The organism is Pseudomonas protegens (assembly GCF_003363755.1).
Lineage (GTDB): Bacteria > Pseudomonadota > Gammaproteobacteria > Pseudomonadales > Pseudomonadaceae > Aquipseudomonas > Aquipseudomonas danubii.
In genome coordinates this window covers 6087402-6142345 of sequence record NZ_CP031396.1, presented here as the reverse complement: position 1 = coordinate 6142345, position 54944 = coordinate 6087402, and the positions used below count along the sequence as shown (strand labels likewise).

Here is a 54944-nt window from a genome sequence, read left to right as displayed (position 1 = left end):
GGGGCGGATGCGTTTGATGAGCCGCCAATGCAAAAACCCTCCCGTAAATCCGGGAGGGTACCTGATTCAGTGACGCAAACGACTCAGGACGCCAGTAAGGGCTGCTGCTCATAGTTCTTGGCGTAGGCGTTCTCCACGCCGGGAAGGATTTCCACTATCGAGAAGTAGCGGTCCCAGAACGGCGTCTCCCGCAACTCCTCCACCAACAGCTCATAGGCATGGTGACTGCTGGCTTCCCACAGCCACAGATCGGTGACTCGCGCCGAGTAGAACTCGATATCGAAGAAGCGCAGCGATACCTCGGCCGAATGCCGTTGCAGAATCGGCTCCATCTGGGTACGCAACAGGCGAAAGCGCTCCTCGACCGGAAACCCCAACCACTCCGGGGTGGTTTTTACCAGCATGAATACGCTGAGCACGGTGACAGACATGGTGTTGACTCCTGACAGACAAAGGGTTGATGAGTGCTGCTTGCCCAAGCAGAATACGAGTCATCACTCACCTTTGAAACTCGCATTGCCGCCATGTCAAAACACCCTGCCAGCCCTCCTCTGACCCCGCGTAAAACCCCGAGCCAGCGCCGTTCGGCGCACACCGTCGAGGCTATTCTGGAAGCGGCTGCTCGCATTCTGGAAACCCAGGGACTCACCGCCTGCTCCACCAACGCCGTGGCGCAACGGGCCGGTGTCAGCATCGGCTCGCTGTATCAGTACTTTCCCAACCGCGATGCCCTGACGGTGGCGCTGATCGAGCGCGAGACCGCGCAGTTGCTCAGCGATGTCCACGACGCGAGCAGTCACGGCAGCGCCCTGGAGCGCATCCGCGCCATGGTCCAGGCCGCAGTGGCCCACCAGTTGCGCCGGCCGGAACTGGCCCGAGTGATCGATTTCGAAGAGCGCCGGCTGCCGCTGCAGGAGCGCCATCAGCGAGTGGCCCAGGTCATTCATCAAACCCTGGTGCAGGCCCTGCAATTGGCCGATGCACCTTGGGTGCTCGATGACGTGGTCACGGTGGCCCACGACCTGTTCGCCCTGACCCACGGCATGATCGATGCCGCAGGTGAGCGAGGTGAAACCGACGCCCCGGACCTGGAGCGCCGGGTCATGCGCGCCATCCGCGGCTACCTGACGCTTGCCGGAGAATGATCGAGCGGCGCGGCGACACACATGACGGCTGACGCATGCAGGCAAACATATGCTGGGCGTCATCGGCCTTGCCCAAGGGCACGCCGCGATGTGGCAGGCCGCTCAACGCCAGAAAAGTACCCGTGCGCCGATCCGGCTGGTATGGTGCGCCCCTTGGAAATACACCGCCCGACCCTGAGGAACCTGACCTTGAGCAGTGAAGCAAAAATGACCGGTGACCTGTTCGAAGTCGACAAGCGCCTGGCCCTCAAGCCCATCGTCGACTTCAACAGCTACCTGCGCGCCGCCTTCGCCGACGGCCCCTGCACCTGTGGCCGCTGCGTCGCCAGCCAGGGTGACGAAACCGGCTATGAATACCAGCACAGCTTCAACTTCGCCGGCCGCGTGGCCCACCGCCGCTTCGCCAGCACCGCTGGCAGCGACGTGCTGCTGGCCCTGAAGAAAGCCTGGCTGTCCTTCACCAAGATCGAGCTTGCAGTGAGCGGCGAGCTGGACCTGGCGACGGTCAAGGACTTCGTCGAGCCCGAACTGCACAAGCTGCTGGTGCCGCTGTTCGTCGCCAGCGGCCTGACTCGCGAAGTGGATGGCCAGTTGCAGATTCAGGCGCAAGTGGCGGCTTGAGACAACCGTCACGCCTCTGCCGCGAGCACAGAGGCGTGCGACCTAGAGCCAGCGCCGCACGCGCTGTCGATAGTCGGTAAAATCCGCACCAAACAACCGCCCGAGCGCCCGTTCTTCGGGAGCGATCTGCAAGCGGTTGATGTACAGGACAAAGCCCAGGACGCCCAGCAGCACCAGGGGCGAGGCCAGGTACAGCCCCCAGGCCAGCAACCACAGGGCAAAGCCGACATACATCGGGTTGCGGGTGTAGCGGTAGATGCCCGACGTGACCAACGCTGAGGCCGCTTCGGGTTTCAAGGGGTTGACTGTGGTCCGGGCACGCCGGAACGAGATCCCGCCCGCCAGGACGAACAGCAGACCCGCCCCGATCACGGGCAGCGCCAACAACAGGCGTGTGCTCCATGCCAGGTCAAGTCCCGGCAGCCCCAGTGATGCACCGCCCATCAGCCCGCCGAAGACCAGCGCCACCAGCGGGGGCGGAACCTTGTTTTCCAGTGCCTGCAGCATGATTCTTCCCTCGACACGTTGCGCAATAGACGGGCGGCGGATCTCTGACCCCAGAGGTTCCCCGCCACCCGCCACAGCTTACCGTCGCTCAATAATGCGAAAAGAAATTCCTGGGAAGCCGGCACTGCCCACTTGAGCATCAGCGCGCATTTGGACATCCTCCAGGCCTCGACCTGATTGTCCCCATCCACTCTGCCCCCCCAACTGGACTGGTTCCAGCGCGAATGGCCCTGAAACCTCGGAATCCCTCACAACATGCAAATCCCCCATCAAGGCAGCTGCCTGTGCGGCGCAGTCACTTACCGAGTGTCCGGCGCACTGAAAGCCGTCACCCACTGCCACTGCCGCAAGTGCCAGAAAGGCCATGGCGCGGCCTTTGCCTCCTACGCCAGCACCCCGCGCGCGAATCTGCACGTCAGCGACGCCGGCACAGCCCTCAAGGGCTATGAATCCTCCCCAGGCGTGCTGCGCCAGTTCTGCTGCCACTGTGGCTCATCGTTGTTCTGGCAAAATGTGCGAGGTGAATACGCCGAGTGGATTTCAATCGCCATCGCCACCCTGGATACGCCCTTCACGGCCCCCAAGCAGAAGCACCACTGCGTGGCAATGAAGGCCAGCTGGCACCAGATCTGCGATCAATACCCGCAAGTACCCTGACTGCTCGACCCGCCATTAGCGCGCCGCCAGGTCCTTGGGTTTGTAGAACAGGAAATTGCCGATTTCAGTGGTCTTGATGTAGCTCTTGGCCCACTGCGGTGACACGCTGCGGTCGTGAAAGTACAGGGCGCCGCCGGTGCGGTCCTGGAGCTGCTGATTCAGCGCCTTGCGCGCAATCTCCTTGGCCAGGCTATAGCGCCCCTCCTCTTGCACCTGATCCGGGCGACCATCGCACCACCAGGAGAACTGGCACGGACTTTTTTCCGAGCCCTGCTTGACCACTTCGCACAGGGTAGACGGAAAACCCTCATGGCCCAGACGGTTCAGGACCACATCGGCCACCGCTTCCATATCGGCAGACTCCCCCCCTTTGGCTTCCCAATACAGGGTCCGCGACAGACAGGTGATGGCATCGTCCACCGGTGCCTGTCCGGCGGGATCCACGGCCTGGACTTCCGTCTTGGTGATGGGGGCCGCCTGGGTCTCGGCCTTGGGGCTCTCTTTGTCCGCGACCTTCTGCTCCAGGACCTGGGCCTTGTCCTCGGCGACTTCCTGGACCGCAGGTTGCGGCTCGGCGGCCAGGAGCTGGGCGATGTAGAGCATCAAACCGTAGCAGGTAAGCCTTGCAATGATGTGCATGATCGACTCTTCCAACAAGTCATGGACCCTGGGTCAACGCCAACCCTGAGCCTTCAAGCGACAGAGCCGCGCACCGAGGCCGGCGCATGGGCACGTCGGCGACAAGCGACGGGTCATGAGCGGGCCATATCGAGTCGACCATGGCGTCACAAAAACATTCCCTTGAAAAACGCTGACCGGACCAGGGACGCTGGACCTCGGCGCAGCGCCCCGGCGCAGCACCTAGAACTTGTAGCCCAAGCCCACCATGTACACGAACGGGTCGACATCCACATTGACCTTGGAGCGCACCCCAAGCTGGCTGTTGTTCACATAGGCATCGGTATTGATGTCGATGTAGCGCATCTGTGCGTTGAGCATCAGCCGATCGGTGAGCATGTAGTCCATGCCCACTTGTGCCGCCCAGCCCCAGGAGTTGCCGGCGCGGAAGTTGTCGAAGCCTGCGGCGGAAGCCCGGCTGCCGACCTTTTCATCGTAGATCCAGGTGTAGTTGAGCCCCGCCCCGACATAGGGCTGGAACGCCGATTTGCTGTGCATCGGGTAGTACAGCAGGCTCAGGGTCGGCGGCAGGTGCTTGAGGGAACCGAGCTTGCCATCGGCAATGCCGCCAGCGGTGCCACTGAGGCTCACGTTGTGTTCAAAAGGGGTCGCCGCCAGCAGTTCCACCGCCAGGTTATCGGTCAGCATGTAGGCAAAGTTCAAGCCTAATTGGGTATCGCTGCCCAGGCTGGCCTTGCCCCCCAGGCTGGTGCCGGCCAGGGCGCCGCGATCGACCTTGACGCTGGAGCTGCTCTCACGCGGGTCCACCGTCACCGCACCGGCGCGGACAATAATGTCGCCAGCCTCGAAAGCCTGGGCCGTGGAAACGGCCAGGGCAGACAACAGCAGGCTGGTACTCAGAAGGGTCAATTTACGCATGCATCACTCCACTACTCGAACAAGGGCCAACCCGCCAGCCGTGATCACGGCGGGCTGTGCCAGGGAGGCTTGAGTATCGAGAAGCAGGTAAACGTGCACATCTGCCGAATGACATAGGCCGTGGCCGATCAGCCCGGGGATGCATTGCGAGGTGTTTCGTGGTGCCAGGCCAGGAGCAGGCGCCACGGGGCAAGCGAGCCTGTTTTTGCTCAGTCGAGCAACCCGGCGTTCTTCAGCAACTCGCCCAGCCCCTGGGGAACCAGCGGCGAGCCTTCGCTAAAGCTGCGGCTGTCATGCCAGCGGGCAACGAACGGGGCGCCGTCGCTTTCCCGGGCATCGAGATGGGCGCGCTGGTAAACCCTCGGATCGTCGAAGCGGGCGTCGTAGACCTGGACGATTTCATGGCCGGGTTTGCCGGCGAACGTGAACAGGCTTTCCAGGGTGCCAATCAGGCGCAGGTTGTTGATCGACTGTCCCAATTCCTCCTGCACCTCACGGACAATCGCCCGGGCACTGTGCTCACCGAAATCGATACCGCCGCCCAGCGGCCGGAACAGCGTCTGTTGCGTGTCGGCATCAACGAACTGATTGACCAGGATCTTGCCCTGGTGGTGGAAGACACACAGCGCGAGCGCGCGAATACGGGGTTCAGACACGGGATAAAGTCCATTTGCCGGTACGAGGCGCGGCATTAGAACACAGCGCAGCGAGCATCAACCAAGGTAAAAATACTTCACCGCCAACGCCGGCACCTCCTCCATCGCCGACCACAGCTGCTCGTCCAGCTCGCCGCTGATCAACTCATGCTGCTCGTCGCTTAGCAGCTCGGGAAGGTCCCACAACCGCTGCAGTGGCGGGTGATGTTCAAGAGGTCCGAGCAACTGCCGCTGGCGGCTGACCAGCCTGCGGGTGTTGCGCGCACCGATGGCCGCCAGGGTGTCCAGCGCCAGCTCACAGGTCTGCTCGCCCCAATTGCAGAAGAACTGCAGGAAGCCGCCGTTGTAACCGTCCGCCTCCAGGCGCCAGAGCGCGACGATGGCTTGATCGTCCGCCGGCAACCGGTCGAGCTGCCACTCCACGACCTGCAAGCGCGCCATGGACTCATTGCACAGGTGCTCCCAGACCCAATCGATGGCCTCGACGCTGACACCCGACTCTCCCAACTGCGGCCAGGACACCCGACGCCCTCGGTGCTCGATCTGAAAGTCCACCCGCTGCTCGGGCGTGGCCTCTTGCAGGAATCGGTAGCGACTCAACGGCTGCCGCAGGTGCAGGCCATCGGCCCAGCCGAGGCAGAGCATTTCGGCGTCGAAGCTGACATGGGTGATGGGGCTGAGGTTCATCGAGCAGATCCTTGCATAAAGAGGGTCAATGGCGCTGCGCCGGCGGATTACTCGCCAGCGGCCACGGGGCGCCGCGGGCCCATGCCGTTGAGCAGCGAGAACAGCACCCCGGACAGCAGCCCGAGCAGCAGGAACGGAAAGATCCCCCGGTTGAACAAGGGGACCCAGTAGTCCAGCCCCGAGGCCCCCTTCAGTGATCCGGCGAACAATCCCGGGGCCCCGGACAGCAGCCAGATCAACAGGCCACTGAGCCCGCCACCGATTACATGGCGCCAGCCGGTGGCGAGGAAACGGTCCACCAGCCATAGCATCGGCCAGCTGACCAGCATCGAGAGCCACGCGCCGATCAGCGCCCCGAGCGAGAAAACCGCCAGGCTTTGCTCCCCCTTCGGATAGAGCGTCACCGCCACCCCGCCCAGGGTCAGCGCCCCTGACAGCGGCACGGCCAGAACCCGCCACCCTTGCCGCGCCCGCCCATGAAGCGGCACCGACAGTTGCTCGATACCGCGGATCAGCAGGCTGTACAGACCGCCCAGGAGCAACCCGCCGGCCAGCGGCAACAGCAACAACTGCGTCCACGAGGTGCGCACCAGCAAGGTAGCGACCAGACTCAGGATCAGGCCGAGCCACAGGTAGCGCGTCCTGGCTTGCGGCCAGCGCCGGTCCATCCACAGCAACAGGGGAATGCCCAGGACCATGGCAATCACGCTGCCAAACAGAAACCCGGAAAACAGCTGCGTACCATTCCAGCCCTTGATCAGGCCCTTGGTCGCGGCATAGACCAGGCCGGCGCATGCCGGCAGTGCAAACAATCGGAGTTCGGCATTGGGCCGCATTGGGGTCCACCTGGGTTGGCAGCGGGTGCCGGATTGAATAATGGAGCGTTTCTACACAACTGCGGCGGACTAATCCACTGCTGGAAAAAACCTGCGCCACCTTGAGCGAGGTAATGGCTTCTTGCGCACTATCGGGTTATACAACGGGTCGAAAATTCATCCGCCCCCTCAACGTAAAGCCCCCAGCGATGCTTTCAGCCCAACAAGCCTGTGCCCTGGTGCTCGCCATGCATGACGGCATGATCAACGATGGAAAGCCCGAGCGTTTTGTCATTCAGTCCTGCGAGCTCTGTCCCCAGGGGGCTTACTGGGTGATCCGCTGCAACAGCGCGGATTATGTGCAGCACGGCGTAGAGTCGAGTTGCTATATCGGCATAAACGCGCATCTGGTCAACGTGCAGACTGGAGTGGTCGATGCCATCGGTAGTGCCACCCACGTGGATGACTACCTGCAAGACAAGTACGATCAGGGCGCTGCGATGGGCAACTTTTATGTACTGACTCCTGCATTCGATCGCCACGACAAAACCGCAATGAGCAATCTGCGACAAAAACTGGCCTGCACCTATCCGCAGGTCATTGCACTGCTGTCAGAACAGAACAAGCCTTGGCTTACAGGCAGCCGCCGAGTCCTGTTGCAGGCTCAACGGCAACTCTGCGACCAAGGCGTGCCCAGCACGATCACCTTGGCGCCTGAAACAGCCGGCGCGGTTCCTCTGGACGAACAGTTCTGCCACGCTGCCACGCTCCTGCTAGCGCTCCGGCGCAGGTTGCAATGAGCAGGCGTTGACCGACGCGATCATGTCATCGCGAACGACGCCGATGCTTGAACTGCATTTGAATGAGTAAACAGGCCCATGAAAATCTACCTCGACGACGAACGCCAGACCCCGCCCGGCTGGATTCGCACCTACTGGCCGGACGAAGTCATCGCGCTGCTCGAAGCCGGCGGCGTCGAACAGATCAGCCTCGACCACGACCTCGGAGATGACGCGCGCGGCACCGGTTACGACGTGATCCTGTGGATCGAAGAGGCGGTGGCGCTGCAGGGGTTCTGTCCGCCGCAGATTCATATCCACTCGGCCAATGCCTCCGCCGTGGAAAAGATGCGCGCGGGGGTGCAAGCGATCAATCGGCTGGCCCGCGACAACGGATGCCGCCAACCCACCGACAACAGAGGCCACTGACCCCATGAGCGGCAACCTGTACGGATACATCCACTGCCTTGACCCTTCGCCGGCCGCCGAAGCGCACAATCGCGCGGTTCTGCACAGCCTGCCAGTGACCGGGGCGCAGATCACCAGGGCGCTTTTCAGCCTCCTGCCCAACAGCCGGGGGCATTGCTACTACGGGCATATGCTGCACTTCGCCTGCGCCCCCAAAGGCAGTTATGACTTCGAGGATTCGTGGTTGGCCGAATACGAAGCCCTGCTGGAGCGCTTGTTCTGGGACAGCTCGGAAGTGGTGCATACCTATTGCGGCGAACGTCGGACCTGGGGCTCCAGTAAAACCCAAGGGCTCGCACCACCAACAGGCTTGCAGATCAGCCAGCGGAAGGTCTTTCCCTCCTACCACCACCTGGAGCCCGTCGAGGACAGCGATGTAGCGACGCCGGGGCACCGCTGAAGGTGCCAGCACCGGCTTGATTGTCACGCCACGCAGTTACACAACATGCGCGGCGAGCGGCGCCGGGCTGGACCAATCGGCCCTCAACAAGCCGTACTGCACCAGATCATGATGAGCTCCCAGCCAATACCCCGCCTGCCGTGAAAGCCCTTCGCGGACAAACCCCAGCCGCTCCAGCAACCTGAGGCTCGCCAGGTTCTGCGGGTGCACCTGGGCCTCGATACGGTTCAGCGCCATCTGCTCGAAGCCCCAGCCCACCGCGGCGTGCAACGCCTCGCTCATCAGCCCCTGCCCTTGTGCCGGTTTTGCCAGTTCGAAGCCGATGGCGCAGCTACGCCACTGGCGGTTCCATTTGAACAGGCCACAGGTGCCCAGCAGACCGGGTTCGGACTGGCGCTCGATGCCCCAGCGAACGCCCGGGTTGGGCAAGCTCCGCCATCCGGCGAACAGCGTCAGCAATTGCTCGGCCTGCTGGCAATCAGTCATTGGATCGGTGCCGAACCACTGCATGGCCTCGGCATCGCTGTGAATCGCGAACAACGCCGGCACATCGGCCGGGCACAGTTCCCTGAGGATCAGGCGTGGGGTACGGATAACCGGAAAGTCGCTCATATCGACACCCGCCCTAGCCTGCCAAGCGCTTGCCCAGGATGAGTGCATACTCGCCCTTGATCTGCTCAAAGCCGTACTTGTGCTCCAGGCGCTTGACGATGAAGTGCCCGCGGGCCATGTCCTGGTAGAAATCGGTGAACAGCGCATTGATAGTGGCGCCGGTAACGGCGCCGATCACCGGCACCGCCTGGGCCGCGAACTTGCTGGAAATGGTCACGCCGTAACGGCTGGCGACCTTCTCGATCAACAGCGCCAGCCACTTGCCCACCTGCCCCGGCGACAGCCTGCCGGCCGCCCCGGCGCCTTGCCTGGCGGCAATGGCCGCCAGCTCCTTGGACAATTGCTGCATGGCCTGGGTGGTGAAGCTGCGGGTGATGTAATAGCCGGTCTCGGTGGCGTCGTCGGCCTGGCTGTTGCCACCCATGGCGAACACTTCGATGCACGCCTGCTTGGTGGCGAAGTCCTCCAGGTCGAAGCCTTCGCTGCGGGCCACATCGGCCACCGAGCGCATCATGATGGTGGTGGAAATGGGCAGCTCGACGAACAGCGCGGCAAACCCGAAAGCGCCGCCCACCGCGCCGGAAGTGGCGGCATAGACTTTGTGCAAGAGCGTCGAGGCCTGTTTTTTCGGAGTGTTCTCCAGGCTCCACAGCGCGGCATCGGCCGAGGTATGCAGCGCAGCCACCACCGCGCCGTTGATCTTTGCGGACACCCAATTGGGCAAGGCCTTGACCGCGCTTTCAATCGGCGAGCCGAGCAGGCCGGACAGGCGCGCGGTCAATGAAGGGGATTCCAGCAGGCTGACCGCCCGCTTCAGGTCCTGATAATCCTCGGGACTGTCTTTGATGCTCACCGGCTTCTCCATGGGCTGCGACCTACTGCGCCCGGGAAGCATAAACCGCTTGCCGCTCAGATCACGACAAGATTCATCCTGCCGGGGCGCCCCCACGCAGCTGACGCTTCATGGGGGCGCCGAGGTGGAGCAGGTCAATCCTGCAACCAGACCCGCACCTGAGGCTGCGCGCCTTCGATGAACACCAGGCTGGCCACCTGCCCCGCCTCGATCAGGTCCTGTCGGGCGCATTGCAGGGACTCCAGCAGCGGCGCGTGCTGCACCAGCTCAATGCGCGCCACTGCGGCCTTCATCGACTGCCGGGCATCGGACTTGGCCTTGCGAATGGCCGCCAGCGCGGCACTGACCGCCTCCAGCAACGGCTCGACATAGTCCTCGGCCACCTGCGCCTCGGGCCACGGGGCCCGGTGCACCGAACCCGGCTGCCAGCAACGCCAGACCTCCTCACAGACAAAGGGCAGAAACGGCGCGAACAAGCGTTGCAGCACACTCAAGGCCGCCGCCAGGGCGTTGCGCGCCGAGTGGCCCTCGGGGCGATAGGCGCGGCGTTTGACCAGCTCGACATAGTCATCGCAGAACCACCAGAAGAAGCCCTCGATGCCGATCAGCGCGCTGCTGTAGTCGTAGCCCTCCAGCGCCGCCTCGGCGGCGGCGGTGACCGCTCCCAGGCGTTGCAGCATGGCCTGGTCCAGCCGCTGCTCGACCGGCCCCTGCGGGTCGCCCGGCACGCCGAATACCAGCTTCGACAGGTTGAACAACTTCAGCGCCAGGCGCCGGCCGATCTTCATCTGCTGCTCTTCGAAGGCGGTGTCGCTGCCCGGGCGCCCGAGGGCCGCCCAATAGCGCACGGCATCGCTGCCGTATTGCTCCAGCAAGCCCTGGGACGTGACCACATTGCCCCGGGACTTGGACATCTTCTTGCGGTCCGGATCGAGGATCCAGCCCGACAGCGCCACATGCTTCCAGGGCACCGCGGCCGCCTCGAAGTGGCTGCGCACCAGGGTCGAAAACAGCCAGGTACGGATGATGTCGTGGCCCTGGGGGCGCAGGTCCATGGGGTAGACGCGCTGAAACAGATCCTCGTCCTCCTCCCAGCCGGCGGCGATCTGCGGGGTCAGGGAACTGGTGGCCCAGGTGTCCATGATGTCGCGCTCGCCGATAAAGCCATGGGGCTGGCCGCGTTGCTCGGGGCGGTAGCCCGCTGGCGTGTCCAGGGTCGGATCCACCGGCAGTGAGGTTTCGTCCGCCAGGATCGGCCTGGCGTAGTCCGCTACGCCCTGGGCATCCAGGGGATACCAGAACGGAATCGGCACGCCGAACACCCGCTGCCGGCTGATCAGCCAGTCGCCATTGAGGGCGCCGACCCAGTGCTCGTAACGACTGCGCATGAACGGCGGATGCCACTCCAGGGACTGGCCGCGGCCGAGCAACTGCTGGCGCAGCTCAGCGCTGCGCCCACCGTTGCGCAAGTACCATTGGCGCGTGGCGACAATCTCCAGAGGCTGGTCGCCCTTCTCGAAGAACTTCACCGCGTGACGGATCGGCCGCGGTTCGCCAAGCAAAGCGCCACATTCACGCAACATCGGCAGTATCAACTTGCGGGCCTGGGGCAAACTGCACCCCGCCAGGGTCTCATAGGCCTGACGCGCGCCCGGCGTGCTCAGCCAATCGGGTGGCTGGGCCAGCAGCCGACCGTCCGGCTCGATGATCGAGCGGGTGGGCAACTGCAGCTCGCGCCACCAGAGCACATCGGTCAGATCGCCAAAGGTACAGACCATCGCTAGCCCGCTGCCCTTCTGCGGATCGGCCAGGGCGTGGGCCAGCAACGGCACCTCGACCTCGAACAACGGCGAACGCAGGTATTGGCCGAAGCGTCCCTGGTAACGCGGGTCATCCGGATGCGCCACCAGCGCCACGCAGGCCGCGAGCAATTCGGGGCGGGTGGTGGCAATGCATAAATCCTCACCTTCGATGCCCTGGAACCGCAGGTCGTGATACGCCCCCGCCACCTCCCGCTCCTCCAGCTCGGCCTGGGCCACGGCGGTCTGGAAGGTCAGGTCCCACAGGCAGGGAGCCTGCTGGCTGTAGAGCTCGCCGCGCCGGTAGTTGCGCAGCAAGGCGCGCTGACTGACCCGCTGCGCACGCTCATCGATGGTGGCGTAGGTCAGGCCCCAGTCCACCGACAGGCCCAGTTGCATGAACAAGCGGCGAAAGGCCTGCTCGTCGACGGCGGTCAAGCGGTGGCACAGCTCGACAAAGTTGCGCCGGCTGACCGGCGCATAGTCGGCGCGGCGCTCGGCGACCCGGGCCGGTGGCTGCAACTGCGGCTGGTAAGGCGCCTGGGGATCGCAGCGCACGCCGTAGTAGTTCTCGACCCGGCGTTCGGTGGGCAAGCCGTTGTCGTCCCAGCCCATGGGATAGAACACGGCCTTGCCGCGCATGCGTTGAAAGCGCGCGATGATGTCGGTGTGGGTGTAGCTGAACACATGGCCGACGTGCAACGAGCCCGAGGCCGTGGGTGGCGGTGTGTCGATGGAGTAGACCGCGTCCCGGGTGGCACTGCGATCGAAGGCGTAGGTGCCCTCTTCCAGCCAGCGCTGGGACCAGCGTGTTTCGAGGTGTTCAAGCGAGGGTGTGGCGATGGGGCAAAGCGTTGCGGTTACACGTTTAACGGTGACATAGCATCCTCCTGTTATCACCCGGTGGCGCCGCAAAGGTCGGCGCCGAGGGGAAAATTTATAGAGGATTGCGCGGCATTAGTAAATCGCCCGGGCGCGGCTTTTTGCATTGCGCCTCAATCGAACTGCAGTTGCGCAGCCCATGCCGGGTACTGGGTCTGCAGGCGCCGCAGGCATTGTTCCATCAGCCGCGCATCGTCCGGCAAGCGTCGGGAGAGGCTGTGCCAGCCGCTGATGCGCAACTGCAGCGGCATCTCCACCAGCCCGGAAATGGCATCCCAGAAGGCATCCCAGTTGCAGCCATACCACTGGGGCAAGCCCAAGGCATCGCGCAAGGCCAGGTGCAGCTCACGGGCCGTGACCAGGTCGCGTACATCGATTTCCAGCAACTGCGGGCGAGTCATGTTGCGTGCCTCTGCTCAGGCTCATCGACCGCCAGCATACCCGATGCCGGGGCCCATCCTGGCAGGCGTTGATGCAGCGCAGGCAGCAGCGGCCAATCGCTGGCACACTCCGGGCTTTCGCCGCACAGGAACAACGATCATGGCGATTCCCCAGGACAAGGAACAACTGCTCAAGGCCATCGACAGCCACTTCAATGCCTTGAGCCAGGTGCTGGATCAAGTGCCCCCGGCGCGGGTCGACGAACGCAGCCTGGAAGGCCACGTCAAGGGCACGCAGATCAGTGTCTCCGAGCTGGTGGCCTACCTGCTGGGCTGGAACGAGCGGGTACTGGACTGGCTGGAAAAGGACCTGGCCGGCCTGCCCATGGCCTTTCCGGCTGTCGGCTTCAAGTGGAACCAGCTGGGCCCGCTCGCGCAGAAGTTCTACCGCGACTATGCCGCCATGGCCTACCCGCAAAAGCGCCAACGCCTCGACGCGGCCAAGCAACGAATCGTCAGCCTGATCCGGCAGCGTGACAATGCCGCGCTCTATCAATGCCCCTGGTACGCAAAGTGGACCCTGGGCCGGATGATCCAGCTCAACACCGCCGCGCCCTACGCCAACGCCCGCGGACGCTTGCGCCGCTGGCTCAAGCAGCACAGCGCCCCATGACCGCAGCGGCGCCACCGGGCGCGCTGACTGCGCGCGCCCCTGTGCAACACGGGTTCGACCGTCAGCATCGGCGTCTGCCGCCGGTGCAGTCCCCGGCGGAGCAAAGGCCTGGGCACGCCCCGCGCCGAGGCCCTGCGGCGGCTCATGCCGACGGCGGATTCATGGCTGCCGCACCGCCAGTTCCTGGCTGGTGTACTGCTGGGTCTTGCTGTCGTAGACGTAGGTCAGGTCATCGGCCGCGGCCAGCGAGCGGATTTTACCCGGGCCCTGGAAGGTGGTGCCGCTGACCTTGACCTGCACCTGCGGCAACGGCCCCTGGCCGGCAACAAAATTCAACTCGCCGTCGCTGCCGATACAGGGCATTACCGCGCCCTCGTCACAAGCGGCGGAGTTGTCCTCGCCGGTGCGCACCTGCCCCAGATAGGACCAGACCCAGCCATCGTCTTCCGGCTTCTTGTTCGGGTTGAACAGCAACATCGTGTAGCCCTTGGTCACCACGCCGTCGTCGAACGTGGCGGTGGGCACTGCCAGCAACAGCCGGCCATCGGCGGTGCGGTGCTGCACGGCCTGGCGCTTGCTGTCCACTTCCTCGGGCTTTTCCCGGCCGCCGAAGAAACCGATCTTGCGTTCGATGCTGCGGATGGAATAGGCCGGCGTCTGGCCCGGGTGGGTGAGTTCGAAGGTCGCATCCGCCAGCCGGACCTGGACCTCGGGCGCGGCAAAGTCCTCGCCCTGGCGGGCCGCGCTATCCCGGGTGTGCCAGACAAAGGTGGCGTAGTAGTGCTTGCCGTCCAAGTCCAGCTCCTGGCCGTACCAGAAGGTCGCGGTGACGCCGTCCTGGAGTTCCACTTCCTCATCCTGGTCGGGCACCTCGACGTTCTGCATCACCGCCAGCACCGCGCCAGGGGGGATCGGTGCGTCCTTGGCCTGGACCAGCGCTGGCGCTGCCAGGGTGAAGGTGGACAACAGCAGGCCTGCCAGGCCTTTGCCCAAGCAGCCTTGCATGAGCGAACCGGCCTTGATCGTGATTTTCATCGCTTGAACGTCCCTGTGAGCCTGTAGAAAACCGCGGACTGCGTCGGCGGCGTCGTGCATGACGCGACGATCATAAAGGCAGGCTTTCGGCACCGACAAGATGCTGGCAAATGGCAAGTGCGGGCTTTGCTACTCCCGTGGCTTGCATGAAACATATGGATTTCCGTATATTCGATTTTCCATATATTCAAGCCAGCACCATGATGACGCCTGCCGACGTATTCAAGAGTCTTGCCGACGAAACCCGCGCCCGCGCCACCCTGCTGATCGCCAACCAGGGTGAGCTGTGTGTCTGCGAGTTGATGTGCGCCCTCGACGACAGCCAGCCAAAGATCAGCCGTCATCTCGCCCAATTGCGCAGCAGCGGCCTGCTGCTCGACCGGCGCCAGGGGCAATGGGTCTATTACCGCCTCAACCCGCAGCTGCCGGCCTGGGTCGGGGAAATCCTGCAAGTGACCTTCCGGGCCAACAGCGACTGGCTGCGCGACAACGCCTTGCGCCTGCAGCACATGGAGGGACGCCCGGTCCGCGCCGCCTGCTGCTGATAACGCAACCCCGTGAGTCTTGAGCCTTTGACATCCGCCCACAGCGCAAGGAATACCCCATGCGAGTCCTGTTCATGTGCACAGCCAATAGTTGCCGCAGCATCCTCTGCGAAGCCCTGTTCAACCACCTGGCACCCCAGGGTTTCCAGGCCCTGAGTTCCGGCAGTTTCCCCAGGGGCCAGGTGCTGCCCCGCAGCCTGGCCACCCTGGAGCAGGCCGGTATCGCCACCGCCGGCCTGTACAGCAAGGGCAACGACGCCTTCGCCGACAACCCGCCCGACATCGTGATTACCGTCTGCGACAAGGCGGCGGGCGAGGCCTGCCCGGTGTACTTCGGCCCCGCACTCAAGGCCCACTGGAACCTGGAAGATCCCTCCGACGTCCGGGGTGACGAAGCCTGCGTCGACGCCGCCTTCCGCGCCACCCTGGCGCACATCGAGCTACGTTGCCGGGCCTTCCTGGGCCTGCCTTTCAACCACCTCAACCGTGAGCAACTGCAGCACGAGTTGAACCGTATCGGCACACTCTGAGCCGGAGGCTACATGTCAGAACACCTGTCAGAACACCTGCCCAACCTCGACCTCTCCCTGCTCGATGGCAAGCACGCCAGGCCCGAGCACAAACCGCGCATCCTGCTGCTGTACGGCTCGACCCGGGAGCGCTCGTTCAGCCGCCTGCTGGTCGAAGAAGCCGCGCGCCTGCTGCAGCACTTGGGTGCCGAAACCCGGATCTTCGATCCGTCCGGATTGCCCCTGCCCGACGACGCTCCCGTGGACCATCCCAAGGTTCAACAACTGCGGGACCTGGTGCAATGGTCCGAAGGTCAGGTCTGGTGCTCGCCGGAACGCCACGGCGCGATGTCGGCGGTGTTCAAGGCACAGATCGACTGGATTCCCCTGGAGCTCGGTGCCGTGCGCCCGACCCAGGGCAAGACCCTGGCGGTGATGCAAGTGTGCGGCGGCTCGCAGTCGTTCAACGTGGTCAATCAGCTGCGGGTGCTGGGCCGCTGGATGCGCATGTTCACCATCCCCAATCAATCCTCGGTGCCGAAGGCCTACCTGGAATTTGACGAGTCGGGGCGGATGAAACCCTCGGCCTACTACGACCGAGTCGTCGACGTGATGGAGGAGCTGGTGAAGTTCACCCTTGTACTACGGGACCAGCAAGCGTTCCTGGTGGATCGCTACTCGGAGCGCAAGGAAAGCGCCGAGCAACTCATGGCCCGGGTCAACCAGCGTTCGATCTGAGAGCTCGATCCCCGTGCCCTCTCGCTGGGGCCCGGACATTGCGGCCCACTTGAAGCGCCGGCTCAAGCCAGCAATTCGCTGATCCATTGCGTCTGGCGGACGACCTCTTGCACCTTGTCCTCGGGCACGGCCTGGGCTTGAGTGAAATTGGCCAGGGTGCGCTGCTTCAGCCGCAGCAGGCGCTGCCACTTGGCCAGGAACGCCGGGCTGCGGGCCTGCATCTGCAGCGGGCCAAAGTACAGCTCCCGGGCACTGTACTGCACCGGCCCGACGCGCTCGGCGACGATGATTTCGTAGTCGAAGCGGTTCTCTCGCAGCACTTCCTCGGCGAGGATCTGGTAGTCATGCTCCATCAGCCATTGGCGCAACGGCTGCTCGCCGCCGTTGGGCTGCAGGATCAGACGCTCCTCACCGCTCAAGCGCGCCTGGCCGCCGTCGAGGATGTCACGGATGGTCTCGCCGCCCATGCCACAGAGGCTGATCGCGGTGATCCCGTCTGTCGGTTCGATCGCGGCCAGACCGTTGGCCAGGCGCACGTCGATCTGCTGCTCCATGCCGCTCTCGCGCACCGCGCGCTGGGCCGAGCGAAACGGCGTCAACGCCACCTCCCCGGCCACCGCCGCAACGATGGCGCCGCGGCTGATCAAGGCCAACGGCAAGTAGCCGTGATCCGAGCCAATATCGGCCAGCCGCGCACCGGCAGGCACATGCGCCGCCACACGCGCCAGGCGCATGGACAATGTCTGTTGCTTCAACTGCTGCCCCTTTTCACCACGAACGTCCGCCAGCCAGGGCCGGATCGGGGGGCGATTCTGGCGGGCAATGCCGGGCATTTCAAATTTATGCGACCAAAACCTGGGATGTGGTGCACAGAGGGCCCGCTCCGTGACGGGGTCGAAAGCACCGTCCTGCATGGCGGGTTTCTGAGCAGAAGCAGACCTTCGTTGCTGGCAGCGTGCCCCCTGGTCAGTGATAGACTCCGCGCCCATATTTGCGGGCTAAAAAATGCTCTGTCCAGAATGCGAACAAGGCGAAGTGACCAAGGTTCAAGTGCGGGCAACGCAGGAGATTCTGTACGTTTGCCAAGAGTGCGAATCGCTGTGGCTCACTGCCGAGGTCATGGCTACCGAGCCGTTCAACTGTTTCACTTCCTACATGGAGGAGCTGGGTTTACCGCCGCTTTGGAGCTCGCTGTATGTCCTTGAGCCAGAAGAGATCACCGGCCGTCAGGCACGAAAATACCTGCGCTCGGTCGGCTCGATCTAGATCGATCGAAGGTACAGACCATGCTCTGCCCTCTGTAGAACTGACCCGGCCGCGCCTCTGCTGGCCAGAGGCGTGCTCCGCCCGAGAAAAGAGAGCGTCGCGCAAGTCGGCCAGATAACGGTCCATCGGGCTTCAAGCAAATGGATCAGCTCTGAGTGACAACCACAGCGTCGTCATTGGCCTCGGTGGCCAGCTTCGCCCGGTCAGCCTTGCTGATGTACTTGGACTTTTTTTGCGGAGCCAGTTTGGCGCTGGCCTTCTTGGCGTGAGCCTTCAATAGCTGCTGGATTTTCTTGCGACGATTCATGTGGGGCTACCCGGCTTTTTAAGTGCCGGAATGATATCAGCCGCCGCTCGCCGGGGCTGGTAACTCTTTGCCGATCCAGCGAATGATCCTTTGCGCCCTTGCTCAGCGATGCCTGTTGCTTCAACCACCGCCCCTTCGGTGGGAGGCGGCAGTTGAACGTCGCGCTTAACCCCCGATGGCCATCACGAGCACACCCAGCAGTAGGCAGGCGCTGGCCACGATGGTCAGTCGCAAACGCATCGGCAGGTACCAGGCCGGTAGGTGCATGACCTGCGAGAGCTGCCGGTCATGCCACCCGTGCGCGAAGAATCCGCCAATCAATAACAGCCCGCCCCATGACAGCGGCAGCAAGGTGGCGACCCAGCCCATCAGCGCAGGGACGATGCTCCAAATAAAGCGTGTGTGACGCTGCTGCGCGTTCATGCCGGGAGCGATCATGGCAAAGCCCCAATGCAGGGCTCCGACAAAACTCAGGATCACCGCCCCGTAACTGACCAGGGCCTGGCACCACAACAGCCGCTGTCCGTGCGCAACCACGGCCAGCAACGCCAGCCCGAGAAACGGCAGCAAACCGCCATAACCCAGCAGGGCAACAGGCTTGGGTGGCGATACAGAAGACAAAAGGTTCATCTGGATTCCTCTCAATCAGGGCACTGAAAACTGTAGCCGCAAAAGCGCCCTCTGAATGGCCATCGCGTTGACTCACCGCAACCGGCAGGCCACTGCCGGCCCCTCAGAACTTCGCCTGCATTCCCACCCGCAGCGTGCGCCCCGGCGCCGGCATGAAGCTCTGCGCCAGCGGGTCCAGGTAGTAGCGATCCGTGAGGTTTTGCAGCGATACGTTGAGGCTGGCGTGTTCCTGCAGCTTGTAGTTGAGGAACAGATCGACCAGCGCCACTTCGCGGTAGTTCAGCTGTGGCGTGGTGGCGCCGGTCTGCCAGGGCTTGTCGGCGGTGACGGTGGGCCCCGAGGTGTAGGTAATCCGCGTGCCGAGGGTCAGGCTCTGGTCGAAGAAGCGCAGGCCAGCGGTCAGGTTGCCGGCAAAGCGCGGCGGGTTCTGGGTGTTGGTGTAGGACCCCATGAAGCTGCCCGGGGTGCAGTCCGGGGTGTCGGCGGTTTTCCGGTAGGGGTTGCTGGTGGCGCGCAGGGTGGCGGCGAAGGCCGCGTCGCAGGTTTCGGTCTTCAGGTAGTAGGTGGACGACAGGTCGGCAAACACCCGCCCGGCATCGTAGTGGGTCTGCAGTTCCAGGCCGCGGGTGGTGTAGCTGTCGGTGTTGCTGAAGCGCATCAGGCCCCACAGGCCCGGGCTCGGGTCGTAGTAGCGGGTGATGTAGTTTTTGATGCTGTTGTTGAAGTAGGCGAGCTTGATCGCCGCCGCATCGTCATCCACCAACAGTCCCTTGTGCAAGGTGCTGGCGCCGATCTCCCAGTTGCTTGAACGCTCGGGCTTGAGGCCCTTGCCGGGGGTGGTCTGCTGCACGCCGTAGCCGGTTTCGAACAGCGAAGGCATGCGAAAGCCCTGGGTGTAGGAGGCATAGACGAAGGTGTCCGGCAGCACCTCGAGATTGATGCCGAACGCCGGGGCAAAGGCGCCGCCACTGTTGCTGTCCTTGCCGGAATAGTTGTAGCCGGTGACCACCCGATCCACTTGCGAATCCCCCACCTCGGTATCGGTGGCGCCGTACTGGTTATAGGGCGTGCCCTCGAACGGGTAGTTGGTGTTGTTGAAGACAATGCCGTTGTTCAAGCGTGGATCGGTGGCATCGGTGTACCGCCCGTTCTGGTCCGGGAACCACATCAGGTAGCCATAGTCGCCGGGCCTGGAGACGGTCACGTACCTGTGTTCGCGTTCCTCTCTGCGCGCCGTGGCATTGGCCACATGGTCCTTGCTGCGATAGTGGGTGTAACGACCGCCGCCCCACAGCGTCAGGCGCTCCACCGGCTGGTATTCCAGCTTGCCGTTGAAGCTGAACTCCTGCCGCGAGCCTTCGCGCAAGCTGCGGTTGGCGTTGATGTCGTCCTGGGTGGTGACCACGCCCTTCTGCGGACGCAGTTCTTCCAGCTGGAACGAGCCGCCCAGGTCCAGCTTCAAGTCGCCGTAGTCGGTGCTAAAACGCGAGGTATTGGCCAGACCGCCGCCCGTGCGGCGGTTGGCCTGGCGGGCCCAGGAACGGTCCGTGCGATAGGCCTGGGACGCCGGTGCCGACCAGGCGCTCAACTGGCTGGTTTGCGCATCGGTCAGCCACAGGTCGGCAGTCAGGTCCAGCAGCGGATTGTCCGCGGGCAGGTAGTTGTAGCGTGCGGTGTAGGTGTCGATCTGGGTGTGGCCCAGAGGGTACTGATAGATGCCACCGGTGCCGAAACGGAAGATGTCCGAGGGCATGATCTCGCCGATGCGCCCGTCATAGCGCCGGTAGCCGAGGTCGAAGCTGTGGCCGTCCGCTGGGCGCAGGGTGGTCTTGAGCAGCCACGATTGGGTCTTCGACGAGGAGTTCAGCACCTCTTCCCCGGCATTGTAGGTGGTGGCCACGCTGGTCTCTTCATCGCCGTAGCGGTCAAAGGTGCGGTAGCGATCCTGGCCCTTCTTGCCGGCGAAATAGTTGCCCTGGTTGCGCTGGGCGTAGGCCGCCACCACATCGAACAAGTCATGGCTGTAGGCAAACGCGGCACTGCCGGACTCCGCGTCCGAGCCGAACAGCCCGCCGCGGCTCTGGTGCGGCTCCGCGTACAGATCCTCGGTCTTCGAATGAGGGTCGCGACGGGCCGGCGCCACGCCATTGTTCCAGACATCGCCCTTGAGCCGCAGGCCGACATGCTGACCGTCCTTGAGGATGTCGCCGACGCCGAGGGTGCGCATCTTCACCGTGCCGCCAATGGCGCTGGAGGTCAGGCTCGGGCCCTTGTCGATGGCGATGTCGCTGATCATGTCCGGGTCGATGTAGCTGCGTTGCTGGGTGCCGGCATAACCGCGATAGACATCCAGCGCCTGTTGCGAACCGTCCACCGTCACCGCCACCCGGCTCTGGCCCTGGATGCCGCGAATGTTCACATCCAGGCCGCCGCCATTGCGGCTGTCGCCGACCTGCACCCCGGGCTGGCCCTTGAGCACGTCGCCCACCGACACCACGCCAAAGCGCTGCAGGTCGTCGGCGGAGATGTACACCGACGAACGCGGCGCCCGGTACACCTCCTCCTCGTCAGGGTTCTCGCCCTTGATCTTCTGCGTCGGCAGCGACACCGCATCAGAGCGCAGGCGCAAGGCATAGCCGCCGTCGGCCTGGCGCACGTAGCCCAGGCCGGTGCCCGCCAGCAGGCGATTGAGGCCCGCTTCGGCATTGAAATCACCTTGCAGGCCCTGGCTGGTCTTGCCCGCCGTAAGCAGTGCGCTGCCGGCCAGGCTGATCCCCGCCTCGGCGCCAAACCGCGACAGCACCTGGTCCAGGGGACCGGCGCCGATGCTGTAGTGACGTTCGCCGGCCGCCAGCGCCATCTCGCTGTAGAGCGGTTGCAGGCTGAGCAACAGCAGGCCGAAGGTATGGGTACGCAAGACACGAGCGGGGAAAATCATGCAAGGCTCCTAGGGATCGAAACCCACCTGTGCCGGTGGGTAATACCTGAAGGCCAAGCCAGATCGAAAAAACTATCGCGCAGGTGAAAAAAAAAACGTTCAGGCCGGCACCACCGTCACCCAATAACGGGTTCTGCGCTCGATGCGCACCGGCAGGGTATTGGCCACCAGGGCCAGGGCGGCATCGGTGTCGTCCAGCTGGAAACTGCCGGTCACCCGCAAAGCGGCAACCGCTTCGCTGCAACGTAAAAAGCCCGGACGATAGCGCGAAAGCTCTGCCAGCAATTGATCCAGGCGCATGCGCTCGGCGGGCAGGATGCCGCGCATCCAGGCCTGGGCCAGAAACACATCGATGGAAGTCGGCCGCCCGACTCCCCGGCCATCGACCCGGGTTTGCCAGCCAGCCTGCAAGGGCAGCGGGGTCGACGGCTGTCGGGCACTGACCTGTACCAACCCGCGCAGCACGGTCACCTGAGTGCCCTGGCGATCATGGCGCACCAGCAGATGGGCGCCCTGGCTGTACAACAGCGCATCCGGCGTTTGCAGTTGCAGGGAGGCCGATCCGGCCGGGGTATCCAGGGCCAGCTCGCCCTCGATCAACTGCACGCTGCGCGGCCCCGCACTCAAGTCCAGGTTCACCGCACTGGCGGTGTTCAGCCACAGCGAACCGCCGTCCGCCAGGGCCCAACGCCGCCGCTCACCGATGCCGGTGCGATAACCGGCCAAGGCTGAACGCACCAGGGTGGAATCCGCCCCCTGCCAGGACACGCCTCCCAGCAGTCCCAGCACCAACAGGCACTTGAGCACCTGGCGCCGCCGTTGCGGATCGGCGCCTGCCGCCTGCAAGGCCCGGCGCGCCGTGGCATCCGCCAGCAGATGGGCCCCCGGCTGCAACATCAGCGGCAAACCGCTGACCCGCTGCCAGGCGTACTCATGCTCGGCACTGGCCTCGCGCCACTGCTGCAAGGCCTGATGGTCCGCGGCGCTCATCAGCCCGGACTGCATCCGCACCAGCCAACCAATGGCGCTGTCCCGCACCCGGGGATCGACCGCGACGCCACTCATTCAAACAGACTCGCATAGCAGACGCTGAACGCCTTGCCCATGGCCCGCTGCACCTGGGCCACGGTCAGGCCCAACTGCGCGGCGATCTGCGGGTAGGTCAAGCCATCGAGCTGGGACAGAAAGAAAATCTGCCGCACCCGCGACGACAAGCCCACCAGCAGTGAATCCAGCTGCAACAGGGTCTCGATCATCAGATGCCGCTCCTCCGGCGAAGGCTCCTCCCCCACCGGCCGTGCCGCCAGCGCCTCCAGGTAAGCCCGCTCGATGGCCTGACGACGCCAGCGATTGATCAGCAAGCCATTGGCGATGGTGGCCAGAAACGCCATGGGCTGGCGCAGCTCACGCACATCTTCCTGGGACCGCAGCACGCGGATAAAGGTGTCGTGGGCCAAATCCTCGGCATCGGCGCTGTGCCCCAGGCGCCGATGCAACCAGCCACGCAGCCAGCCGTGATGGTTCGCATACAGCTGAGCGACAGGCGAAGAGAGGCTGTGGTTGTGCATGGGAGATTCGCATTAATGATAATGCTTCTCATTTTATGGTTTGCGAATGGGAGTTGTACAGCACGGCACATTGCGATTGCCGTAAAGAGCCTGGCCCGCCTTCACGGACAGGCCACCGGGATCAGGTGCCAAGCGTGGATTGCAGCTGCGTCTGAGCGGTGGACGGCATTTCCCGCAGGCACGCGCCATCAAGTCTTGCCGCCGCGGCGGATCAGGAGGTCTGTCGATCGATATCGCGGCGAAGGACCACGGCGGTGGTGATGTCCTCGACCGATTCGTGGCTGGCCACGGCATCCCGGACTCGGTTCAGGTCATCAATGGTGCGTGATTCGATCTCGATCACCAGGTCCAACTGGCCACTGACCGAAGAGATGCGGCGCACCTGCGAGTGCTGGGCCAGCATGTCCAGCAGGCTGATGGCCGGGGTGCGTTTCAGGCATACCAGAAACATGGCGCGAATCACGTTGGCGTCGATTTCGCCGATATCCGCCCGGTAGCCCCTGATCACACCATTGCGCTCAAGGTTGCTGACGCGCTCGCTGGTGGCGCTTCTGGACAAGCCGATTCTCGCGGCCAGGGCCTTCAGGGCGATCCGCGCCTCTTTAGAAAGAATGTCGAGTATTTCCCGATCTTTCACGTCCAGGTCGCGCATTGAAACTCCTCACATTGACTGCCGAGTTTGTGCCGGTCGATTCCGACAATATGCAGGCCAAAGCCGACCGCATACCTACTGCCCTCGAAGATTTCGCATGCCAAGCTAACTGAAAAAAATAACTTGGAAAACCATTACCATGACCGACCTTTCCCACCCCGCCCCGCAGTTCTCGCCACGCGATGCCGAACACTTGGCTGAGCAGCTTTTCAATGTCATCGCTACGGCTTCGCCTCTGGACGGCGAGCGAGACTGCAACTTCCGGTTGAACACAGCAAGCGATGCGGGATGGATTCTGAAAGTCGTCAACGCCAGCGAACCGCCCATTGAAAGCCAGCTGCAGACCGCCATCCTCAGCCATCTGGCCCATCACAGCCCCGAGCTTGGCGTACCGCAGTTGAAGAAAAGCCTGGCCGGCGATTTACTCGCCTCGGCCGTGGCCCCCTCTGGCGAAACCCACGCGGTGCGCCTGGTGAGCTGGTTGCACGGTACTCCGCTGGCCGAGGTCCCGCGCACCTTCGAACTCATGCGCAGCCTGGGTCAATCATTCGCCGACATGGACCGTGCGCTTCAGGGCTTCATGCATCCCGGCGCGGTCCGCGATCTGGACTGGGACCTACGGCACGCCGCCCGTTCCCGCGCCCGCCTGCACTTCATCAAGGACCCCGCCAGACGCGCCCTTCTGCAGCGCTTCATCGATGATTTCGAAACCCGGGTCGAACCCAAGCTTGCGCGCTTGCGCACCCAGGTCATTCACAACGACGGCAATGACTGGAACATCCTCGTCAACCCGCAAAACCACCAGCAGGTCTCGGGCATCATCGATTTTGGCGATGCGGTGCACACGGTGCTGATTGCCGAAGTCGCCATCACCTGCGCCTACGCCATTCTCGACATGCAAGACCCCATCGGCGCGGCCGCCGCCCTCACCGGCGGCTTCCATGAGCGCTACCCGCTGCAGCCGCAAGAGCTGGACGTGCTGTTCAATCTGATCGCCATGCGCCTGGTGATCAGCGTCACCTTGTCAGCCTCGCGCCACCAGCAGACCCAGGACAACCCCTACCTGGCCATCAGCGAAGCCCCGGCCTGGCGCCTGCTGGAAAAGATGGATCGCATGAACCCGCGCCTGGCGACGGCGATCCTGCGCAAAGCCTGCGGTTACGACGCGATAGAAGGTGCCGGGGCGATTCGCCGCTGGGTGGATGAACACCGCCAGTCCTTCGCGGACATCGTGCATCCTTCGGCGGCAACCCTGAACAAGGCCATTGTGCCGTTCGCCGATGCCGCCCATGAAATGACCATCGCTTCCGCCGCGCAGCGCCCGGCAGAGGCGACCCAGTGGTGGAACGATTTCTCAGCTGAACATCAGGTGCCGCTGGGCATCGGGCCCTGGGGCGAAGCCAGGACCATCTACACCGACAGCGCCTTTGAATCGCGCTTCATTGAAGGGCAGCGCCGGATCATGCACCTGGGTGTCGACTTGATCATGCCGGCCGGAACGCCGCTGTACACGCCACTTGCCGGTGTGGTGCAGAGCGTCGAGGTCGAGCCTGAGCCGCTGGGCTATGGCGGTTTGATCATGCTCAAGCACTCGCCTGAAGGCTGCCCGCCCTTCCTGACCCTGTGGGGGCACATGGCCCACGAAGCGCTGACCCGCCTCAAACCCGGGGACCACCTTGAAGCGGGCGCGCTGGTGGGCTACATGGGCGCGGACACGGAAAATGGCGGCTGGCTGCCCCATGTGCATTTCCAGATGTCCACCGACACCCAGTTGAAGGCGAGCGAGTTCATCGGCGTCGGTGAGCGCGCCTATCTTGAGGTGTGGGCCGACCTGTTCCCGGATGCTTCGACCCTGGCCGGAATTCCTGCGGAAACCTATAGCCAGGAAGGCAGGAGCAAAGCGCAGATCGTGGCCAAGCGTAAGCAACTGCTGCTGCCCAACTTGTCGATTTCCTACTCGGACCCGATCAAGTTCGTGCGCGGTGATGGGGTCTGGTTGATCGACAACTTTGGCCGGGCCTATCTGGACTGCTTCAACAACGTCTGCCACCTCGGCCACTGCCATCCCGATGTGGTGCAAGCCCTTTCGCGCCAGGCTTCACGGCTGAACACCAACACCCGCTACCTGCACGACAACATCGTCGAGTATGCCGAGCGACTCACGGCGACCCTGCCCAAGGGCCTGGCCGTCGCCTCCTTCGGCTGTTCCGGCAGTGAAGCCAACAGCCTGATGCTGCGCATGGCGCGCAATCACACCGGGCGCAACGACGCCATCGTGCTGGATTGGGCCTACCACGGCACCACCCAGGAGCTGATTGATCTGAGCCCCTACAAGTACAAGCGCAAGGCCGGCAAGGGCCGTGCAGAGCATGTATTCGAGGCGGCCGTACCGGACGTTTACCGCGCAGCAGATGACTGGCCATTCGAAGAGCTGGGCAAGCGCTTCGCGCAAAGTGTTGCCGAGCAGATCGACAGCATGCGCCGGCAGGGCCGAGCCCCGGCGTTCTTTTTGGCGGAGTCGATTCCCAGTGTCGCCGGGCAGCTGTTCTTTCCGGAAAACTACTTGCAGGAAGTCTATGCCATGGTTCGCGCCGAGGGCGGGCTGTGCCTGGCCGATGAAGTTCAGGTCGGCTTTGGCCGAGTGGGCAGCCACTGGTGGGCCTTTGAAACCCAGGGCGTGGTGCCCGATGCGGTGTCCATGGGCAAGCCCATTGGCAACGGCCATCCCATGTCGGCGGTGGTGACCACCCGCGAGATCGCCGATAGCTTCAACAACGGCATGGAGTACTTCAATACCTTCGCCGGCAGCCCGGTTTCATGTGCCGTGGGGCTCAGCGTTCTCGATGTGATCGAGCGCGACAACCTGAAACTCAACGCACTGAGGGTGGGCAATTACCTGCTCGACGGCTTTCGCACACTGCAGCAACGCTACGATGCCATTGGCGATGTACGCGGGTTGGGGCTGTTTCTCGGGATCGAGCTGGTCACCGATCGCCAGAGCAAGGCTCCGGCCACGCAACTGGCGAAAAAGGTTGCCGATGGCGCCCGGGAGCGTGGCGTTCTGATCGGCACCGAAGGCCCCCATGACAACGTGTTGAAAATGCGCCCGTCGATGATTTTCAGTCACAAGAATGCCGACTTCCTGCTCGAGGTGCTGGACGACAGCTTCAAGGCGGCCCTGCGCTAGAGCGCCCGGATCGGCGCACGAGTGACAGCCTGCGTGCCTGGCCGACATAGTGTCGGCCAACTCCGGCAATGTGTCCGGCTGGCGGACACCTTGCCGGGTGCTTTCCAGAACGGCCTATGCAAAGCTTTTCCCGAGGCCTGGGTGAAGAGCCCAAACAACAATAATTAATAATTCTTCAAAGGTGCCATCCAATGCTAACCAGAACGCTCAAGGGTCTGCTTGCTGCATCCACCGTCGCGGCCGCGGCACTCCTCTCCCCCGCGGCCGCTCAGGCTGATGACTTGCAATCGATCCAGGCATCCAAAGAGATTCGCATCGCCATGAGCGGGCAGTACTCGCCCTTCAGCTTTGCCAACGAGCAGAACCAGATCGTCGGCTTCGACGCCTCCATCAGCGAAGCCCTGGCCCAGCGGCTCGGGGTGAAAGTCAGCATTGTCACCACGCCCTTCGACGGGATCATTGCCGGGCTCCTGGCGAAAAAATATGACGCCATCATCGCCTCCATGACCATTACCCCGGAGCGCCAGAAGGCCGTGGACTTCGTCGGCCCCTACTACCACGCCGGCCGCACCATCGTGGTGAAAGAGGATTCGCCGATCCACAGCCTGGATGACCTTAAGGATGTGAAGGTGGGCGTCACCCTGGGCGATGCCCACGACAAATGGGCCAGGGCGCGGGGCAACCTGAAGGTGAAAACCTACAAAGGGCTTCCCGAGATGCTGGTCGACCTGGACGCCGGGCGCCTCGATGCGCTGGTGATGGACAGCGTTCCGGTGCTGGTGGCCGTCAAGGAAACCGGGCAGAAGGTGCGCATCATCACCCCACCCGACAGCGACGGTGGGGTTGAAGGCATGGGCATTGCCCTGCGCAAGAACAACCCTGAGCTCAAGGCCGCGATGCAGCAGGCGCTGAACGACATGCTGGCCGATGGCAGCTACGAAAAGATCTCGATGCAGTGGATTGGCAAGGACATTCGCTGACTCATCTGCAGCCTGGCTCGACCTGGGGTCGGGCCAGTCAATCCGACCTTTTCGAGCCTGCCCATGGATCTGACACTTATACAGCGCACCCTGCCGTTCTTTCTGGAGGCGGCCTGGGTCACGGTGCACGTTTCGCTGCTGGCGCTGCTGCTGGGCTTGCTGGTGGCGGTGGTGCTGGTGGCGGCCCGGCTGTCCGGCTTCTTCATGCTTCGCTGCCTGGCCCGGGTCTACATCAGCGTTTTTCGCGGCACCCCCTGCCTGGTCCAGCTGTTCCTCATCTACTTTGGCGGCCCACAAATCGGCCTTGAGCTGGAGCCATTCACCGCAGGCGTCATCGGCCTGGGCCTGAACATCGCGGCCTACATGGCCGAATCCATTCGTGGCGCAATCAGCAACGTCGATCCCGGTCAGGTCGAAGCCGCCCGCTCAATCGGTTTCGGCAAGGGCCAGACCCTGTGGCTGATCACCCTCCCGCAAACCGCCAAGTTGATGATCAGACCACTGGGGGTCAATGCGGTCGCGCTGATCAAAGGCTCGGCCCTGGTGTCGACCATCTCCGTGGTGGAACTCTCCTACACGGCGCAGCGTTTTATCAGCTCCACCTACAAGCCATTCGAGATCTTCATGGTGTCGGCCATTTTGTACATCGCCATGGTCTACACGGTCAGGCTGATGGTGGACCACCTCGATAAACGCTTCGCGGCCAAGTGAGACGCCTCCATGCCAAGCCTTGACCTGAGTATCGTGACCCCCTATTCCGAGCTGCTGGCCACCGGGCTCTGGTGGACCATCGTCTTGTTCCTCTGCTCCAGTGTGCTGAGCCTGATCGCCGGAATAGCCTTTGCCCTGATCGTGCTCTACACCCCGAAACTGGTCTCCCTGCCCATACGTTTCCTGACCTGGCTGCTGATGGGCACGCCCCTGCTGCTGCAGCTGTACCTGATCTATTACGGCCTGGTGCAAGTGGGGATCGATATCCCGGCCCTCGCGGCCGGCATCATCGGCCTGAGCCTGCATTTTGCGGTCTACAACGCCGACGTGATTCGTGCCGGGGTCCTGTCGGTCGACCCCGGGCAGATTGAAGGTGCGCGCTCCATTGGCCTGAGCCGCAGCCAGGCACAACGCTACGTGGTGGTGCCGCAGGCACTGCGCAATACCCTGGCCCCGCTGGGCAACAACCTGATCGTCCTGCTCAAGGACACCTCCCTGGTGTCGATCATCGGCATTGCCGAACTGGTCTACAGCGCCCAGCGCGCTGTGAGCGAAACCTACAGCCCGTTCGAATTCTATCTGGCCGTCGCGGTGATCTATTACGCGGTCAATCTTGTTCTGGAAGCCGGCCTGCACCTGCTTGAAACCAAGGTAGAGATGTCACGATGACCACAGAAAAGTTCATGGTTGAAGTCAAGGGCGCGCGCAAGGCGTATGGCGCACTTGAAGTGCTCAAAGGCATCGATCTGTCTGTCGCGCGCGGACAGATCATCGCCATCATCGGCCCCAGCGGTTCGGGTAAAAGCACCCTGCTGCGCTCGATCAATCACCTGGAAGTGCTGAACGAAGGAGAGATCTGGCTGGAGGGCGAACACGTCAACCGGCCCTTGAAAGGTCGCGCATTCGAACAGCACATCAACAGCGTGCGCCAGCAGATGGGCATGGTGTTCCAGCACTTCAATCTGTTCCCGCACCTGACCGTGCATGAAAACATCGCCCTCGGACCGATCAAACTCAAAGGGCTGAACAAAGCCGCGGCCCGTGAGCTGGCCATGGAGTACTTGTCCAAGGTGGGCCTGGCCAACAAGTTCGACGAGTACCCCTCTCGCCTCTCGGGCGGACAGAAACAGCGCGTGGCCATTGCCCGGGCCCTGGCGATGCGCCCCAAGGTCATGCTGTTCGATGAAGCCACCTCGGCCCTGGACCCGGAGCTGGTGGAAGAGGTCAACCAGGTCATGAAGCAACTGGCCGCCGAGCACATGACCATGTTGATCGTCACCCACGAAATGCGCTTTGCCGGTGAAGTGGCGGACCGGATCATCTTCATGGACGGCGGCGTGGTGGTCGAGGAAGGCGTGCCGCAGGAGATCCTGCAAAACCCGACCCACGAACGCACCCGGTCGTTCCTGAAAAAACATTTGCATGCTTAGCGAGGCTGCGCTCGCGCGGGCCGCAGGTGCTGTTGCGCCAGGGAGGCAACGGCGCCGTCTTAGACTCGGCCACACCCTCACTTAAAGTTCAAAGTGTGTCGGAAAAGCTCATCTGGCTCATGGGGATGCCTGGTGCACTTAAGAAATTCTGCGGACTTGTTCGGAGAATCCCTAAGCCCACCTCGGCATCGCCTTACTTACATTCTCCCTTCCTCTTTCTAGGATAACCCAACCTCAACGGTGCACAGATACCGGAGCAGCTTGTGTGCTCCATTGAGTACCTTCAGGGATTTAAATTTCAACCTAGGAGTATCAAATGAAAGTTCGTTTGTTGGCTGGTGCAATCATGACCGTCACCTTGGCAGCAACTTCGGCTATAACCTTTGCCAAAGATCAAGGCCACGGTGTGATTACCTTTAAGGGCGCTATTATCGACGCACCATGCTCCATTGCTCAGGAGTCGCAATACCAGACCGTAGATCTGGATCAGGTTTCCAACGTTGCCCTGAAGAACGGTGGCAAATCAAGTCCGAAGACCTTCAAGATCGAACTGCGCGGCTGTGAACTGGGTGCCCTGAAATCGGCCACGGCGACCTTCACTGGCTCGCCTTCGTCCAACCCTGACCTGCTGGCAATCAAAGGCACCGCACAGGGCGCAAGCCTGGCAATCGCAGACCACTCCGGCGCGCTGCTCAAGCTGGGCAACGCTTCGCCTGCACAAACGCTGAGTAATGGCGACACCTTCTTGCAGTTCAGCGCCTATCTGCAGGGCGACATGGTGACCCCAGAGGGCGGCGGCGCAGCAGCGCCTGCCGAAATCGTACCAGGCAACTTCGAAACCTTCGCCAACTTCACCCTCGCTTATCAGTAACGTATTGCGTCACTGACGTGCTCCGCAGTACGCACTGGCTGGGTACTGCGGGGGAGCTTGCGGAGGTTTTGATGATTCGCTCTACCGCACTGCTGCTAGTTTCCCTCTGCTCCGTGGGCCTGCCCATCTGTGCTGCCGGTGCACTCAAGAGACGCGTGCAACTGGCCGGGAGCACCGTCGACAGCGCCTGTACCACCGTTTGAGTAATAACAATCAGACGGTTGTGCTAACCCACTGGCACTTAACGGATTAGTCAGCGGCAATACGTCATCCCAACAATCACTGAAGATCTATATCAACAATTGCATTGCGTCGACCACAAAGAACAACACCGAGCCCTCCCAGCGTTTCTAACGGAAGTTCGAAAGTCAGACTGATGGTAAACACTTCGGCATTCAGGGCGGCGCAAAAGGCATCGCATTGCAGATTAAAGATGAACAAGGGCTGTTGATTTCACCCGGCATGTTACTTGAGCGCAGCACACTGTCCACAGACAGTTAGATGCTCAACTACTCGCTGACGCTCGTGGGTAGCGGACATGCGCTGGAAGCGGGCAGCTATCACGCCACGATCAAGCTGAGTATTCAGCACTTCTGAACTGCATCACCTTGTGTGCAGTTTCGCTCAAGGATTAAGTCACGTGGATCACCGTAAGGTACTGGCTACCACGGCGCTATGTTGTGTCGCGACGCTGGCAAGTGCAGCCGAAGAATTCCAGTTCAACACCGATGTACTAGACCTCAAGGATCGCGAGAACCTTGATCTTGGGGTGTTTGCTTCGGCCAACTTCATCATGCCCGGCCAGTACAGCCTGATGGTCCACGTGAACCGCAATACGCTGACGGAGTTTGCCGTCAACTATTTCCCGGCCCAGGACGATCCGAAAAGCAGCGTTGCCTGTCTTTCGCCGGCCTTGGTCAATGAACTGGGTCTGAAAGAAAAAGCCATCAAGCAGTTGGCCTGGTGGCACGACGGAGCCTGCCTGGACCTGACCAGCGTTCCCGGCATGCAGGCACGTGGCAACCTGGGCAATTCGGCGCTGTACGTGAGCATCCCTCAGGACCAGCTCGAATACAGCTCACCCAACTGGGACCCGCCCTCGCGCTGGGACGACGGCATTTCCGGGGTGCTGTTCGACTACAACGTCAACGCCCAGACCACCGAGCGCAAACGCGGTAAAGGCCGCAGCGACTCCCTCAGCGGCAACGGCACCATGGGGATCAACCTAGGCGCATGGCGCCTGCGCGGTGACTGGCAGACCCAGGTGCAACGCAGTGACGACCAGCCATCAAACAACGAGTTCGCCTGGAGCCGTTTTTATGCGCAACGCGCCGTGCCTTCGCTACGTTCGAACCTGATACTCGGTGAAGACTATCTGGACTCCAGCGTGTTCGGCAGCTTCCGATACACCGGCGCCAACCTGAGCAGCAACGACAACATGTTACCCCCCAACCTCAGGGGGTATGCCCCGGAAATCACTGGTGTGGCGCGGACCAACGCGCGCGTGGTGATTCGCCAACAAGGCCGGGTGCTCTACGACACACAGGTGCCACCTGGGGCTTTTCGTATCCAGGACCTCAACGATGCAGTCTCCGGCCAGCTTAACGTGCGCGTCGAGGAACAGGACGGCAGCGTCCAAGAGTTCCAATTGGACACCGCCAGCATCCCCTACCTAACCCGTCCCGGTACCGTTCGCTACAAGCTTGCCGCAGGCAAACCCTCCGACTGGGAGCACCAGATGGATGGGCCGGCGTTCGCCACCGGTGAGTTTTCCTGGGGGGTGAGCAACGGCTGGTCGCTGTATGGCGGGAGCCTCGGCGCCGAGGACTACGGTTCGCTGGCCGTGGGCGTGGGCCGCGACCTGATGGCCTTCGGTGCACTGTCGTTCGACGTCACCCAGTCGCGCGCGACGCTGCAGGACGACACGCTGAGCGGCAAATCCTACCGTGCCAGCTATTCCAAGCGCTTCGATGAGTACGACAGCCAGGTCACCTTCGCAGGCTACCGGTTCTCCGAGCAGAACTACCTGAGCATGAGCGAATTCATCGAGGCCCGGCGTGACAGCCAGTCGTTTAACCAGAGTAAAGAGTTGTATACCGCGACCTTGAGCAAGCAGTTTCGAGATTCCGCGCTCAGCCTGTACTTCAACTACAACCACCAGACGTACTGGAACAGCCGGACGAGCGATCGCTACAGCCTGTCGTTGTCGCGCTACTTCAATGTCGGCAGCCTGAAAAACCTCAGCCTGTCGCTGACCGCTTACCAGAACAAGGGCAACGGCACCGCCGATGACGGTGCCTACCTGTCGGTCAACATCCCCTGGGACAGTAATGGCTCGATCAGCTACAGCTCGTCGGTCAACCGCGGCGACACCTCACATAACCTGAGCTATTACGACCAGATCGATGAACGCAACCACTACATGGTCAGCGTCGGACAGGCTTCAAGCGGTCAAACCGCCAGCGGCTACCTGTCCCATGACGGCGACCAGGCAGAGGTTGTGGCCAGGGCCAGCTACCAAGCCGACGAGTACACCTCGGCCGGGTTGTCCCTGCAAGGCGGAGCGACGATTACCGGCCAAGGCGCAGCGCTGCACCGCAGCAACATCATGGGCGGCACCCGGCTGCTGATCGATACCCAAGGCGTTGCCGACGTGCCAGTGCGCGGAAACGGCGCAGTCACACGCACCAACCGTTTCGGCAAGGCCGTAGTGACCGACATCAACAGCTACTACCGCAACCAGGCCAACATCGTGCTGGACAGCCTGGCCGAGGATGTCGAAGCCACTCAGTCCGTCACCCAGGCGACCCTGACTGAAGGGGCGATCGGTTACCGCCGCTTTGATCTGATCGCCGGCCACAAGGCCATGGTCGTGATTCGCATGACCAACCACCGCGTGCCACCCTTCGGTGCCTCGGTACAGAACAGCCGCGGTCAGGAAACCGGCATCGTCGGCGAGGACGGTTCGACCTACCTGAGCGGTATGAAACCGGGCGAGCTCATGTCTCTGTATTGGGATGGCAGCGCGCGCTGCCACTTCACCCTACCCGAGCAGGTGGTTTCGCCCGGCCGACAACTGGAGCTGCTCTGCCTGCCGACCAGCGACCCAGATAACGCCACTGCTTGACTCACTACACCAGGTAACTTCATGAAAACTTGCTACAAACGCACCACCTTATCCCTGCTCGCCCTGCTGAGCATTTGCGCGGCGCAAGCCAGCCTGGCCGCCGTATCGCTGGACCGCACTCGGGTAATTTTCACAGGAGGCGAGAAATCGGTCAGCCTCGGCATCAGCAACCAAAACACCCAGTTGCCCTACCTGGCCCAAGCCTGGATCGAAAACGAACAGGCCGAAAAGATCACCAGCCCACTGGTGGTGGTACCGCCAATCCAGCGCCTGGAAGCTGGAGCCAACAGCCAGGTGAAAATCCAGGGGCTGCCGGAGCTGACCCGGTTGCCCCAGGATCGCGAATCGCTGTTCTACTTCAACCTACGCGAGATCCCTCCACGCAGCGACAAACCCAATACGCTGCAAATCGCCCTGCAAACGCGGGTCAAACTGTTCTACCGGCCCGCAGCGATTGCTCCACGGGCCGGCGTCAATGAAGCCCCCTGGCAGGAAAAGCTGACCCTCACCCGCCAGCAGGACCGCTACCTGGTGAACAACCCAACGCCCTATTACGTCACGCTGATCGATGCAGCGCCCGACCTCAAGGCCGACGGAGCAGCCGGCTTCAAGCCACTGATGATCGAACCCAGTGGCCAGCTCGACCTGGGCGTGAGCAGCAAAGTGCTGGGCAACCAGCCAGTGCTGACCTATGTCAATGACTACGGCGGCCGCCCACAGCTGCAGTTCAGCTGCGCAATCAGTACCTGCACTGCCGTCCCCGTGGCCAGCAAACGCTGACGTTCAATGACCAGTTTCTGTGAGCGCCGATCATGAAGCCCAGACTCCGTGTATCCCTAGCAGCACGCCTGTGCTGTGCCAGTGTCACCACTCATGCCGTCAGCCCGGGGGCTTTACGCGCCAGCCTCAATGTGAATCTAGCGTATGACTGAGCCCCTCATCATGACGGTCGCACGTCCCGCGTTGCTGGCACTTTTGCTCGGCTGCGGCCCCTTGGCCCAGGCCGTCGAGAGCCGGGTGACGATACAAGGTGTCATCCATGCGGCGATTCCCTGCGTGATCAACAGAGACGCGCCCATCAGCGCCCCTTTTCATGATGTTCAGATTGCAGGCATCGATGGCGACTACAAGACCATTTCCATCGACTACACGCTCGACTGTAGCCGCGCAGCGACCAATGAACTGCGGATACAGGTGCGCGGCAATGGGGCCTTCGACAGTTCGCTGCTGCAGATACCCGGTTACGACAATATCGGTATCGCCCTGAAAAAGGACGGCGACCGGTGGGCACTCAACACCTGGTCCAACTTCGATACGCGCAAGCAGCCCGTGCTACAAGCCGTGCTGGTCAAACGCGACGCCAGCGAAGTCAAGGCCGGCGCATTCAAGGCCAGTGCAACCCTGGTGGTGGACTATCGATGATCCTCTTGCATCGCACCTTGGCAATCCTTTCAATCACTGCTCTGCCCCTGTCGTGCGTTAACGCGGACAATCTGGTGTTCAGTGGAACCCTGTTGGCACCGCCCGGCTGCATCGTCAGTGACCAGGGCGGCCGAATCAACGTGCGCTTCGCGCAAAACATCGCCGTCAACCGCATCGATGGCGAGCGCTATCGCCAGGCAATCCCCTACCAGATCGATTGCCCGGGAGCCGCCGACACCAACATTACCTGGCACATACGTTTGACCCTCAAGGGCACGCCCGCGCCTTTCGACACCACTGCGCTGAAAACCTCGGAAAACGATTTGGGTATCAAGGTCCTGCTTGGCGGCACCGCATTGACGCCCAACGAGCCACGAGAAATCGATGTTCGCGCGTCGCCCCCCCCCGTGCTGGAGGCCGTACCGGTAAAGCTCGCTGGCGCGGCATTGCCCAGCACCGAGTTTACTGCCTCGGCGCTCTTGATGGCCGAGCTCTATTAGGAGGATCCATGAGCAATTGGGCCATGAACCTGGGCGCCTGGATCGTATGCCTGTGGTTGCCGGCGATCCAGGCGGCAGAAGACAACCTGTACTTTTCTGGCACCTTGGTGAACGAGCCTTGCATGCTCGCCGAAGGGGATAAGTTGATTGAAATAGACTTCAAAAGCGTGATCGACAAGGACCTGTACCTTAACGGCAGGACCAAGGGCCGCCCCATCGAACTGCACCTGCAGAACTGCGATCTGGACGTCGGCAAGCGCATGGTCAGCATCACCTTCAGCGGCAACGAAAGCAGCGAACCACCCGGATTTCTGATGCTGCGAAGCACAACCGTGCAAGGCCTGCTGGTAGGGCTGGAGGCAATGGGTGGCGAACCGCTGCCGCTGAACAAGACCCACCGCATGGGCGAGCTGACTCGTGGTGAAAACCTGATCAGCTTCAATGCCTACCTGCAAGGCGAGCCTAAGGTGCTAGCCAATCACACCATCGGACAGGGCAACTTCGAAGCCTCCCTGACCTTCTCCCTTAGTTACGAGTGATCATCATGAAGAAAGCCTATATGACAGTGCTGCAGGGCGCCCTGGCAGCGATGCTGCTGTGTGGGGCCGCGTTCCAGGCTTACGCCATTACCATCACCACGACGAAAAGTGAGTATGTCCCAGGAGGAATGCGTTACTACTTTGAAGTGACCAGTTGGGGGTCTGAGTTGATAAGCAGCCCCTGTTCAACAAACGAGTCGATTTATACTGTATGCATAATTCGTTTGAGTGCACGCATTACGTCGAGCTACAACCGTACGGTAGGAGATTACGCAGTATGGGAGGTCCCCGTCCGCCGTAGTTCTTACATGGGAGACCTGTTGAGGGATTTGGAAAGTAAGGGGTTTAGGATTCCGCTCAGCGGATCAATTTTTGTAGACTCAGAATATACGCATTCTGACCTTTGCATCGGTTTTTTAGCTGTGAAGACTGGACCAACCATTGGTGGTGCTCTTAATCCCTTTGGCCCCTGTCACCGAGTAGCTGCACCGTCGCTGCAATGCGATATCACAGGATATGCCGTGATCGACCACAAGAGCCTGATGGATAACGCAGTGGACGGGGCGACGGCCTCAACGCGGGTCTACGTGCAATGTCGTGGCCCTGCCAGCATGACTGTCTCGACGTCACGGAGTGATTCCTACGGCGTACGGCTCAAGAGCGATGGCAGCCTGTACAGCAAGATAACAGTCAATGGCAAGGATGCCACGGTAGGTATCAATGTGCCGATTACACAAGGCCTCGCCACGCCACTGACCATTACCTCGACCCTGGTCAAGCGCGGGAAAGTTACGCCTGGTCAGTTTAGTGGGTCCACAGTAGTAACTATTTCACCGCCCTAAGATCACTACATGTACGAACGCCAAGATCGCCAGACATATCTTCATGCCATGGGACGACAGCTGAGTGAAGTTAAGTTTTCTCAACCTTTAGTTTTAGGCTCAGCCCGGAGTTCTCAACAGTTCTAACATAGTGCTTTGCTTTTTAGATCTTCGTCCGCACGCCTTCATAGACACTAAAAGTCCACATCTGCGACTGGGCAAAGAGGAACATCGAATCTTAGGGAGTTGACATCTCGTTAAACCTGGCTCGCAAGCAGTCATACTCCAGGCCAATTATTGATTCATCAACAATAGTCAGACTGTCAATATTCATGTCTGTATTGAACAGTGCCAGTAATCTCAGAGCATCCCCAGTGATGCTCCGATCAACTTGTCGCGCAACAGCTCCAAGTCAAAACTCCTGCGCCACGAAGCGTCAATTTCCGAACATCGGCCGGCGCATTATGTTTTGCCCGGTATCACGTGTTAAACGCGTAACACGCCCATACCCATCAGCTGGTTTCACAGGACGAACAGCGTCGCCAAATGGCTGTGTTTTTCATCAGTCCGCGAGAGCGCACGCTCACCTGACCAAACTGCTGCTTGATCACCCGAAGTGGATGCTCAACCTTGGCCCGCGCCTGCGTTTTCAATATTCGATCTTGGTCGAGCTCGGGGCATGAACAATAGTGATATCAACGATGATGCCTTAGCGCAGAAAGAGCCCCTTTTCCTGCAAATAACCGTTGATGACCACAAGGATCACGGGCGCCAGTTAGTGCTTTTCTAGCAGGTGCCTGAAGTTCATGATCGTGGCGTCTTCGGGGATCGGCGCGCTCAGCGTCAGACGTGCGAACTGGCGCTTGGGGTAATTTTATAGATGGCTCACAAGAGCGCGGATCGGGAAGTCAGGCGTATTCAGCACATCTGCGGACTTGATCGGAGCATCCACGAGGATGCTCCGATACTTGCAGTTCAAATCGGGTTGCCGAATATCATTGTTGCCGCTTTGCCATCTTTCAGAGAATCAGCCCATGGCGCTTGGCGAACTCTGCCAGGCCAACTTGCGAGCCCTGACCAAGCTTCTGTAACAAGCGAGCCTTGTAGGTGCTGACGGTCTTGTTGCTGAGAAACAGCTTCTCGCTGATGGCCTTGTTGGAATAGCCCTGAGCCAGATACTGCAGCACGATCATTTCCCGATCGGTCAGTGAGCCAATCAGCTCGGTCTCGGACAACTGCTCGGCAGCCGGCTTGGAAACATCGTTCACCAGCGAAGGATAAAAGGTATAGCCGGCCAGCACCGCATTCAGCGCCACCACCAGATTGCTCAGGTCTTCTTCCTTGTTGACGAAGCCTCTAGCGCCAAGCTGAATACAGCGCTTGCAAAAGCTTTCGACAGACTGCGATGTCAGTACCAGTACCTCGGTGGGCAAGCCCAGCGCCTTGATCCGGGACAACACCTTGAGGCCATCGAGTTTGGGAATGCCGATATCGAGAATCACCACACTCGGAACATGCTCGCGTACCAGTTCTATTGCATCCAGCCCGTTATCGGTTTCGCCCACCACCTGCATATCGTGCTTTTCCAGCAGAACCTTCACCGCCAATCGAACGACGGGATGATCATCCACTATTAATACGCTGTGCATAATGTCATTTCACCTTATAACTTGCCGCCGGGCAGCAACTGCGAGGGCGCAAACTCCTCGGATTTGACCCGACTTACAAGTGGTTATTGACGATCATTGAAAAATTCAGACGCTCTGATTTTTTCATTAGGAAATTTCCTACAAGACATGAAGATACATCTAATGGCCCCGTATCAAATGACTTAAGCAAGATATCCGACGAGTCAACAACACGAGCCAGCAATGCAACACCTGAACGTTCTAGTTTTGGAAGATGAACCCCTGCAACGCCTGGTTACCATCACTGCGTTAAGGAAGGTGATACCCGTCCAGATTCATGAAGCCATCAGCGGCAGTCAGGCATTGGCACTGTTGGAAAGTTGTGAAGCCATCGACATTGCCATCTGCGATTTGAAAATGCCCGGCATGGACGGCCTGGCTTTCCTTCGTCACGCCAGTCACAGCGGCAAACTGCGCGCGGTCATCCTTTGCAGCCAGATTGATCTGGCGCTGCGCAACACCACCGTGTCCATGATCAAGCGCCTGGGTCTGCATTTTCTCGGAAGCCTGAGCAAACCCTTCAACCTGGAGCGTCTGACCACCTTGCTGAAGCGATACCAGTCCCTGCGGCATGACCTGGCCAGCCCGCTCAAGAGCATTGCGCTGCCCACGCTAGGTGATGTGTTGCGCGGTCTGGACAACGGAGAGTTCGAGCCCTACTACCAACCCAAGGCGGCACTCGATACCGCTGCCGTGCTGGGCGCCGAAGTCCTGGCTCGCTGGAACCACCCACAACTGGGGGTGCTGCCGCCGTCACACTTCCTGAACATCATGGAAGACCACAACCTACTGGATCGACTGTTCTGGCAATTGTTCGATCAAGGTCTGGCGCTGCGGCGCAAACTGGCAAGAAACGACCTACCGCTGAATTTTTCCTTCAACTTGCACCCCTCACAATTATCCTCCGCAACTCTGACTGAATCCGTGACGTCCTTGTTGGCGCTCTTCCAGGTGCCTTCAAGTTGCATCACCTTTGAAATCACCGAAACCTGTGTGATGGGCGCTTGCGCGTACAGCCTGGAAAATATGGTGCGCCTGCGGCTCATGGGCTGCGGTTTGGCCATGGACGATTTCGGCGCCGGCTTCGCGTCTCTGGAACGGCTCTACGAGCTGCCCTTCAACCAAATCAAGTTGGACCGCGACTTCGTGCGCAAGATGAGACATCACCCTGCAAGCAGCGCCATCATCCGCTATACCTTGGCCCTGGCTGGCTCCCTGGGAATGTCAGTGATCATCGAAGGCGTGGAAACCCATGAACAGCAGGAGCAACTATTGAAGTTGGGGGGCTCGATTGCCCAAGGTTTTCTATTTGCCCGCCCCATGCCGGAAAGTCACTTCATCGCCTATTGCAACAAGCCCTCAAGTCCCCCCACTAACGATATAAATTGATAGGCCAAAGCAACCCCCGACAGCTACTATTTTCACTCTGTATTTTCAGCGCTCTCGACTCAACTAAGCCTCCCTCATTTTCTGAAGAGACCATGCACTCACGACTTATCTGGCTACTTGCCTGCTTGGTGACCATTGCCGCTCAGACGGCAGCGGCCCAGCCACCCCTACTGCCCAATACGCTGTATAGCGAGGTGCGCCTCGATCACCAAGAACTGGTACTTGAACAAGAGGACTGGCACTGGCTACGGCATAAGTCGGAGTTGAAAATCGGTGTGGTCGCACAAGAGTCGCCTCCCTTCAATGTCGATTACAACGACAGTCACTACGAAGGCATTACAGCGGACGTCAGTTCATTGATCGGGCAGATGCTCGGAGTCGGCATGACGGTGGTTCCCTTCGCCACCCGAGAACAAGCCCTACAGGCCCTGCAGGCCTCCGCCATCGACTTGATGGGCAGCTACAACAGCCCCGGGCAATCCAGCGATGCCATCAGCTTCACCCGACCGTTCGCCGATGGGCGGTTGGCCTTGTTCAAGCGCAACGACGAGTTGCGCCAGTCCCCGGCAAACCTGGCCGGGCTGCGAGTCTCCGTGGTCAAGGAACACAGCGGCGAAGCGCAGTCGCGCTTTCCTCGTGCCCACCTGATGATCTATCCCACGCACAACGAAGCCCTGGCTGCCGCTGCATTCGGTCACGCCGACATGTACCTGGACGATGTACTCAGCGCCTACTTCCAGATCAATCGCTCTTACTACGGTTTTCTCAAGTTCGAGCGCTTCGTTGACCTGGCGACGGGTGGCTATGGCTATGCGATCAACAAGGACAACGCCCGTCTTCAGCGCATCCTTGACCGCAGCATCGAGGCCATCGGCAAGGAAAAACTGAACAATCTGAGTCAGCGCTGGGTTGGCAGCGGTTTCGTGCCCACCGGCGAAAAGATTGTATTGACCCCAGAAGAATCACGCTGGATCGAGCGTCACCCGGTGATACGCCTGATCATCAACGACGACCTGGCCCCCGCGGCGTTCTTCGACGCCAACGGGGTGTTCTCCGGAGTCGCGGCCGAACTGCTGGAGATCATCTCGCAGCGCACCGGCCTGCATTTCCAGGTGACTGTGCGTAATGGCGGCTATCCGCAGCAGATTGAAGCCTTGAGCAACTCCGAGGCAGACATGGCCATCATGACGGCTGGCCCGCAGCGCGAGGAAAAGCTACGTTTCACAAGGCCCTTTTTGACCAGCCCTTTTGTCCTGATCACACCCAGCGGCGCGAAAGACAAGGGCCTGACAGCAGAGGACCTGACAGGCAAGCGTCTTGCCATTCCATCAGGTCACGTGACCCTGCAACACGTCCGCGAGCTTTATCCGAGCACGCAATTGATCGAGGCCGGCACCACTCTGGACACCATGAACAAAGTTTATGACGGCAGCGCCGACGCCGCCGTGGTGTCGTTGCCGGCCGCTCGCTACTACATTGTCCGCCTGTTTCACAATCGCCTGAGCATCGCCGACCTGATCCACACAAGTCGGGCAACCGCCAGCTTTGCTCTGCGCCGCAGTGACTCGGAGCTGCAGTCGATTCTCGACAAGGCCCTGCTCAGTCTCCCAGCGGACGATCTGAACGCCATTGCCAACCACTGGCGCTCACCACCGGGCATGAGTGGCGAAACCTGGCGCGACTATGCGCTGCTGATCGCCGAAATCATCGCCGCCGCGGCGCTCCTGCTGTTGCTGACACTGGCCTGGGCCTTCTATCTGCGACGTCGGATCAAGGCCGAGAAAACCCTGAACGACCAGTTGCGCTTCATCGAGACCCTGGCCGAAAACATGCCTCCGGTTCTCTACATTCGTGACATGGACGGCAAGATGCTCTCGTGCAACCGCAGTTACCTGCAGAGTGTCGGCCTGAGCGCCGACCAGGTTCTGCACAAATCCGTGCAACAGCTGCCCAAGGAGCATTTCTGCGCTGAACCCGACCTGCATCACAGCTACCTGCAAGCCATACGCGACGGTCAGACCATCAGTTCGGTGTACCAGGTCAAGTTGCAGGGCAAGGAGGTCTGGATCGATCACTGGATCCAACCCTTCCAGGACAACAATGGCGTCACCAAAGGCGTTATCTGCGGCTGGCTGGACATCACCAAGCATCGCCACCTGGTCCAGGAGTTGAAAGAGGCGAAGAACCTGGCCGACCAGGCCAGTCGCACCAAGACCACGTTCCTGGCCACCATGAGTCATGAAATCCGCACCCCCATGAACGCGATCATCGGCATTCTGGAACTGGCGCTCAAACGGGCCGACAGCGACCGGATTGAGCGCTCCAGCATCGAAATTGCCTACAGCTCGGCCAAGAGCCTGCTGGAGCTGATCGGCGATATTCTCGACATCGCCCGCATCGAGTCGGGGCGCCTGAGCCTTTCGCCCAAACGCGCCAACCTGCGCGAGCTGGTGGAATCCATAGCCCGTGTGTTCGAAGGTCTGGCACGACAGAAATGCCTGAGCCTGATCCTCGAAATCGACTCCAGCATCAATTGCGATGTGCTGGTAGACGGCATGCGCTTCAAGCAGATTCTGTCCAACCTGATAAGCAACGCCATCAAGTTCACCGAAGCCGGCTTCATTAAAGTGAGCATCAGCGGCGATCTGGTGGAGAACTCGTTGCTACAGGTCAAACTGCGCGTCGAAGATTCAGGGATAGGCATATCTCCTAGTAACCAGCAGCGGCTGTTCCAACCTTTTGCCCAAGTCGAACGCAATGTCCTGAACACCGAAGGCACCGGCCTGGGACTGGTGATCTGTCGCTCCCTGTGCGAAATGATGGGCGGCACTGTCTCAATGAACAGCACCCTGGGCCAGGGCACCCAGGTGGAGGTGGATCTTCGCCTTCAAGTGCTGGAGCGCCTGGCCGCCGTAGAACCTGCTCCCAGCATCAAGCGACGGCAGATGTACCGCCTGCAGATTCTGGTGGTGGACGACCACCCGGTGAACCGTCAGGTCCTGGGACAGCAACTGGCGTTTCTCGGGCACGACATAGTCGAGGCGGAAAATGGACAACAGGCACTGAAGACCTGGCGCGAGCACGCTCTTGACCTGATCATCACCGACTGCCACATGCCCGTCATGAACGGTGCCGAACTGGCCCGCTCAATTCGCCAGGATGAACGCGACACGCACAACGAACCGATCGTGATCATCGGCCTGACTGCCGACGCCCAGCCTGAGGAAGTGGAACGCTGCATCCAGGCCGGAATGAATGACTGTCTGATCAAGCCCATCAGCCTGGATGAACTGGAGGCGCGCCTGCTGGCCCTGGGTCAAGTCGAGGAAGACGAACGCGCGCCCCTGCCGCCCGAAGAACGCGTCAACAGCCAATCCCCACAGGTATTCGACCTGGAGTCCCTGCATACCTTGGTGGGCAGCGAGCCGACCATGCTGCAACACATCCTGAGCGAATTGCTCAGCAACAATCGCACCGACCTGCAGACCCTGGAGACACTGCTGCGCGACCAAGCAACAGCGGAGCTGTCCGAGTTGGCGCATCGCATCAAGGGGGCTGCGCGAGTCGTCAAGGGCGAGCAACTGGTGGAGAGCTGCCGGCAATTGGAAGACGCCTGTCAGAGCCCGGACCTGAACATGCCCCTGGTGAGCGACTGTGTTGAGCAGGTTAAACAGGCCATCGTGACCCTTGAACAGCAGCTGCTTGAGCAGTACGACGGATCGGCACCACTTGCCGGGTGATATCGAGGAGAACGCACGGACTGCCCCGCCTCAGCGGGGCCAAGGTGATTTTCAAAGGCGCTGAGCGGCGCTGACCGCGCCAGTGAGTTGACCGCGGCAATGGCAGCAGGCTCGGCCTGCTTGGTGGCCAGGTTTGACTCATTGATCGCGGATTACAAGATGCCCGGTAGCCCCTCAAGAACATAAGCCGCCCCCACTATTGTCCAACCTGCATTGTGTATTAGTCCGGGGTTGTGTTTTGAGCCTTGCGATTAAAATTTCTTATGAACCGATTGCACTATCTTTGTAGTTCTGGCCTAAGTAATGCTGGAGAGATTCTCTCCAGCCATTATTATCTGAGCCCGACAAAAAAACAGAGAATGGCTTAGCTGCGCCCTCCAAGGAATCGATTAAAACTACTAATAAAATCTTTCCTCAGACCCGGCAATATTTTTTTCAGGATCAAAAAGTAAAGATAGATAGGCGTTGGACCATCGCCCTCCTCTTCCCAAACCTCCTCTGTACCATAGCAATAGAGCACACCTCGGATGAAATTTGCAAAATCTTCATCTTCCTTGCGACTTTGCTGCTCCATTTTCCAGAGATCGACAGTGAGCTTCTTTCGAAGTACCTCATCACTTTCGATACGCTCGCGCAAGATGGCCTCTTTCAAGAACGGCACCAACTTTTCCAACTTGCTGGCAGCAATAGTTTTTAATTCACCTCTTTGGATAAGACCCATTAGATAACTAGCGTACTCACGCGTCACCTCGCCATAAGAAACATTCGCATCAAGCAACTGCCCCTCCAGATCATCAAACTCTTTAACTTCTATACTATCAATCATTGTGTGGCTCCATCTTCCATTTCTAGCCTACTCATAACTTGTTTACATGACTTACAGAATGCTTCAAAACGCCATCATTCCTGTGCGTCGTTGATCTGCCACCTTTAGTTAGAGCCTTCAACTCATCGACTGTCTTAACGTTGTATTTTTTCGTAATATTGCTAAGGGCGATTCAGCCCAGCAGCCGGAAGTGGACAACGACCGGCTGCGACACTGCCGTCTCTACTCTCAACCCACGCCCCCCCAAAAAAATACGCCCAAAGGATGGAGATGAAACTCTGGCCCCTCCATGCAGGCACGCGCCGGCCATGGTACGTAAAGCTGCTCTGGATACCGCTGCTGTTTGGGCTGGTCACGCATTGGGACTTCGCGTTGCCAAGGGTGAATGTTCACTACTCCCAAGCCGGCCGGGATGAGCTCAGGTACATCTGGAATGTCCAGGATCGGATTGATAAAGGAGGAATGCTTCCCGGAGGCGGCGCAACCGATCATGGCGTGCTCTTCCCCGACGACGAGTTCTTCATGGAATTTTCCTGGTGGAGCAAGAACACGGGGCGTAATCACTGCATCAGCATCACCCCGCAATGGCCCCATACCCATATCTACCTGAACGCCGACGGCGACATCGACAGGCGAGAAAAGAGCGGAACCGATGTGCAGCGGTTGGCGGAGTGTCGATGGGATCGGGCCAAGCCTTAGGTCTCCACTACGGCCAGAGCCCTGTGGTAACCAGCACGACCTCCGCTTCCGGCTTGAGCACACAGGAAAGGTGCTGGTTCGGCAGGCCTGTTGCTGTCGACCGCGCATGACGCACTGCTGCGGGGCTACGCCGATGGCTGGATGCGGGCCGCTCAGCTGGAAGCGTCGTTCAACCGCTGCAGCGCAAGTTGCTCGGCAGCACTGGCTTCGAGCTTGGCACGCTCTTCGTCCAGATACCGATAGATGCTTTGGAAGTTGGCGATTTTCTGTTTGATTTCGGCCATCTTTTTTTCAATGAGCTTGGCGCCCTCGGCACAGTCGATCAGCTTGTTGCGCTGCGCATCGAGAATCTCGCCTATTTCCCCCAGGGAAAACCCCATGCTTTGCGCGCGCTGGATAAAGTCCAGGTCCTGCAGTGTTTGCGCGGTGTAAACACGATAGTTGTTCGTTCGTCGCTGCGGTGAGATCAGGCCGATTTGCTCGTAGTAACGCAGCGTATGGCGGCTGGCGCCGCTGCGGGCCTCGATTTCACCAATTTTCATGAAAACACCACTTGACCATAGAGTTGGGTCGATAGTTTACGCTTGGTTTCTCACCTTCAACAAGGAACAGGGAAATGAGCGTGGAGTGCTTTGTCACCGGGGGTACCGGCTTCATCGGTCAACATTTGCTGGCACACCTGAGTGCAAAAGGTCACACCGTTCGGGTGTTGATGCGTCGCCCGGAGCGACTCGCGGCACTGCGGGAGCAAGTCGACAATTTGGGCGGCTGCGCCTCCCGGGTATTGGCCGTGGCCGGCGATCTGGAACGGGATCAGCTCGGGCTGAGTCCTGCCGACCGAGAAGCGTTGAGGCACGCCAGAGTCGTCTTCCACCTGGGTGCCCACTTCGCCTGGGGGCTTACCTTGGAACAGTCTCGTGCGGTGAACGTGGAAGGAGCCAAGCGCGTGGCGCTGCTGGCGGCTGAGCAAAACAGCCGGTTGGTGATGATCGGCGGCTACATGCTGCAAAATCATGAACACCTGCGACGCATCGGCATCGATCCTCACCATCCGCAGCGGACCGATTGGCCTGCGCTTTACCGGCATGTCGGTGGTTACGAGGCGAGTAAGCTGGAAGCGCATTTTGTGACCCTGGAGACCATGTCCGCCAAGGGCGGAGAGCTGACCGTTGTCCACCCCGCGACAGTGTGTGGCCACAGCCGCACGGGGCATATTCTCGACGGCCAGCCGCTGGTGGCGCTGATACGCAACCTGGTGCAGGGAAAGCTCACGGCCGTGCCCGGTACCGCCAGGCACTGGCTGCCACTGGTCACCGTGGACTACCTGGTGGAGCTGATGACGGCGAGTGCTTTTGATCCGGCCATGGCGGGCCAGGAACTGCTGGCGCTGGATGCGCAAACGCCCAACTTGCGAGAAATGTTGGTGCAGGTGGCACAACCTTTGGGCTTGAAGTCTCCCAAGCATCACGTTTCGCTCCGACTGCTGAAGTGGCTACTGAGCATTCCTCCTGTCGCGCGATTCATGAATACCCAGCCCGAAGCCTTGGACTTCATCCAGACCACTCGTTTTGATACCGCGGCCGTCGAGCAATTTGCCAGCAGGCATGGCATAGCCAAACCGGATATACGTCAGTCGTTGCAGCACACTGCAACCTTCGTCAACGCTCATTGCCTCGCCAAGAGCCAGGCCGGCTGACTGTCCCTTCGGGGCGACACCGGCTGGAGGAGCTTTCCTCGGCTCAGTGATGGGGGCTGATCAACTGGCGAGCGCAACCAGGGTGCTTGCATTCGGCTCTTGTCGGGGCATGTGGATCCCGTAGAGGGAGTACTCAGTGCATAATCGCCTGCGGCGTGGAGAGCTCGTTTGCCGGACAGCCCATTGCCTAGGCCATCCACTTGGGCAGGACTTTACCGCGCTGCCCGGAAGTGAACGTCCACCTGATCCAGCCACGTTCTCCAGCCTTGCTTGCGGGCATTTCAAGAAGCTCGACAACCTCCAGCTGGGGGATCGAGCTTATGCCCCGATCACGGCTGGGATCTTCGTCCACTCAAACTGTGCGCCGTCGATGCGGGCGGCATTCTATCGAACAACCATTCAGCGACAGGGATCGTCATCGATGCAATCCACTTTCAGCAAAGGCGTCATGTTTGCACTCTGTGCTGCGGCACTGAACGCAACGATCGGTGTACTCAGCAAAGTCCTCATGAATAATGGTTTCACCGCGAGTAGTGTCGCTGTCATCAAGACCCTACTGGGTTGCGTGCTGCTGTCGATCTTGCTGTTTTTCCTCAAGCGCCCGGCGAAATCGAGCCAATGGGTCCAGGCGGCTATCTGCGCCTTCCTTGGCATCTTTGTGCTGTTCCATTTCGAAACCTCCGCCTATCGACACTACGCGGCGGCAGGTGTGGTGGTGGTTCTGATGGCCAGCGCCTCCATTTCCTCGATCATTCTGGGGCGCATTTTTCTCAGGGATCCCATCACCGCGAATGCCACCGTTGGCGCTGCACTGGCCATCGCCGGGATCTCGGTGATATTCGGCGGCGACCTGCAGCAGGGCTTTACCCTGGAAGGTGCGGCGCTTGCCTCCATGGCCGGCTGCGGCTATGGGGCCTTTTCGGTTGCCATGAAGCGCATGGGGGTGTCGGGAGGACTGCATTTCACCCGCCAATTGTTGTTCTTCGGCGGCCTGTACCTGCTGATGCCGGCGGCGGCCGACGGCTTCACGCTGGGCGAACTGTCGCCACTGGCGATCGCCGCCCTGCTGGCGCTGGCCACACTGCCGACAATCCTGGGCTTCTTCTGCACCACCAAGGCCATCGAGTACCTCAAGCCATCCCAAGTACAAGCGCTGGAGTTGACCGAGCCACTGTTCGCCGCGCTGCTGGCGTTTGTGGCGCTCAATGAAGTTCCCCGTGAAAGCCTGTATGCGGGCGCGGCACTGATCATCCTCGGTCTGTGCTTCTCCAATGAGCTGATTCGCTTGGGCAGCAAAGCCTCGGTGCCTTCTGTCGAATGAGCTATTTGCGGGCCCTGATTGCTTTGGCGGTCGGTGACCTTGAACGGATGGGTCGCGGCTTGCCGGATACCCGGTATTTCCTCGAGAAAATGCACCAGGCCACAACTCTTTCTGCATGGCCGGTACACAGAGAAATCAGCAAGCCGCCCAAAGAACACAGCAGCAACGCCTGCTAAACTCCCGTCCCCCAACCCACTTGAAGATGACCAAAGACTCTGGTCGCCGATTGAAAGGACTCTCCCATGAACAAGCTGATCCTTAGCCTTTTTGCCTCAACACTGGCCCTGTCCGTTGACGTTGCCCATGCTGCCTCCGTGGCCGAAGTCTTCACCGGCGACATGCTGGGCACCAATCAGCGGTACTTTGAATCCGTCGCCGGAATCCCTCGAGAGTCCTTCGGCGATGAGCACAAGTTCAAAGTCCAAGGCTGCAACATCACCGCCACCATAGAAGGCGGCACAGTCAGCAAACTGCGCATGGAGCTGACGCCCAAATGCCAGGCCGACCTGACCCAGTTCGTCGACACCTTCGCCCCCGCTCCCGGCAAGCCGCTCACCGTAGGCGCGTTCACCGAATCGTCCGGTGGCGGCCTGAGCTACAGCGCCAGTTGCCTGAGCATGTGCGGCAACGCCGCCGACCCTTCCGTCTACGCCCACTGGGAAGGCCCCCGCGCCATAGGTTTCAGAGAGGTGCTGCTGGAGGTGGTGCTGGTCTCGGATGCCGCGCTCAGCGCCGCCGACCAATGGGAATCGCAGATGCGCAAAGCAGAAGGCGAAGACTACGTGATGGAAACTCGCTTCAACTGCGACCAGAAATACGACGCCGCGGCGCAGAAGGCCTTTGAAAAGGTGCAGGTCAACGCGGTCACCATCGGCACCGGGCTCAAAGCTTCCGGTTGCTGACAGTCAGCACGAAAAGCCACGCAGCAGCCGGAAGTGGATAACGACCGGCTGCGACATCGACAGAACAGAGGCGGAACCGATTGGCGGAATGTCGCTGGGATCGGGCCAAGCCTTAGGTCGAAATCACGGGCGCAACGGCAGCCTGTGTGACCGGTAACCATGGTTTTTTGGCCGGCGATGCCCCGTCATCTGTTTGCGGTGACGGGTTGAACTGCAGCGTGACCAGGCACCTGAAAAGGCGAATGCCCCGCCTCCGCTGTTGGCCGTTTCTCAGTCGAGACGCTCGATGGCGCGGGCAAGATTGACGCGGGCTTGCTGTTCGAATGCATCGAAGTACGGTGCAGTCGTATAGATGTGCCCGCGTGCCAGGAAGCCTTCCAGGACCTGGCGCCGCTTTCGGCGGTACACAAACAGAGGCACATATCGGTACTCGCGACGGACTTGGCGGTCGTACGCTTCAAACCGTGCGGTCGGTGCCCCAAGGATCGCCAGATCCGTGTCCACCAACACGGCCTCGTCTGCCGACGCTGGAGCGCCGTCGTGTCGCGTCACCATGATCAGGCCGTAAAGCCTGCGGCGGATTTCATCGACCAGGCCGCTATCACGTGCCACCTCGTCCAGCCATTGCGCACTGCGCAACTCGTTGTCGCTGCGAAGGGGGTCGTATATGGCGTCATGAAACCAAAGTGCAAGGTCGACTTCAGCGGGGGCATGGCAGGCTGCGTTGATCAGTCGGCGCACCTGGAGGCATTCCTGCAAATGCTGGCAGTTGTGGTACGCACGATGGGGCTCGCGGTAGCGTCGAAGGAGCTCTTCGTAGGTTTCTCGCGGCGGGCAGCCGGCGCCGAGCTCTGCCCAGAGGCGGGCCCAGGCGGCGAAACCCACACCATCAGGCACCTCAGGGGCGCCGTGCGCGCCGACCGGAAAGAGACTGTGCCCTTCTGGCGGTTTGATCATCGCTCCTCCTGCGTATCAATGTAACGCTCCACCCAATCGATCAACGTCGGTGCGGCGAAGGCCGTCGGCAGCAGTGGCCGCGCCGTGGTGGACAGCGTGAACGCCCCCTGGATAAAGCATGTAATGCCCGCCACCAGCGCGTCGAGCCCTCGGGCGCGGCGTCCGCGTTCGGCGAATCGCTGCCGGAGCAGGCCCTTGAGAAGCTTCATCTGCGCCGCTAGCACAGCCTGATAGACCTCACGCACGTCTGGGTCGTGGGCCGATTGCTCGCCGATCATCACCCACGCCGCCACCGCATCGGGCTGCGCGTCCGAACCGTAGGCCAGGTGTGCTGCAATATAGGCTTGAAGCCTTTGCTCGGCCGTCTGGGCCTCAGCGGCCCGGGCCTCGTAGCGCTGACGGGCGTAGCCGGCCAGTGAGTCGACCAGTGCCACCAAGATCTCGCGCTTGTCCTTGAAGTGGTAGTGCACCAGGCCAGGCGCCAGCTCCGCGTGCCGGGCGATGGCCGCTATGGTTGCGCCTGCGTAGCCGGCCTTGGCCATGACGGCCTGGAGTGCCGCCACAATCTGGCCGCGTCTTTCATCAGTGTTCGAGCGCCGTGCCATGTCACCTTCCCAATGTTGGTTGCGCGACCAGCTTAGCATTGACATCGACCCCGTCGCACCCTAGCTTTCCAAATATTGGTTATCAGACCAACTTTGGAGATCACGATGAATTCCTTCGCTGAACAACTGGTGGCCGGGGCGACTGCTCCGTCGGCCTCGGTCGAACTACCGCTGGGTGACCAGGTACGCTGTGTGCTGGTCCACGCCTTTCTTTCGGCCAGCGAGTGCGAAGCGTTGATAGAAGCCACGCAGAAGTGCGGGTTCGCCAGCTCAGGGTCTGACTACCCGTCCTCGTACCGCGATAATGACCGCATCGTCACAGACGACCCGGCTCTGGCTGGTCGACTCTTCGAGCGTTTGAAGCACTGCGCCTTGCGGATGCCGAGGCTGGGGACGGTGATCGATGAGGATGGGTGGCGTCTGGTCGGCATCAATGAGCGGCTGCGCTTCTGCCGCTACCGGCCCGGCACCCAGTTCCGTGCCCATCAGGATGGTGTACACCATCGCCAGCGCCAGCAGTCACGCCTGACCTTCATGATTTATCTTAACGACGATGCATTCAGCGGCGGAGAGACCGTGTTCTTCGAGGGGCGGTCCGCAGCCATGTCGAACCGGAATTCCACGCTCAGGCTGCGCCCCCGAAAGGGCAGCCTGATCGTATTCGACCACACCCTCTGGCATGCCGGCGCCTTAGTGGACGCAGGCCAAAAATACATCATGCGCAGTGACCTGATGTACGAGCCCCAGCATACCTTGCACGTCGACGGTCCCTTCCAGCCGGGCCACCACGGGTACGTATGGGCGCTTGCCGACCTGGGCGACAGGGGCTTGGCAAGCGCCGGGCGTGACGCAACCATCCGGCTGTGGGATCGCGAGGGCCGCTGCCTGGGTCAGCTTGACGGACATACACAATCCATTCTGGGTCTGGTGGAAGTGGCGCCTGGCGAGCTGGTTTCTCACTCGCGGGACCGTACGATCCGGCATTGGTCCTTGGCGAGCGGCAAGTCAAGGTTGGTCGGCACATCGGATTCGGCCGTCCTGTCCTCGGCAAGGTTAGGCGCTGGCCGCTTCGTGACCGGGGCTGCTGACGGTCGCCTGACAGTCTGGAACCTGGCGACAGGTGCCGCGGACCGGCGTCAGGCCCACGCCTGCTGGGTCTGGGCGATCGCACCTACGGGCGACGGCGGTTTCGCCAGCGCATCGGAGGACGGAACCGTCAGGCTGTGGCAACCCCAGGAGCGGGACTGCGTACAAGTACTGGATCTGGGCCGCCCCCTGAGGACGCTGGCGAGCTGGATCGACGCCGATGGCAGCGTCACCTTGGCCGCTGGTGATCTTGACGGCGCAGTGCACCTGCTAGCGACCGAACCGAGGCTGGCGCTCCTGGATTGCCTGGCCGCTCATGACGGGCCGGTCCGGCGCGTGCGCTTCGAGGCGCGACACATACTGCTGACCTGCGGCGAGGATGGATTCGTCAGACGCTGGAACCTGCCCTCACGGCAGGGGGCGATCATCGGCTCACACGACAACTTTGCAACCGATGTGCTCCCCACCCGCGCCGGTCGCTGGATCAGTTGTGGGTATGACGGCCGGATATTGGTGCATGGCGACAAGGGCTAGGACGCCCTACCCCTGCACCACCCAATACCCGTGCTTTCGAGCGCACATACCGCACCGAGAACCAAGACCGCGGCCTATCATGTGGCCCGATCAATGGCCGGACAGGCCGTGGCCAAGGGTGCAGTCAGCACCGTTGCGGGTTTAGCGGCTACGGGTGGAGTTTCCAGCATGACGGCAGAAAGCTTGAGGGTTAAAAACCCACAAAATCACATTAATCTTCACAAGAAAAAATAGGCACAACATGGAAGATACTTCTGATTTTACCGAAGCCGAATTCATTTCCTTCGTCAAAAACATACGGGTCGTCAACAAGGGCGGGACGGACGATGAGCTGGGTGAGTTACTTGAAAAGTTCAGCAGACTCGCAGGCCATCCAGATGGCTACGACCTGATTTTCCACCCTGAACTCGGTGCGGATAACTCCGCCGAGGGAGTTACTAAAACAGTGAAGGAATGGCGGAAAGCCCAGGGACTGCCGGGATTCAAGAACGACTGATTGAAGCGCTTACCCACATAAAGAGACACGCTCATCGTTAAAAACGGCCATAAGCAGACGGTCGTGATCTGTTGCCTCTAAGGATTGGCAGAACTCGACCAGTATCTACCGATGATCAGCGCTGGCGTTAAAACCAATATGGGGGGCATTCCCGGAGTGCAACCGCAGTATCTACCGAGCAGAATTCGCAGAGAACCCCCACGGTCTATCCTTCAAGACTTGACTCCAATTGATCAGGGCTGATGTATGAACTCTCTCTGGATCGCACTGGCCATTTTTGGGTGCCTCGTTGCTGCCTCGCTTCTCATGATGCAGTGGTACCCAAAGCTGGCATCCCACCACAGGGATGAAGACACCAACTCCGTAATTCGTCTAGTAGCCAACATTTTTGTGGTTATGACATCGCTGGTCTTTGGTTTGATGATCAATTCTGCCAAAAACACTTTCGAGTCCATTGATGCAAACTTCCATGGGTATGCAACCAGCATGATCATTTTTGATCGGACACTGAGGGGCTATGGCGATGCGGCACAAGACACGCGAAACCGTCTGATCATCTATCTTGAGCGCGCTATCGAGACCCCGTATCGGGGAGACGAGGCGCTGCAGCATCGTAACAGCGAGGCGGCTAAACACCTGGATGATATAGGCAAGTCTTTGGCTCTTATAAAGCCCCCGGACCGCTACCATGAAACGATGCTTCAGGATATTCGTCAGCAGTATCATTCGCTCATCGAGCAACGCTGGAGGATCGTAGAGCAGTCAGAGGGCGCGATTCCTGGTCCGCTTATTGGGATGCTTGCTGCCTGGTTGACGCTCATTTTCGCCAGTTTTGGATACCGCGCTCCCCGTAATTCGATGGTGATAGGAATGTTCATCATCTCGTCATTGCTCATTGCGGCTTCCGTTTACCTTGTTTTGGACATGGACGTGCCATTTCATGGTCCTATCCAGATATCCGACGAGCCCCTGCGCAGGGCGCTCGCAGTAATGCAGCTCTAGGGGCGCGTAAAGCCCTGGCGTTCTGATTCGCGGCCTCGAGGCGGACCAAGCCGAAGTCCGCTTCTGGCCGGTAGCTGCCTTTCGCTAAGGGCCGCTATGGGTCGATAGCTGTCTCCCGTGAATGTCTGCTTTTGGCTGTGGATTCAACCGGTCGATGCAACAGATTGGCTAAATCGTTCAGCGGACGTTTAGGCTAGAGAAATAAATCTGTCCGTGTCTCTTGGGGCGACCACTACAGTTCAGCTTTCATGTAGAAACGCGGGATTCGATTTTTACCTGGGCTCTTCACACCGCCTGGGCCGGAAGCAGACAGCTGTCGAGATAGGGTTCGGTAGCCGAGTTAAAGGGCCTCATTGCCTTTCTGCGCCTTTGGCCAACAGGTCGCTGGTATGATCCGCGTCCGGAGCCGCCTGCTGGAGGCGGTGTGTTTGAGCACAGGAAGTCCCATGAAAAGAATGCTGTTCGGTGTGTGTCTGCTATCACTGGCCGGTTGTGTCAGCTCGCCCGATACCTCCTTCACCCAGGCCACCCCAGGTTGTAAAGCGGCCACCGCTGAGGTCAATGGGAAACCGGTCACCACGCAGTTCTGCATCAAGACAATCGCCTTCAAACCCTCACAATACCGAGTCACTGTTAACGACCAGGTGCTGTTCACCGGTACTGACTACCAACGCGTCGCCTTTACCAAAACCATCAAGGAAGGTCCGGCCAAGGGCACATGCAACGAGCTGATCGA

Annotated in this window: 57 protein-coding genes and 1 pseudogene (1 of these 58 only partly in view); 33 read left to right on the top strand and 25 right to left on the bottom strand. The window is 60.8% G+C overall.

Translation table 11 applies throughout. From position 1 onward, the window contains the following. Window positions 1-83: 83 nt before the first annotated feature. Window positions 84-431, bottom strand: coding sequence for a darcynin family protein (locus DWF74_RS27895; protein WP_240321974.1), 348 nt, complete (start codon window positions 429-431; stop codon window positions 84-86). Window positions 432-524: 93 nt separating this feature from the next. Between DWF74_RS27895 and DWF74_RS27890 the strand changes: the two genes are divergently transcribed. Then, entirely contained in the window at window positions 525-1145 is a 621-nt protein-coding gene (locus DWF74_RS27890; RefSeq protein ID WP_102864249.1) for a TetR/AcrR family transcriptional regulator, read from the top strand. A 207-nt stretch (window positions 1146-1352) separates the two neighbouring features. After that, complete coding sequence (locus tag DWF74_RS27880) at window positions 1353-1766, top strand: hypothetical protein (protein WP_372342463.1); 414 nt, start codon at window positions 1353-1355, stop codon at window positions 1764-1766. 42 nt (window positions 1767-1808) lie between these two features. On the opposite strand, the gene DWF74_RS27875 is transcribed toward DWF74_RS27880, so the two are convergent. Further along, on the bottom strand, window positions 1809-2270 hold the full coding sequence (locus DWF74_RS27875; RefSeq protein ID WP_115582499.1) for a methyltransferase family protein: 462 nt from the start codon (window positions 2268-2270) through the stop codon (window positions 1809-1811). A 258-nt stretch (window positions 2271-2528) separates the two neighbouring features. Between DWF74_RS27875 and DWF74_RS27870 the strand changes: the two genes are divergently transcribed. Further along, complete coding sequence (locus DWF74_RS27870) at window positions 2529-2930, top strand: GFA family protein (protein ID WP_102864248.1); 402 nt, start codon at window positions 2529-2531, stop codon at window positions 2928-2930. A 15-nt stretch (window positions 2931-2945) separates the two neighbouring features. Here the strand turns inward: DWF74_RS27870 and DWF74_RS27865 are convergent, their stop codons facing one another. The 5 genes from DWF74_RS27865 to DWF74_RS27845 form a co-directional block, all read right to left on the bottom strand. Continuing rightward, window positions 2946-3569: a cell wall hydrolase gene (locus DWF74_RS27865; protein ID WP_115582157.1), complete on the bottom strand. Its 624-nt coding sequence runs from the start codon at window positions 3567-3569 to the stop codon at window positions 2946-2948. 222 nt (window positions 3570-3791) lie between these two features. Then, window positions 3792-4487, bottom strand: a complete 696-nt coding sequence (locus tag DWF74_RS27860; RefSeq protein WP_102864246.1) for an OmpW/AlkL family protein — start codon at window positions 4485-4487, stop codon at window positions 3792-3794. Window positions 4488-4696: 209 nt separating this feature from the next. Continuing rightward, window positions 4697-5143, bottom strand: a complete 447-nt coding sequence (locus DWF74_RS27855) for an NUDIX hydrolase (protein ID WP_173664407.1) — start codon at window positions 5141-5143, stop codon at window positions 4697-4699. A gap of 57 nt (window positions 5144-5200) precedes the next feature. Continuing rightward, complete coding sequence (locus DWF74_RS27850) at window positions 5201-5830, bottom strand: DMP19 family protein (protein ID WP_115582156.1); 630 nt, start codon at window positions 5828-5830, stop codon at window positions 5201-5203. A 47-nt stretch (window positions 5831-5877) separates the two neighbouring features. Continuing rightward, window positions 5878-6666, bottom strand: a complete 789-nt coding sequence (locus DWF74_RS27845; RefSeq protein ID WP_115582155.1) for a hypothetical protein — start codon at window positions 6664-6666, stop codon at window positions 5878-5880. Between the two features lie 227 nt (window positions 6667-6893). On the opposite strand from DWF74_RS27845, the gene DWF74_RS27840 reads away from it, so the two are divergent. The 3 genes from DWF74_RS27840 (at window position 6894) to DWF74_RS27830 (ending at window position 8292) form a co-directional block, all read left to right on the top strand. Further along, entirely contained in the window at window positions 6894-7445 is a 552-nt protein-coding gene (locus DWF74_RS27840) for a hypothetical protein (RefSeq protein WP_240321973.1), read from the top strand. 78 nt (window positions 7446-7523) lie between these two features. Then, a complete protein-coding gene (locus DWF74_RS27835) occupies window positions 7524-7853 on the top strand; it encodes a cyclic-phosphate processing receiver domain-containing protein (RefSeq protein WP_060843215.1) in 330 nt (109 codons plus the stop codon). A 4-nt stretch (window positions 7854-7857) separates the two neighbouring features. Next, window positions 7858-8292, top strand: a complete 435-nt coding sequence (locus tag DWF74_RS27830; protein ID WP_115582153.1) for a hypothetical protein — start codon at window positions 7858-7860, stop codon at window positions 8290-8292. 36 nt (window positions 8293-8328) lie between these two features. Here DWF74_RS27830 and DWF74_RS27825 read toward each other — a convergent pair whose 3' ends face one another. The 4 genes from DWF74_RS27825 to DWF74_RS27810 form a co-directional block, all read right to left on the bottom strand. Further along, entirely contained in the window at window positions 8329-8904 is a 576-nt protein-coding gene (locus DWF74_RS27825; RefSeq protein ID WP_115582152.1) for a GNAT family N-acetyltransferase, read from the bottom strand. Between the two features lie 13 nt (window positions 8905-8917). Beyond that, window positions 8918-9769 carry an EcsC family protein gene (locus DWF74_RS27820; RefSeq protein WP_102864236.1) on the bottom strand — a complete coding sequence of 284 codons (852 nt, stop codon included), beginning with the start codon at window positions 9767-9769 and terminating at the stop codon, window positions 8918-8920. Between the two features lie 122 nt (window positions 9770-9891). After that, window positions 9892-12456, bottom strand: coding sequence for a valine--tRNA ligase (gene valS, locus DWF74_RS27815; RefSeq protein WP_205413469.1), 2565 nt, complete (start codon window positions 12454-12456; stop codon window positions 9892-9894). A gap of 95 nt (window positions 12457-12551) precedes the next feature. After that, the gene (locus DWF74_RS27810) at window positions 12552-12839 is read right to left on the bottom strand and encodes a barstar family protein (protein WP_060838708.1); all 288 of its coding nucleotides are present in this window, start codon (window positions 12837-12839) and stop codon (window positions 12552-12554) included. A 139-nt stretch (window positions 12840-12978) separates the two neighbouring features. On the opposite strand from DWF74_RS27810, the gene DWF74_RS27805 reads away from it, so the two are divergent. Then, window positions 12979-13491, top strand: a complete 513-nt coding sequence (locus DWF74_RS27805) for a ClbS/DfsB family four-helix bundle protein (protein WP_102864235.1) — start codon at window positions 12979-12981, stop codon at window positions 13489-13491. Window positions 13492-13650: 159 nt separating this feature from the next. Here the strand turns inward: DWF74_RS27805 and DWF74_RS27800 are convergent, their stop codons facing one another. Then, a complete protein-coding gene (locus tag DWF74_RS27800; RefSeq protein WP_115582151.1) occupies window positions 13651-14526 on the bottom strand; it encodes a hypothetical protein in 876 nt (291 codons plus the stop codon). Window positions 14527-14726: 200 nt separating this feature from the next. On the opposite strand from DWF74_RS27800, the gene DWF74_RS27795 reads away from it, so the two are divergent. From DWF74_RS27795 to arsH, 3 genes are read left to right on the top strand one after another with little or no spacing between them, the layout of a single operon-like run. After that, entirely contained in the window at window positions 14727-15071 is a 345-nt protein-coding gene (locus DWF74_RS27795) for a metalloregulator ArsR/SmtB family transcription factor (protein WP_102864578.1), read from the top strand. A 59-nt stretch (window positions 15072-15130) separates the two neighbouring features. Then, window positions 15131-15601 (top strand): arsenate reductase ArsC, encoded by a 471-nt coding sequence (locus DWF74_RS27790; protein ID WP_102864233.1) that lies wholly within the window; start codon window positions 15131-15133, stop codon window positions 15599-15601. A 24-nt stretch (window positions 15602-15625) separates the two neighbouring features. Beyond that, the gene (gene arsH, locus DWF74_RS27785; RefSeq protein WP_102864577.1) at window positions 15626-16318 is read left to right on the top strand and encodes an arsenical resistance protein ArsH; all 693 of its coding nucleotides are present in this window, start codon (window positions 15626-15628) and stop codon (window positions 16316-16318) included. Window positions 16319-16380: 62 nt separating this feature from the next. Here the strand turns inward: arsH and DWF74_RS27780 are convergent, their stop codons facing one another. Further along, window positions 16381-17073, bottom strand: a complete 693-nt coding sequence (locus DWF74_RS27780) for a tRNA (adenine(22)-N(1))-methyltransferase (RefSeq protein WP_277989245.1) — start codon at window positions 17071-17073, stop codon at window positions 16381-16383. A 280-nt stretch (window positions 17074-17353) separates the two neighbouring features. Here DWF74_RS27780 and DWF74_RS27775 point away from each other — a divergent pair, with 280 nt between their 5' ends. Beyond that, entirely contained in the window at window positions 17354-17584 is a 231-nt protein-coding gene (locus DWF74_RS27775; RefSeq protein ID WP_162884045.1) for a hypothetical protein, read from the top strand. A 145-nt stretch (window positions 17585-17729) separates the two neighbouring features. Here the strand turns inward: DWF74_RS27775 and DWF74_RS27770 are convergent, their stop codons facing one another. The 6 genes from DWF74_RS27770 to DWF74_RS27745 form a co-directional block, all read right to left on the bottom strand. Continuing rightward, window positions 17730-17891, bottom strand: a complete 162-nt coding sequence (locus DWF74_RS27770; RefSeq protein WP_115582149.1) for a DUF2986 domain-containing protein — start codon at window positions 17889-17891, stop codon at window positions 17730-17732. Window positions 17892-18056: 165 nt separating this feature from the next. Next, window positions 18057-18521 (bottom strand): DUF3429 domain-containing protein, encoded by a 465-nt coding sequence (locus DWF74_RS27765; RefSeq protein ID WP_102864229.1) that lies wholly within the window; start codon window positions 18519-18521, stop codon window positions 18057-18059. 103 nt (window positions 18522-18624) lie between these two features. Further along, on the bottom strand, window positions 18625-21459 hold the full coding sequence (locus tag DWF74_RS27760) for a TonB-dependent receptor (protein ID WP_115582148.1): 2835 nt from the start codon (window positions 21457-21459) through the stop codon (window positions 18625-18627). 99 nt (window positions 21460-21558) lie between these two features. After that, window positions 21559-22524 carry a FecR domain-containing protein gene (locus DWF74_RS27755; protein WP_102864227.1) on the bottom strand — a complete coding sequence of 322 codons (966 nt, stop codon included), beginning with the start codon at window positions 22522-22524 and terminating at the stop codon, window positions 21559-21561. Then, the gene (locus DWF74_RS27750) at window positions 22521-23027 is read right to left on the bottom strand and encodes a sigma-70 family RNA polymerase sigma factor (RefSeq protein WP_110595868.1); all 507 of its coding nucleotides are present in this window, start codon (window positions 23025-23027) and stop codon (window positions 22521-22523) included. The genes DWF74_RS27755 and DWF74_RS27750 overlap by 4 nt, the downstream gene beginning before the upstream one ends. Window positions 23028-23238: 211 nt before the next feature. Further along, window positions 23239-23679, bottom strand: coding sequence for an Lrp/AsnC family transcriptional regulator (locus tag DWF74_RS27745; protein WP_102864225.1), 441 nt, complete (start codon window positions 23677-23679; stop codon window positions 23239-23241). Between the two features lie 139 nt (window positions 23680-23818). On the opposite strand from DWF74_RS27745, the gene DWF74_RS27740 reads away from it, so the two are divergent. The 12 genes from DWF74_RS27740 (at window position 23819) to DWF74_RS30525 (ending at window position 37288) form a co-directional block, all read left to right on the top strand. Continuing rightward, window positions 23819-26866 (top strand): aminotransferase class III-fold pyridoxal phosphate-dependent enzyme, encoded by a 3048-nt coding sequence (locus tag DWF74_RS27740; protein WP_115582147.1) that lies wholly within the window; start codon window positions 23819-23821, stop codon window positions 26864-26866. A gap of 191 nt (window positions 26867-27057) precedes the next feature. Then, window positions 27058-27846 (top strand): ABC transporter substrate-binding protein, encoded by a 789-nt coding sequence (locus DWF74_RS27735; protein WP_102864223.1) that lies wholly within the window; start codon window positions 27058-27060, stop codon window positions 27844-27846. 63 nt (window positions 27847-27909) lie between these two features. After that, window positions 27910-28557 (top strand): amino acid ABC transporter permease, encoded by a 648-nt coding sequence (locus tag DWF74_RS27730; protein WP_102864222.1) that lies wholly within the window; start codon window positions 27910-27912, stop codon window positions 28555-28557. 9 nt (window positions 28558-28566) lie between these two features. After that, the gene (locus tag DWF74_RS27725; protein ID WP_102864221.1) at window positions 28567-29226 is read left to right on the top strand and encodes an amino acid ABC transporter permease; all 660 of its coding nucleotides are present in this window, start codon (window positions 28567-28569) and stop codon (window positions 29224-29226) included. Next, a complete protein-coding gene (locus DWF74_RS27720; RefSeq protein WP_115582146.1) occupies window positions 29223-29987 on the top strand; it encodes an amino acid ABC transporter ATP-binding protein in 765 nt (254 codons plus the stop codon). Before DWF74_RS27725 ends, DWF74_RS27720 begins: the two co-directional genes overlap by 4 nt. Window positions 29988-30303: 316 nt before the next feature. Further along, entirely contained in the window at window positions 30304-30858 is a 555-nt protein-coding gene (locus tag DWF74_RS27715) for a fimbrial protein (protein WP_115582145.1), read from the top strand. 640 nt (window positions 30859-31498) lie between these two features. Then, window positions 31499-33985, top strand: coding sequence for an outer membrane usher protein (locus DWF74_RS27710; protein WP_115582144.1), 2487 nt, complete (start codon window positions 31499-31501; stop codon window positions 33983-33985). A gap of 21 nt (window positions 33986-34006) precedes the next feature. Then, window positions 34007-34765, top strand: coding sequence for a fimbria/pilus periplasmic chaperone (locus DWF74_RS27705; RefSeq protein WP_115582143.1), 759 nt, complete (start codon window positions 34007-34009; stop codon window positions 34763-34765). A 144-nt stretch (window positions 34766-34909) separates the two neighbouring features. Continuing rightward, on the top strand, window positions 34910-35407 hold the full coding sequence (locus DWF74_RS27700; protein ID WP_115582142.1) for a fimbrial protein: 498 nt from the start codon (window positions 34910-34912) through the stop codon (window positions 35405-35407). Beyond that, window positions 35404-35907 carry a fimbrial protein gene (locus DWF74_RS27695; protein WP_115582141.1) on the top strand — a complete coding sequence of 168 codons (504 nt, stop codon included), beginning with the start codon at window positions 35404-35406 and terminating at the stop codon, window positions 35905-35907. The genes DWF74_RS27700 and DWF74_RS27695 overlap by 4 nt, the downstream gene beginning before the upstream one ends. Before the next feature lie 8 nt (window positions 35908-35915). Then, complete coding sequence (locus tag DWF74_RS27690) at window positions 35916-36446, top strand: fimbrial protein (RefSeq protein WP_115582140.1); 531 nt, start codon at window positions 35916-35918, stop codon at window positions 36444-36446. Between the two features lie 5 nt (window positions 36447-36451). Continuing rightward, window positions 36452-37288, top strand: coding sequence for a hypothetical protein (locus DWF74_RS30525; RefSeq protein ID WP_162884133.1), 837 nt, complete (start codon window positions 36452-36454; stop codon window positions 37286-37288). 691 nt (window positions 37289-37979) lie between these two features. Here the strand turns inward: DWF74_RS30525 and DWF74_RS31125 are convergent. Continuing rightward, window positions 37980-38129: pseudogene (locus tag DWF74_RS31125) on the bottom strand (IS5/IS1182 family transposase); the annotation flags it as partial. Between the two features lie 157 nt (window positions 38130-38286). Then, window positions 38287-38916 carry a response regulator transcription factor gene (locus tag DWF74_RS27680; protein ID WP_102879957.1) on the bottom strand — a complete coding sequence of 210 codons (630 nt, stop codon included), beginning with the start codon at window positions 38914-38916 and terminating at the stop codon, window positions 38287-38289. A gap of 222 nt (window positions 38917-39138) precedes the next feature. On the opposite strand from DWF74_RS27680, the gene DWF74_RS27675 reads away from it, so the two are divergent. Both DWF74_RS27675 and DWF74_RS27670 read left to right on the top strand, forming a co-directional pair. Further along, the gene (locus DWF74_RS27675; RefSeq protein ID WP_115582139.1) at window positions 39139-40344 is read left to right on the top strand and encodes an EAL domain-containing response regulator; all 1206 of its coding nucleotides are present in this window, start codon (window positions 39139-39141) and stop codon (window positions 40342-40344) included. A 92-nt stretch (window positions 40345-40436) separates the two neighbouring features. Next, window positions 40437-44084: a transporter substrate-binding domain-containing protein gene (locus DWF74_RS27670; RefSeq protein WP_115582138.1), complete on the top strand. Its 3648-nt coding sequence runs from the start codon at window positions 40437-40439 to the stop codon at window positions 44082-44084. Window positions 44085-44448: 364 nt separating this feature from the next. Here the strand turns inward: DWF74_RS27670 and DWF74_RS27665 are convergent, their stop codons facing one another. Beyond that, the gene (locus DWF74_RS27665; protein ID WP_115582137.1) at window positions 44449-44910 is read right to left on the bottom strand and encodes a hypothetical protein; all 462 of its coding nucleotides are present in this window, start codon (window positions 44908-44910) and stop codon (window positions 44449-44451) included. 270 nt (window positions 44911-45180) lie between these two features. Between DWF74_RS27665 and DWF74_RS27660 the strand changes: the two genes are divergently transcribed. Continuing rightward, window positions 45181-45609: a hypothetical protein gene (locus tag DWF74_RS27660; RefSeq protein WP_082729224.1), complete on the top strand. Its 429-nt coding sequence runs from the start codon at window positions 45181-45183 to the stop codon at window positions 45607-45609. Window positions 45610-45761: 152 nt separating this feature from the next. Here the strand turns inward: DWF74_RS27660 and DWF74_RS27655 are convergent, their stop codons facing one another. Next, the gene (locus DWF74_RS27655; protein WP_102864217.1) at window positions 45762-46151 is read right to left on the bottom strand and encodes a MerR family transcriptional regulator; all 390 of its coding nucleotides are present in this window, start codon (window positions 46149-46151) and stop codon (window positions 45762-45764) included. A gap of 74 nt (window positions 46152-46225) precedes the next feature. Between DWF74_RS27655 and DWF74_RS27650 the strand changes: the two genes are divergently transcribed. The 3 genes from DWF74_RS27650 (at window position 46226) to DWF74_RS27640 (ending at window position 49528) form a co-directional block, all read left to right on the top strand. Continuing rightward, on the top strand, window positions 46226-47305 hold the full coding sequence (locus tag DWF74_RS27650) for an SDR family oxidoreductase (RefSeq protein ID WP_115582136.1): 1080 nt from the start codon (window positions 46226-46228) through the stop codon (window positions 47303-47305). Between the two features lie 421 nt (window positions 47306-47726). Next, entirely contained in the window at window positions 47727-48626 is a 900-nt protein-coding gene (locus tag DWF74_RS27645) for a DMT family transporter (RefSeq protein ID WP_102864215.1), read from the top strand. Between the two features lie 242 nt (window positions 48627-48868). Further along, on the top strand, window positions 48869-49528 hold the full coding sequence (locus DWF74_RS27640) for a hypothetical protein (RefSeq protein ID WP_115582135.1): 660 nt from the start codon (window positions 48869-48871) through the stop codon (window positions 49526-49528). A 270-nt stretch (window positions 49529-49798) separates the two neighbouring features. On the opposite strand, the gene DWF74_RS27635 is transcribed toward DWF74_RS27640, so the two are convergent. Together DWF74_RS27635 and DWF74_RS27630 are read right to left on the bottom strand one after the other, a co-directional pair. Beyond that, on the bottom strand, window positions 49799-50485 hold the full coding sequence (locus DWF74_RS27635) for an HD domain-containing protein (protein WP_115582134.1): 687 nt from the start codon (window positions 50483-50485) through the stop codon (window positions 49799-49801). Further along, complete coding sequence (locus DWF74_RS27630) at window positions 50482-51090, bottom strand: TetR family transcriptional regulator (RefSeq protein ID WP_110652970.1); 609 nt, start codon at window positions 51088-51090, stop codon at window positions 50482-50484. Before DWF74_RS27630 ends, DWF74_RS27635 begins: the two co-directional genes overlap by 4 nt. Before the next feature lie 105 nt (window positions 51091-51195). Here DWF74_RS27630 and DWF74_RS27625 point away from each other — a divergent pair, with 105 nt between their 5' ends. From DWF74_RS27625 to DWF74_RS27605, 4 genes are all read left to right on the top strand, one after another. Next, window positions 51196-52710, top strand: a complete 1515-nt coding sequence (locus DWF74_RS27625; RefSeq protein WP_115582133.1) for a 2OG-Fe(II) oxygenase — start codon at window positions 51196-51198, stop codon at window positions 52708-52710. A gap of 241 nt (window positions 52711-52951) precedes the next feature. Further along, window positions 52952-53206: a bacteriocin immunity protein gene (locus DWF74_RS27615; RefSeq protein ID WP_102864210.1), complete on the top strand. Its 255-nt coding sequence runs from the start codon at window positions 52952-52954 to the stop codon at window positions 53204-53206. A 246-nt stretch (window positions 53207-53452) separates the two neighbouring features. Further along, window positions 53453-54208 carry a DUF4239 domain-containing protein gene (locus DWF74_RS27610; RefSeq protein WP_102864209.1) on the top strand — a complete coding sequence of 252 codons (756 nt, stop codon included), beginning with the start codon at window positions 53453-53455 and terminating at the stop codon, window positions 54206-54208. 446 nt (window positions 54209-54654) lie between these two features. Next, window positions 54655-54944, top strand: the 5' portion of a protein-coding gene (locus DWF74_RS27605; protein ID WP_162884132.1) for a hypothetical protein. It continues 247 nt past the right edge of the window; the window shows 290 of its 537 coding nt (coding positions 1-290); its start codon is at window positions 54655-54657; the stop codon falls past the right edge of the window.

What these genes read in the sequence shown, in the direction of transcription:
- DWF74_RS27730 (WP_102864222.1), top strand. Translation starts at nt 27,910, where the DNA reads ATGGATCTGACACTTATACAGCGCACCCTGCCGTTCTTTCTGGAGGCG.
- DWF74_RS27770 (WP_115582149.1), bottom strand. Translation starts at nt 17,891, where the DNA reads ATGAATCGTCGCAAGAAAATCCAGCAGCTATTGAAGGCTCACGCCAAG.
- DWF74_RS27800 (WP_115582151.1), bottom strand. Translation starts at nt 14,526, where the DNA reads ATGAAAATCACGATCAAGGCCGGTTCGCTCATGCAAGGCTGCTTGGGC.
- DWF74_RS27845 (WP_115582155.1), bottom strand. Translation starts at nt 6,666, where the DNA reads ATGCGGCCCAATGCCGAACTCCGATTGTTTGCACTGCCGGCATGCGCC.
- DWF74_RS27690 (WP_115582140.1), top strand. Translation starts at nt 35,916, where the DNA reads ATGAGCAATTGGGCCATGAACCTGGGCGCCTGGATCGTATGCCTGTGG.
- DWF74_RS27890 (WP_102864249.1), top strand. Translation starts at nt 525, where the DNA reads ATGTCAAAACACCCTGCCAGCCCTCCTCTGACCCCGCGTAAAACCCCG.
- DWF74_RS27665 (WP_115582137.1), bottom strand. Translation starts at nt 44,910, where the DNA reads ATGATTGATAGTATAGAAGTTAAAGAGTTTGATGATCTGGAGGGGCAG.
- DWF74_RS27650 (WP_115582136.1), top strand. Translation starts at nt 46,226, where the DNA reads ATGAGCGTGGAGTGCTTTGTCACCGGGGGTACCGGCTTCATCGGTCAA.
- DWF74_RS27895 (WP_240321974.1), bottom strand. Translation starts at nt 431, where the DNA reads ATGTCTGTCACCGTGCTCAGCGTATTCATGCTGGTAAAAACCACCCCG.
- DWF74_RS27640 (WP_115582135.1), top strand. Translation starts at nt 48,869, where the DNA reads ATGAACAAGCTGATCCTTAGCCTTTTTGCCTCAACACTGGCCCTGTCC.
- DWF74_RS27795 (WP_102864578.1), top strand. Translation starts at nt 14,727, where the DNA reads ATGATGACGCCTGCCGACGTATTCAAGAGTCTTGCCGACGAAACCCGC.
- DWF74_RS27840 (WP_240321973.1), top strand. Translation starts at nt 6,894, where the DNA reads ATGCATGACGGCATGATCAACGATGGAAAGCCCGAGCGTTTTGTCATT.
- DWF74_RS27720 (WP_115582146.1), top strand. Translation starts at nt 29,223, where the DNA reads ATGACCACAGAAAAGTTCATGGTTGAAGTCAAGGGCGCGCGCAAGGCG.
- DWF74_RS27675 (WP_115582139.1), top strand. Translation starts at nt 39,139, where the DNA reads ATGCAACACCTGAACGTTCTAGTTTTGGAAGATGAACCCCTGCAACGC.
- DWF74_RS27760 (WP_115582148.1), bottom strand. Translation starts at nt 21,459, where the DNA reads ATGATTTTCCCCGCTCGTGTCTTGCGTACCCATACCTTCGGCCTGCTG.
- DWF74_RS27715 (WP_115582145.1), top strand. Translation starts at nt 30,304, where the DNA reads ATGAAAGTTCGTTTGTTGGCTGGTGCAATCATGACCGTCACCTTGGCA.
- DWF74_RS27740 (WP_115582147.1), top strand. Translation starts at nt 23,819, where the DNA reads ATGACCGACCTTTCCCACCCCGCCCCGCAGTTCTCGCCACGCGATGCC.
- DWF74_RS27615 (WP_102864210.1), top strand. Translation starts at nt 52,952, where the DNA reads ATGGAAGATACTTCTGATTTTACCGAAGCCGAATTCATTTCCTTCGTC.
- DWF74_RS27825 (WP_115582152.1), bottom strand. Translation starts at nt 8,904, where the DNA reads ATGAGCGACTTTCCGGTTATCCGTACCCCACGCCTGATCCTCAGGGAA.
- DWF74_RS27850 (WP_115582156.1), bottom strand. Translation starts at nt 5,830, where the DNA reads ATGAACCTCAGCCCCATCACCCATGTCAGCTTCGACGCCGAAATGCTC.
- DWF74_RS27680 (WP_102879957.1), bottom strand. Translation starts at nt 38,916, where the DNA reads ATGCACAGCGTATTAATAGTGGATGATCATCCCGTCGTTCGATTGGCG.
- DWF74_RS27805 (WP_102864235.1), top strand. Translation starts at nt 12,979, where the DNA reads ATGGCGATTCCCCAGGACAAGGAACAACTGCTCAAGGCCATCGACAGC.
- DWF74_RS27695 (WP_115582141.1), top strand. Translation starts at nt 35,404, where the DNA reads ATGATCCTCTTGCATCGCACCTTGGCAATCCTTTCAATCACTGCTCTG.
- DWF74_RS27765 (WP_102864229.1), bottom strand. Translation starts at nt 18,521, where the DNA reads ATGAACCTTTTGTCTTCTGTATCGCCACCCAAGCCTGTTGCCCTGCTG.
- DWF74_RS27630 (WP_110652970.1), bottom strand. Translation starts at nt 51,090, where the DNA reads ATGGCACGGCGCTCGAACACTGATGAAAGACGCGGCCAGATTGTGGCG.
- DWF74_RS27610 (WP_102864209.1), top strand. Translation starts at nt 53,453, where the DNA reads ATGAACTCTCTCTGGATCGCACTGGCCATTTTTGGGTGCCTCGTTGCT.
- DWF74_RS27810 (WP_060838708.1), bottom strand. Translation starts at nt 12,839, where the DNA reads ATGACTCGCCCGCAGTTGCTGGAAATCGATGTACGCGACCTGGTCACG.
- DWF74_RS27790 (WP_102864233.1), top strand. Translation starts at nt 15,131, where the DNA reads ATGCGAGTCCTGTTCATGTGCACAGCCAATAGTTGCCGCAGCATCCTC.
- DWF74_RS27755 (WP_102864227.1), bottom strand. Translation starts at nt 22,524, where the DNA reads ATGAGTGGCGTCGCGGTCGATCCCCGGGTGCGGGACAGCGCCATTGGT.
- DWF74_RS30525 (WP_162884133.1), top strand. Translation starts at nt 36,452, where the DNA reads ATGAAGAAAGCCTATATGACAGTGCTGCAGGGCGCCCTGGCAGCGATG.
- DWF74_RS27830 (WP_115582153.1), top strand. Translation starts at nt 7,858, where the DNA reads ATGAGCGGCAACCTGTACGGATACATCCACTGCCTTGACCCTTCGCCG.
- DWF74_RS27865 (WP_115582157.1), bottom strand. Translation starts at nt 3,569, where the DNA reads ATGCACATCATTGCAAGGCTTACCTGCTACGGTTTGATGCTCTACATC.
- DWF74_RS27645 (WP_102864215.1), top strand. Translation starts at nt 47,727, where the DNA reads ATGCAATCCACTTTCAGCAAAGGCGTCATGTTTGCACTCTGTGCTGCG.
- DWF74_RS27750 (WP_110595868.1), bottom strand. Translation starts at nt 23,027, where the DNA reads ATGCACAACCACAGCCTCTCTTCGCCTGTCGCTCAGCTGTATGCGAAC.
- DWF74_RS27635 (WP_115582134.1), bottom strand. Translation starts at nt 50,485, where the DNA reads ATGATCAAACCGCCAGAAGGGCACAGTCTCTTTCCGGTCGGCGCGCAC.
- DWF74_RS27735 (WP_102864223.1), top strand. Translation starts at nt 27,058, where the DNA reads ATGCTAACCAGAACGCTCAAGGGTCTGCTTGCTGCATCCACCGTCGCG.
- DWF74_RS27820 (WP_102864236.1), bottom strand. Translation starts at nt 9,769, where the DNA reads ATGGAGAAGCCGGTGAGCATCAAAGACAGTCCCGAGGATTATCAGGAC.
- DWF74_RS27880 (WP_372342463.1), top strand. Translation starts at nt 1,353, where the DNA reads ATGACCGGTGACCTGTTCGAAGTCGACAAGCGCCTGGCCCTCAAGCCC.
- DWF74_RS27625 (WP_115582133.1), top strand. Translation starts at nt 51,196, where the DNA reads ATGAATTCCTTCGCTGAACAACTGGTGGCCGGGGCGACTGCTCCGTCG.
- DWF74_RS27835 (WP_060843215.1), top strand. Translation starts at nt 7,524, where the DNA reads ATGAAAATCTACCTCGACGACGAACGCCAGACCCCGCCCGGCTGGATT.
- DWF74_RS27700 (WP_115582142.1), top strand. Translation starts at nt 34,910, where the DNA reads ATGACTGAGCCCCTCATCATGACGGTCGCACGTCCCGCGTTGCTGGCA.
- DWF74_RS27870 (WP_102864248.1), top strand. Translation starts at nt 2,529, where the DNA reads ATGCAAATCCCCCATCAAGGCAGCTGCCTGTGCGGCGCAGTCACTTAC.
- DWF74_RS27745 (WP_102864225.1), bottom strand. Translation starts at nt 23,679, where the DNA reads ATGCGCGACCTGGACGTGAAAGATCGGGAAATACTCGACATTCTTTCT.
- DWF74_RS27705 (WP_115582143.1), top strand. Translation starts at nt 34,007, where the DNA reads ATGAAAACTTGCTACAAACGCACCACCTTATCCCTGCTCGCCCTGCTG.
- DWF74_RS27655 (WP_102864217.1), bottom strand. Translation starts at nt 46,151, where the DNA reads ATGAAAATTGGTGAAATCGAGGCCCGCAGCGGCGCCAGCCGCCATACG.
- DWF74_RS27660 (WP_082729224.1), top strand. Translation starts at nt 45,181, where the DNA reads ATGAAACTCTGGCCCCTCCATGCAGGCACGCGCCGGCCATGGTACGTA.
- DWF74_RS27670 (WP_115582138.1), top strand. Translation starts at nt 40,437, where the DNA reads ATGCACTCACGACTTATCTGGCTACTTGCCTGCTTGGTGACCATTGCC.
- DWF74_RS27860 (WP_102864246.1), bottom strand. Translation starts at nt 4,487, where the DNA reads ATGCGTAAATTGACCCTTCTGAGTACCAGCCTGCTGTTGTCTGCCCTG.
- DWF74_RS27725 (WP_102864221.1), top strand. Translation starts at nt 28,567, where the DNA reads ATGCCAAGCCTTGACCTGAGTATCGTGACCCCCTATTCCGAGCTGCTG.